Source organism: Streptomyces sp. ISL-36 (genome assembly GCF_018614205.1).
GTDB lineage: Bacteria > Actinomycetota > Actinomycetes > Streptomycetales > Streptomycetaceae > Streptomyces.
Map to the genome: position 1 here is coordinate 1 of NZ_JAGGOS010000048.1, position 57,671 is coordinate 57,671.

General features: G+C 70.6%; 48 protein-coding genes, 1 tRNA gene and 1 other RNA gene (1 of these 50 running past the window's edge). 26 read left to right on the forward strand and 24 right to left on the reverse strand.

The annotated features are described in order from the left end of the window. Both J7E93_RS13205 and ffs read right to left on the reverse strand, forming a co-directional pair. A partial coding sequence (locus tag J7E93_RS13205) for a DNA polymerase III subunit gamma and tau (RefSeq protein ID WP_215068784.1) occupies nt 1-1,265 on the reverse strand: 1,265 nt, incomplete at its 3' end. Between the two features lie 140 nt (nt 1,266-1,405). Beyond that, an RNA gene (gene ffs, locus J7E93_RS13210) (signal recognition particle sRNA small type) lies at nt 1,406-1,504 on the reverse strand. Between the two features lie 119 nt (nt 1,505-1,623). Here ffs and J7E93_RS13215 point away from each other — a divergent pair. The 7 genes from J7E93_RS13215 (at nt 1,624) to J7E93_RS13245 (ending at nt 7,085) form a co-directional block, all read left to right on the forward strand. Then, nucleotides 1,624-1,711, forward strand: a tRNA-Ser gene (locus J7E93_RS13215). Between the two features lie 221 nt (nt 1,712-1,932). Next, nucleotides 1,933-2,874, forward strand: a complete 942-nt coding sequence (locus J7E93_RS13220; protein WP_215068786.1) for a hypothetical protein — start codon at nt 1,933-1,935, stop codon at nt 2,872-2,874. A 223-nt stretch (nt 2,875-3,097) separates the two neighbouring features. Beyond that, the gene (locus J7E93_RS13225; protein ID WP_308368487.1) at nt 3,098-3,859 is read left to right on the forward strand and encodes a hypothetical protein; all 762 of its coding nucleotides are present in this window, start codon (nt 3,098-3,100) and stop codon (nt 3,857-3,859) included. After that, nucleotides 3,856-4,878, forward strand: a complete 1,023-nt coding sequence (locus J7E93_RS13230) for an ImmA/IrrE family metallo-endopeptidase (protein ID WP_308368489.1) — start codon at nt 3,856-3,858, stop codon at nt 4,876-4,878. Before J7E93_RS13225 ends, J7E93_RS13230 begins: the two co-directional genes overlap by 4 nt. 157 nt (nt 4,879-5,035) lie before the next feature. Next, entirely contained in the window at nt 5,036-6,040 is a 1,005-nt protein-coding gene (locus tag J7E93_RS13235; protein ID WP_215068790.1) for a nucleotidyltransferase, read from the forward strand. After that, entirely contained in the window at nt 6,025-6,570 is a 546-nt protein-coding gene (locus tag J7E93_RS13240; protein WP_215068792.1) for a hypothetical protein, read from the forward strand. Before J7E93_RS13235 ends, J7E93_RS13240 begins: the two co-directional genes overlap by 16 nt. Then, nucleotides 6,522-7,085 (forward strand): hypothetical protein, encoded by a 564-nt coding sequence (locus tag J7E93_RS13245; RefSeq protein ID WP_215068794.1) that lies wholly within the window; start codon nt 6,522-6,524, stop codon nt 7,083-7,085. Before J7E93_RS13240 ends, J7E93_RS13245 begins: the two co-directional genes overlap by 49 nt. 43 nt (nt 7,086-7,128) lie before the next feature. Here J7E93_RS13245 and J7E93_RS13250 read toward each other — a convergent pair whose 3' ends face one another. The 3 genes from J7E93_RS13250 to J7E93_RS13260 all read right to left on the reverse strand — a co-directional run bounded on the left by J7E93_RS13250 (nt 7,129) and on the right by J7E93_RS13260 (nt 9,872). Next, the gene (locus tag J7E93_RS13250; protein ID WP_215068796.1) at nt 7,129-8,895 is read right to left on the reverse strand and encodes a tyrosine-type recombinase/integrase; all 1,767 of its coding nucleotides are present in this window, start codon (nt 8,893-8,895) and stop codon (nt 7,129-7,131) included. After that, nucleotides 8,892-9,188, reverse strand: coding sequence for a helix-turn-helix domain-containing protein (locus J7E93_RS13255; protein ID WP_215068797.1), 297 nt, complete (start codon nt 9,186-9,188; stop codon nt 8,892-8,894). The genes J7E93_RS13250 and J7E93_RS13255 overlap by 4 nt, the downstream gene beginning before the upstream one ends. A 141-nt stretch (nt 9,189-9,329) precedes the next feature. Continuing rightward, the gene (locus tag J7E93_RS13260) at nt 9,330-9,872 is read right to left on the reverse strand and encodes a helix-turn-helix domain-containing protein (RefSeq protein ID WP_215068799.1); all 543 of its coding nucleotides are present in this window, start codon (nt 9,870-9,872) and stop codon (nt 9,330-9,332) included. 274 nt (nt 9,873-10,146) lie between these two features. On the opposite strand from J7E93_RS13260, the gene J7E93_RS13265 reads away from it, so the two are divergent. The 5 genes from J7E93_RS13265 to J7E93_RS13285 all read left to right on the forward strand — a co-directional run bounded on the left by J7E93_RS13265 (nt 10,147) and on the right by J7E93_RS13285 (nt 16,903). Then, nucleotides 10,147-11,676, forward strand: coding sequence for a DnaB-like helicase N-terminal domain-containing protein (locus J7E93_RS13265; protein ID WP_215068801.1), 1,530 nt, complete (start codon nt 10,147-10,149; stop codon nt 11,674-11,676). A gap of 251 nt (nt 11,677-11,927) precedes the next feature. Then, nucleotides 11,928-13,283: a hypothetical protein gene (locus tag J7E93_RS13270; protein ID WP_215068803.1), complete on the forward strand. Its 1,356-nt coding sequence runs from the start codon at nt 11,928-11,930 to the stop codon at nt 13,281-13,283. Between the two features lie 206 nt (nt 13,284-13,489). Beyond that, nucleotides 13,490-14,050 carry a MobC family plasmid mobilization relaxosome protein gene (locus tag J7E93_RS38045; RefSeq protein WP_215068805.1) on the forward strand — a complete coding sequence of 187 codons (561 nt, stop codon included), beginning with the start codon at nt 13,490-13,492 and terminating at the stop codon, nt 14,048-14,050. Continuing rightward, nucleotides 14,047-15,759 (forward strand): relaxase/mobilization nuclease domain-containing protein, encoded by a 1,713-nt coding sequence (locus J7E93_RS13280; protein ID WP_215068807.1) that lies wholly within the window; start codon nt 14,047-14,049, stop codon nt 15,757-15,759. Before J7E93_RS38045 ends, J7E93_RS13280 begins: the two co-directional genes overlap by 4 nt. Before the next feature lie 814 nt (nt 15,760-16,573). Further along, nucleotides 16,574-16,903 carry a hypothetical protein gene (locus J7E93_RS13285; RefSeq protein WP_215068809.1) on the forward strand — a complete coding sequence of 110 codons (330 nt, stop codon included), beginning with the start codon at nt 16,574-16,576 and terminating at the stop codon, nt 16,901-16,903. A gap of 141 nt (nt 16,904-17,044) precedes the next feature. Here the strand turns inward: J7E93_RS13285 and J7E93_RS13290 are convergent, their stop codons facing one another. Both J7E93_RS13290 and J7E93_RS13295 read right to left on the reverse strand, forming a co-directional pair. Continuing rightward, a complete protein-coding gene (locus tag J7E93_RS13290; protein ID WP_215068811.1) occupies nt 17,045-17,458 on the reverse strand; it encodes an NUDIX hydrolase in 414 nt (137 codons plus the stop codon). Nucleotides 17,459-17,460: 2 nt separating this feature from the next. Continuing rightward, a complete protein-coding gene (locus J7E93_RS13295) occupies nt 17,461-18,114 on the reverse strand; it encodes an NUDIX hydrolase (RefSeq protein WP_215068813.1) in 654 nt (217 codons plus the stop codon). Between the two features lie 408 nt (nt 18,115-18,522). Between J7E93_RS13295 and J7E93_RS13300 the strand changes: the two genes are divergently transcribed. From J7E93_RS13300 to J7E93_RS13345, 10 genes are all read left to right on the forward strand, one after another. After that, entirely contained in the window at nt 18,523-19,032 is a 510-nt protein-coding gene (locus tag J7E93_RS13300; protein WP_030344300.1) for a nucleoside-diphosphate kinase, read from the forward strand. A gap of 80 nt (nt 19,033-19,112) precedes the next feature. Further along, entirely contained in the window at nt 19,113-19,412 is a 300-nt protein-coding gene (locus tag J7E93_RS13305; RefSeq protein WP_003955012.1) for a hypothetical protein, read from the forward strand. 157 nt (nt 19,413-19,569) lie between these two features. Further along, nucleotides 19,570-20,154, forward strand: coding sequence for a hypothetical protein (locus J7E93_RS13310; protein WP_215068815.1), 585 nt, complete (start codon nt 19,570-19,572; stop codon nt 20,152-20,154). 39 nt (nt 20,155-20,193) lie between these two features. Then, nucleotides 20,194-20,958, forward strand: coding sequence for a hypothetical protein (locus J7E93_RS13315; protein ID WP_215068816.1), 765 nt, complete (start codon nt 20,194-20,196; stop codon nt 20,956-20,958). Nucleotides 20,959-20,960: 2 nt separating this feature from the next. Further along, entirely contained in the window at nt 20,961-22,355 is a 1,395-nt protein-coding gene (locus tag J7E93_RS13320; protein WP_215068818.1) for a hypothetical protein, read from the forward strand. A gap of 60 nt (nt 22,356-22,415) precedes the next feature. Beyond that, the gene (locus tag J7E93_RS13325; RefSeq protein ID WP_215068820.1) at nt 22,416-23,153 is read left to right on the forward strand and encodes a methyltransferase domain-containing protein; all 738 of its coding nucleotides are present in this window, start codon (nt 22,416-22,418) and stop codon (nt 23,151-23,153) included. Nucleotides 23,154-23,271: 118 nt separating this feature from the next. After that, nucleotides 23,272-23,799, forward strand: a complete 528-nt coding sequence (locus tag J7E93_RS13330) for an ATP-binding protein (protein WP_215068822.1) — start codon at nt 23,272-23,274, stop codon at nt 23,797-23,799. Between the two features lie 280 nt (nt 23,800-24,079). Continuing rightward, nucleotides 24,080-27,286 (forward strand): type ISP restriction/modification enzyme, encoded by a 3,207-nt coding sequence (locus J7E93_RS13335; protein WP_215068824.1) that lies wholly within the window; start codon nt 24,080-24,082, stop codon nt 27,284-27,286. A gap of 365 nt (nt 27,287-27,651) precedes the next feature. After that, the gene (locus J7E93_RS13340; protein ID WP_215068826.1) at nt 27,652-30,075 is read left to right on the forward strand and encodes a helicase C-terminal domain-containing protein; all 2,424 of its coding nucleotides are present in this window, start codon (nt 27,652-27,654) and stop codon (nt 30,073-30,075) included. Nucleotides 30,076-30,403: 328 nt separating this feature from the next. After that, a complete protein-coding gene (locus tag J7E93_RS13345; protein ID WP_215068828.1) occupies nt 30,404-32,647 on the forward strand; it encodes a VCBS repeat-containing protein in 2,244 nt (747 codons plus the stop codon). Between the two features lie 133 nt (nt 32,648-32,780). Here J7E93_RS13345 and J7E93_RS13350 read toward each other — a convergent pair whose 3' ends face one another. Further along, the gene (locus tag J7E93_RS13350) at nt 32,781-33,983 is read right to left on the reverse strand and encodes a transposase (protein WP_251066480.1); all 1,203 of its coding nucleotides are present in this window, start codon (nt 33,981-33,983) and stop codon (nt 32,781-32,783) included. Nucleotides 33,984-34,161: 178 nt separating this feature from the next. Here J7E93_RS13350 and J7E93_RS13355 point away from each other — a divergent pair, with 178 nt between their 5' ends. Next, nucleotides 34,162-34,815, forward strand: a complete 654-nt coding sequence (locus J7E93_RS13355; protein WP_215068830.1) for a TetR/AcrR family transcriptional regulator — start codon at nt 34,162-34,164, stop codon at nt 34,813-34,815. A 75-nt stretch (nt 34,816-34,890) separates the two neighbouring features. Here the strand turns inward: J7E93_RS13355 and J7E93_RS13360 are convergent, their stop codons facing one another. The 12 genes from J7E93_RS13360 to J7E93_RS13415 form a co-directional block, all read right to left on the reverse strand. Beyond that, entirely contained in the window at nt 34,891-36,324 is a 1,434-nt protein-coding gene (locus J7E93_RS13360; RefSeq protein WP_251066481.1) for an MFS transporter, read from the reverse strand. Then, complete coding sequence (locus J7E93_RS13365) at nt 36,321-37,481, reverse strand: transaldolase family protein (RefSeq protein ID WP_215068832.1); 1,161 nt, start codon at nt 37,479-37,481, stop codon at nt 36,321-36,323. The genes J7E93_RS13360 and J7E93_RS13365 overlap by 4 nt, the downstream gene beginning before the upstream one ends. Before the next feature lie 42 nt (nt 37,482-37,523). Then, nucleotides 37,524-38,927, reverse strand: coding sequence for a dihydrolipoamide acetyltransferase family protein (locus J7E93_RS13370; RefSeq protein WP_215068834.1), 1,404 nt, complete (start codon nt 38,925-38,927; stop codon nt 37,524-37,526). A gap of 16 nt (nt 38,928-38,943) precedes the next feature. Further along, nucleotides 38,944-39,912 (reverse strand): alpha-ketoacid dehydrogenase subunit beta, encoded by a 969-nt coding sequence (locus J7E93_RS13375; protein ID WP_374105382.1) that lies wholly within the window; start codon nt 39,910-39,912, stop codon nt 38,944-38,946. 97 nt (nt 39,913-40,009) lie between these two features. After that, nucleotides 40,010-41,077, reverse strand: a complete 1,068-nt coding sequence (pdhA, locus tag J7E93_RS13380) for a pyruvate dehydrogenase (acetyl-transferring) E1 component subunit alpha (RefSeq protein WP_215068836.1) — start codon at nt 41,075-41,077, stop codon at nt 40,010-40,012. Continuing rightward, nucleotides 41,074-42,276, reverse strand: coding sequence for a serine hydrolase domain-containing protein (locus J7E93_RS13385; RefSeq protein WP_215068838.1), 1,203 nt, complete (start codon nt 42,274-42,276; stop codon nt 41,074-41,076). The genes pdhA and J7E93_RS13385 overlap by 4 nt, the downstream gene beginning before the upstream one ends. Before the next feature lie 82 nt (nt 42,277-42,358). After that, entirely contained in the window at nt 42,359-43,042 is a 684-nt protein-coding gene (locus J7E93_RS13390; RefSeq protein ID WP_215068840.1) for an HAD-IA family hydrolase, read from the reverse strand. Then, complete coding sequence (locus tag J7E93_RS13395; RefSeq protein ID WP_215068842.1) at nt 43,027-43,884, reverse strand: sugar phosphate isomerase/epimerase; 858 nt, start codon at nt 43,882-43,884, stop codon at nt 43,027-43,029. The genes J7E93_RS13390 and J7E93_RS13395 overlap by 16 nt, the downstream gene beginning before the upstream one ends. Beyond that, a complete protein-coding gene (locus tag J7E93_RS13400; RefSeq protein WP_215068844.1) occupies nt 43,881-46,220 on the reverse strand; it encodes an ROK family protein in 2,340 nt (779 codons plus the stop codon). Before J7E93_RS13400 ends, J7E93_RS13395 begins: the two co-directional genes overlap by 4 nt. After that, complete coding sequence (locus J7E93_RS13405) at nt 46,217-47,497, reverse strand: sedoheptulose 7-phosphate cyclase (protein ID WP_215068846.1); 1,281 nt, start codon at nt 47,495-47,497, stop codon at nt 46,217-46,219. The genes J7E93_RS13400 and J7E93_RS13405 overlap by 4 nt, the downstream gene beginning before the upstream one ends. Before the next feature lie 137 nt (nt 47,498-47,634). Next, complete coding sequence (locus J7E93_RS13410) at nt 47,635-48,585, reverse strand: aldo/keto reductase (protein WP_215068848.1); 951 nt, start codon at nt 48,583-48,585, stop codon at nt 47,635-47,637. A gap of 199 nt (nt 48,586-48,784) precedes the next feature. Continuing rightward, entirely contained in the window at nt 48,785-50,476 is a 1,692-nt protein-coding gene (locus J7E93_RS13415) for an FAD-dependent oxidoreductase (RefSeq protein WP_215068850.1), read from the reverse strand. A gap of 323 nt (nt 50,477-50,799) precedes the next feature. Between J7E93_RS13415 and J7E93_RS13420 the strand changes: the two genes are divergently transcribed. The 3 genes from J7E93_RS13420 to J7E93_RS13430 all read left to right on the forward strand — a co-directional run bounded on the left by J7E93_RS13420 (nt 50,800) and on the right by J7E93_RS13430 (nt 53,615). Beyond that, the gene (locus tag J7E93_RS13420) at nt 50,800-51,306 is read left to right on the forward strand and encodes a VOC family protein (protein WP_308368503.1); all 507 of its coding nucleotides are present in this window, start codon (nt 50,800-50,802) and stop codon (nt 51,304-51,306) included. After that, nucleotides 51,306-51,758 (forward strand): nitroreductase/quinone reductase family protein, encoded by a 453-nt coding sequence (locus J7E93_RS13425; protein ID WP_215068854.1) that lies wholly within the window; start codon nt 51,306-51,308, stop codon nt 51,756-51,758. The genes J7E93_RS13420 and J7E93_RS13425 overlap by 1 nt, the downstream gene beginning before the upstream one ends. Before the next feature lie 171 nt (nt 51,759-51,929). Next, complete coding sequence (locus J7E93_RS13430; protein WP_215068856.1) at nt 51,930-53,615, forward strand: AMP-binding protein; 1,686 nt, start codon at nt 51,930-51,932, stop codon at nt 53,613-53,615. A gap of 206 nt (nt 53,616-53,821) precedes the next feature. On the opposite strand, the gene J7E93_RS13435 is transcribed toward J7E93_RS13430, so the two are convergent. The 4 genes from J7E93_RS13435 to J7E93_RS13450 form a co-directional block, all read right to left on the reverse strand. Further along, nucleotides 53,822-55,039, reverse strand: a complete 1,218-nt coding sequence (locus J7E93_RS13435) for an MFS transporter (RefSeq protein ID WP_215068858.1) — start codon at nt 55,037-55,039, stop codon at nt 53,822-53,824. 296 nt (nt 55,040-55,335) lie between these two features. After that, on the reverse strand, nt 55,336-56,106 hold the full coding sequence (locus J7E93_RS13440; RefSeq protein WP_215068860.1) for an SDR family NAD(P)-dependent oxidoreductase: 771 nt from the start codon (nt 56,104-56,106) through the stop codon (nt 55,336-55,338). A 93-nt stretch (nt 56,107-56,199) separates the two neighbouring features. Beyond that, entirely contained in the window at nt 56,200-56,946 is a 747-nt protein-coding gene (locus J7E93_RS13445) for an HAD family phosphatase (RefSeq protein WP_215068862.1), read from the reverse strand. Between the two features lie 272 nt (nt 56,947-57,218). Then, on the reverse strand, nt 57,219-57,671 hold the 3' portion of the coding sequence (locus J7E93_RS13450) for a ScbR family autoregulator-binding transcription factor (protein WP_215068864.1). Its footprint extends 177 nt past the window's final position; the window shows 453 of its 630 coding nt (coding positions 178-630); its start codon lies beyond the right edge, outside the window — the gene reads right to left on this strand; the stop codon is at nt 57,219-57,221.

Sequence of the window (57,671 nt, forward strand, 5' to 3'; positions counted from 1 at the left end):
GGCGGGGGCGGGGGCGGGGCGATGGGGGTGTGCGCCTCGGGACCGGGGACGTACGCCATCGCGGGCGCGGGCGAACCGGTCGTGAAGACCGGCGCGGGCGCGGTGGCGGCACCGCGCTCGAGCCGGTCGATCCTGGCCTGCAGCGAGCGCTCGTCGTCGAAGGCGGCGGGCAGCAGCACGCGCGCGCAGATCAGCTCCAGCTGCAGCCGCGGCGAGGTGGCCCCGCGCATCTCGGTCAGCCCCGCGTTGACGAGGTCGGCCGCCCGGCTCAGCTCGGCGGCTCCGAAGACGGAGGCCTGGGCCTGCATGCGTTCGACGACGTCCACCGGGGCGTCGATGAGCCCCTTGTCGGCGGCGTCGGGCACGGCGGCGAGGATCACCAGATCGCGCAGCCGCTCCAGCAGATCGGCGACGAAGCGACGCGGATCGTTGCCGCCCTCGACGACGCGGTCCACGACCTCGAAGGCGGCGGCCCCGTCGCCGGCCGCGAAAGCGTCCACGACGGAGTCGAGGAGCGCCCCGTCCGTGTACCCGAGCAGTGACGTCGCCATGGCGTATGTCACACCGTCGTCCGCCGCGCCGGCCAGCAGCTGGTCCATGACGGACATCGAGTCACGCACGGAGCCGGCACCGGCGCGCACGACGAGCGGCAGCACCCCGTCCTCGACGGGGATGCCCTCCTGTCCGCAGACCTCTCCCAGGTAGTCCCGCAGCGTGCCGGGGGGAACGAGCCGGAAGGGGTAGTGGTGGGTCCGCGACCGGATGGTCCCGATGACCTTCTCGGGCTCGGTGGTGGCAAAAATGAACTTCAGGTGCTCCGGCGGCTCCTCGACCACCTTCAGCAGGGCGTTGAAGCCCGCCGAGGTGACCATGTGCGCCTCGTCGATGATGTAGATCTTGTACCGGCTCGACGCGGGCCCGAAGAACGCCTTCTCCCGCAGGTCACGGGCGTCGTCCACACCACCGTGCGAAGCGGCGTCGATCTCGATGACATCGATCGACCCCGGCCCGTTCCGCGCCAGGTCACGGCAGGACTGGCACTCCCCGCAGGGCGTGGGCGTAGGACCCTGCTCACAGTTCAGGCAGCGGGCGAGGATGCGCGCGCTGGTCGTCTTGCCACATCCACGGGGACCGCTGAAGAGGTACGCGTGATTGACCCGGTTGTTGCGCAGGGCCTGCTGCAACGGGTCGGTGACATGCTCCTGCCCGATGACCTCGGCGAAGGACTCGGGGCGGTAGCGGCGGTACAGCGCGAGAGACGACACGTATACGAGGTTATAGGCGCCCACCGACAACCCGAGAACGCCGGAAACCCGGGACCACCGGAAACCGGGGCCGGGCATCGGGCTGGGGGCATCAGGCCGGGGGCATCGAGCAGGGTCGCCGGGCCGGGGCATCGGCCGGGAACGCAAGCGCCCCCCACGCACCCGCCAGAGCCGACCTACCCTTGCTGCCTTCCGGCCCTGGGGGAGTTCAGTCAGATAGCGCCACGTGAGGGGCTGCGCCCAGGGTACCCGATCCCGGACCCCTGACGATCCCCCGGGGCCGGTCCCGGAATCCCGAGGTGGATCGGTCGTGGATCAGGTTCGCGAGCACTCCTCAACGTCTTGTATTGTTTGCCGCGGAGGATTCGCCTAGAGGCCTAGGGCGCACGCTTGGAAAGCGTGTTGGGGGCAACCCCTCACGAGTTCGAATCTCGTATCCTCCGCCACGGCTCACCAGCCGAAACGAAGGTCCCGACCGCTGAGCGGTCGGGACCTTCGTCGTTCCGTGGTTGCAGTTTTGGTTGCAGTTCCTTCCGGGAAGCACCTCCGGAGCGGCGAGGAGCCCATGCCGCTCGTCCTCGGCGCGGCGGGTTACCGCTGGCCGGGAGAGGGTGTATGGAGGAAGCCTGTGCGGACGAGACGTCCGCGAGGTCAGGCGGGGTGGTTGATGGCGGGCGGGGCACATGAGGAGCTGGCGCGACTTGGCCAGCTAGGCGATCTTGGCCTTGAGCTGCTGCGGCGCGTGGGCCGTCAAGTGGCACGGACTCAGGGGTTCCCGCCGCCCGACGGGCACAACTCTTGGACCGACGAGGCCGTCGACGAGCTCTTGTTCGAGATGATCAGCAAGAAGGAGGAGCAGTTCCTTTTGAACTGCTTCCTGAAGACGGTCGACGACACGTCCCTGGAGAAGATGTTCTTCACATCGATCAGGTACTTCCTGATCGATCAGGCAAAGGGCACCGAGCGAGGGAAACTGCGTCGACGGTTTGCCTCGCGCCTTGACGAGGATGACCGATTCCGCAAGGTACCTGGGGCTTCGCCTCGCTGGACCCTGGTCTCGCATCCGCCCGACGCCGTCTGGCAGGGCGATCTCGACGAACTGGTCCAGGCCGCTTGGGGCGTACACGGGGTGTGGATCACCGCGTGGAATCACTCCGGGCCTACGCCGAAGCAGACCGTGCACGCCCTGATGACGGTACTCATTGCGATCCTTGACGCCGCCGGGGGAGCGGTCCGGGAGGAGGATCTCGCCAAGGTGCTCGAAGCCCGCTTCGAGTTGCTCACGCCTCCCCAGTTCACCCCCCTGTACGCGGACGAGGGCATCCTCATCAACTCCATCGCCGACTCGGCGAAGGACGCCGATCCGGTGGCAGCAGAGACTGTAGCGGGGGAAATCTGGCAGGCGATGTCCCAACAGGAGCGCCGACTTCTGCCTCACCTTGACGACGCTCCAACGGAGGTCGCCAATCTGCTGGGACTTGGACGCCACCAGGCGTCAGCGATCATGGACGCCTTGCGTGAAAAGCTCAGACTGGCGCTGACGAGCGACGGAAGCGACCCGGGCGACGTCGTCGCAGCGTTGCTGCGCCGGGGCGAGGAACCCCCCTGACGTCCGGCGAGTGACGTCGTTTGTCCATAGTGGAAACAGACCGCCGTGAGGAATTGGGGGCCGCCCGATGAGTCAGCCATCGAGCAGCGCATACGAGCGGCTGCGCGCTGCGACAGCCCGGCTGGCCGTTCCAGAAGTGGTCCGCGCCACAACAGCAGCCCCCCCTGGGGACCCTTGTCCAGGGCAGATCTGGCGTGCCGTATGGGACGACGTCGTCGAGATCGTGGCCGTCACCGCGGTAGATGCCACCACCGTCTTTGCCTTGCCGGTCTCATTGGAGACCCGCTTCCACGACTCGCAAACATTGCTGCTGCCAGCCTCAGCCTCCACCCTGAACCAGCCCCTGGCGTTGTGGTGCGGCCTGGCCAGCCGCCTGCCTTGGTGTGTCCTGGACCGGCAGGTCAGCCAGCTGTCCGTCCCGCTGGACGCCGAAGGCTCTCCCACCCCGACTGCGACCGAGTATCGCTACGGCAGCCCCATCCCCAGTGCAGCAGCGCAGGCGTCCGAATTCCGCGCCGTCCTGGCTGACACCATGGACGTGCTCACTTTGGCGCATTGGGCACCACAGGGCAGCGGCGACCTGGCCGTGTTGCTGAAGCAGCGTGGCCTGGGACCCGCCGGCCTGATCCAGCACCTGGGCATTGAGCCACCCCGCGCCCTCGCCCTTCTACGTGCGAGGACACCGCTCACCCCGCGCGAGGCCAGCCTCCTCGCACCGGTCCTGGGGCTTCCTCTGGATGACGTTCTGGCTGCCAATCCGCCACTTCCTGATGATCTGGTCCACGAGCTGAGCCGTCCGGCTCGGCGTGGGCAGATCCGTCGCCTCGCGCAGCTCACCAACACCACCGAAGACGACGCTCGCCAGCAGGCGCTCTTTGCCACCCTTGCCCTGGCAGCGAGGCAGGAACGCCCTGCCGAGGCGGACTGGCCCGCCCGCGTGGACCGCTTTTTCGACGTCCACCTCAGTCAAGGGGGGCAACAGTGAACTATCTCCGTCGCGCCGCAGCACGAGCTCAGGCCCAGGCCATGCTGACCGTGTTGCATCGCGACCACGCCGATGCCATTCAGCGGCTGGGCGCCAGCGCCCTGCACGAGCTGCGCCAGTGGCCTGATCTGGAGGTCAGGGAGATACCCGACGCGCGATCCGGCAAGGGGTGCAGCGTCTCCGGCGCCTATTTCGCCGGTACTCCTGCTGTCCTCGCGGTCGCCGCCTCCGCGAGACTGGCCCGCCGCGATTTCACCGCGCTCCATGAGCTGGGCCACCACCTGCAGCAGACCATGGTGGAACTCATGGACGTCCTGCTCGACCAGCCCGACGGTGGCACCACCCTGGAGGAATCGGCGTGCGACGCCTTCGCCGCCGACATCCTCCTGCCCCAGACGCTCGCCGATCAGCACATCACTGAGGCTGGACCTACCGCCGACGCCGCTGTCGCCTTGTGGCGGTCCAGCAACGCCTCCCGCATGGCGACATGCGTCAAAGCCAGCGAACGCCTCCCCGCCCCCGGCCATGTCCTGCTTATCGACTCTGACGGAGCCCTGGCCTTCGCTGCCTCCCACGGGCTGCCCCCGCTGCGCCGCGGCAGTGACCAGAGTCACGTCCCGGTTCTCCGTACTGCCCTGTCCGGCTGCGGCCGTACCGAGGGACGGGGACGACTTGCCTATCGCGACGGGATCCTCGGCGAGGAGCTTTACCTACAGACCGCAGAAATGGGCGGCTACCTCCTCGCCATCGCCGTCACCGACCTCGCCCCCTGGAAAACGTTTGCGCCCTCCGCCCGGCAGACCGGGCCCGAGCCCACCGAGTACACGTGCGCTCACTGTGGGGAGGACTTCACCTCCTACGCCCCCGCTTGCGCCCGCTGCGAGTCCGCCCCGTGCCCCGACTGCCGTCGATGTGGCTGCGACCGCAAGGTTTCCGAGCGGCAGTGCACAGCCTGTTTCGTCGTACACCCTCTGGCCATGTTCGACGGCGCCAGTGCGCGCTGCCGCGATTGCGACTGAACTGAACCCTCGGTCCCACGCCTCCCTCTACTGCCGAGTTACGTCGTCTGTCCCCAGTGAAGGCGCCCGCACCAGGCGCACCACAACATTCAGAACCGCGGCGCCGGCACCGGGCACCACGCTCTCCGAGGCCGGCAGAAACGAGCACAACGGCACTATGAACGGCAGCACGAAGGGCGCATTCGACGCCTACGACGAGGAACTCAACCTCGACGCCCACGAACGCAAGAACGCCCAGAAGCGGCACAACGACATCACCGACCTCCTGGTGAGCGCCGGTCTGTCCATCGGCACCTTCCTGCAAGGCAGCTTCGCTCGCAAGACCATGCTGAAGCCGCTCAAGGACGTCGACATGGTCATCCGGATGCACCCGCGGCTGAAGGAGATCCTGCGCCGGCCCGGTGGTCCCGCCCATGCGATGCACCTCATCCGCGAGGCTCTTGCCGACGAGTATCCCGAAGCCCAGTTCGACGTGGACGACACCCCGGCCCACGCCCTCCAGGTCACCTTCCCGGATCTCGACTTCACTTTCGACCTGGTACCCGCGCTCGACGAGGATGACGGCGAGATCGTCTACATCGCCGACCGGGAGAATGACACCTGGGAGTGGTCCAACACCCGTACCCTCAACGGGATCATCAGCACTCGCAACCAGGCCACCGGCGGACGGTTCGTTCACCAGGTCCGCATGCTGAAGTCCTACAAGAAGGACGACGTCATCCTCGGCGACACCTGCGGTCTTCTGTGGGAAGCCCTCGCCTATGACGCCGTCACCGGACCGCTCGAACACTCGCAGGCCCTAGCCGTAACCCTCGCCCACGCTGCCCAAGCGGTCACACGCCCGGTGCTCGACCCCACCGGCGTCGACGACCTCACCGCTAACTGGACGACTGCGCAGCGCACGGCCTACTCCACCGCCCTGGCCACCGCTGCTCGCCGGGCGGCCGAGGCGCGGCGTCTGGAAGAGGACGGGCAACACGCCGCCGCCATCGAGATCTGGCACGACCTGCTCGGCACCCCGTTCCCGGCCGGCGAGACTCAGAGTGCCGCCGATGCGCTGCGTGCCCTGACAGCCGGCAGCATCACCTCCACCGGCCGCGCCGTCACCTCGCCGCGCGGTCAGCAGCCCTCTCGCCCGGTCCGGTCATGGCGTACCCGCTGAACCAGGTTCTCGCCGCCCCTGCCGAAGCCGCGAACCACCTGCTCCACGCCAGCACCGTCTACGGCGTGGAGCAGGCGATCGGCCGCACTGGCCCCGGCGGATCGGCGCTGCTCGAACTCACCCTTCGCCCGCTCCCCGCCCTGGAACGTGAGAACTATCCGGTCGAGCGCGTACGCGTGGTCATCCGCCCCGACCACACGGTCCATGCCTTCCCCCTCGTCTCCGCCAACCGTGCCTTCAAGCACCGCAACCCGCCACCTCTGCAGGACCTGTGTCTGCAGTACCCCAGCGACGATGCTGCCCTGCGGTGGATTCCCGAGGACGGTCTCGAGCCTTTGGTCACGCTCGTCCACCGGCATCTGCTATACGAAGAGGCTTGGCGTCGTACCGGCACCTGGCCAGCTGAAGACGCCCCGCACGGTCAACCCGCCCACGGCAGCCACCCGCTGCGCACCCCCGAGACAGAGCAGGAGGCTCGCCGATGGGCTCGGCACCCCTCACCGCACCCCCAGCGACGTCCACAACAATGACGGCCGTCCTCCTCGTCCTAGGCTCCTCCGTCGTCGCAGCAGCCCTCGGACACGTCCTCACCGGCTTGCGCACCGGCGCCACCATCCGCCGCGACCGCTATGCCGCCGCCGTCAAACTCCTCGTCGCTCGCATCGAGTACCCCTACCGGATACGCCGCCGCACCAGCGACGAGCCGGAGGTCCTCACCACTCTGGCCGCCGCTGGACACGACCTCCAAGAAAGCCTCGCCGAGACCCGAGCCTGGATCGCAACGGAAAGCACTGTGCTCAGCGAGGTCTTCGACCACTGCCTTACTCAGCTCGACGCCCCCTTCAAGCAGGCTTGCGCTGACGCCTGGAACGCGGCTCCCGTCACCACAGCCGCGGGCATGAACCTGGGCGGCTTCGGGGTGGGTAACCAGCAGCACCTCGCCACCACGATGGAGCGCGCTCTCGCCTACCGCTTCGGGCTTCGCCGCCTCATGCCCTCCTGGCTCCTCCGCCATCTCTTTAAGAGGAGCGGGCTCCTGCCTTAGCAACCCCCGCTTTCGCGGGCCTCACCAGGAGGGCGTCAGTGCGCTACCAGTCGTCGGTGTCGCCGTACTTTCCCGGGTTCCGGGCACGGTCCACAGCCTGTGCACACGCCTCGGCGAAGGCCGCCTCTACGGCGTCCTTGTCCCTGCCTCGCACTTGGGCCTCGACTTCCTGGCCCGTGCCGGGTCGTCGGGCCGTGCGCCAGGCCGAGGCGCGGTCGGTGTACCGGTCGGTCTCGAAGTCCCAGGCCGGCACCGACCACTGCTCCGGGAGGTCGGTCGCCGCGCGTTCCCCGCCGGGGAGGAACAGGGCCCGGGCGTGGAAGATCACAGCCCGCTCCGGTACGCGGTCTCGGATGGCGCTTGCGCCGCCGGGGCCCTGGTGTTCCCAGCGCCAGCGGTCCCATTCCTCGACCTCGGCGGTGTGGTCAGGCCAGTCCTCGCTCCACCGGGCGACGACCTCGTCGGCGTGCTCCCGGTAGAGGAAAGGCACGCGCCGCTCGCCGAGGCGGGCAACGTTGACCACCAGCTCGGCGGGGATGGGACTCTGGCCGGCCTCCGACGAAGCGCTGCCCGCGGTCTGGTCCGCGCCCCACAGGAGGCCGCCGACCTTGGCGGCGGTGTCCTTGAGGACGCGGCTGGTCAGGTGCTGATAGCGGCGGCGCATTCGGGCGGACTTGCCGGGCTCCCAGCCCATGATGGCGTCGACGACCGCGTCGGGGACCCCGAGGATCAGCAGGACCGTCGCCGCTGTGTGGCGAGCGTCGTGAAGGCGCGCATCGCGAACGCCGGCGGCCTTCAGGAGCTCCTTCCACTTGTGATAGTCCGTGTTCGGGTTCAGGGGCTCGCCCGTGGGCGAGGTGAACACGTACCCCTTCTCCGTCCACAGGTCACGGGCACGGGCCCGCTCGCGGGCCTGCTCCTCCTCGTGTTGGCGCAGGAGTTGGAGGAGCTCGTCGGGCGCGCCGATGGGGCGCTGGCCGGCGCGGGACTTGGCGTTCTTCGTCTCGCGTCGGGTGTTGATCTTCTGGGGACAGAAGCCGGGCTTTCGTCCGCAGCGGTCGCCGCAGCCGTGCTTGTAGCGGGGCCGCAGCCGGCCACGGCGGACGCGAATGACGCCGAGCTCGAAGTCGACGTCGTCCCACTGCATACCGAGGACCTCGCCCTGGCGCAGGCCGAGGGCGAGCGCGATGACCCAGCGGGCGGTGTTGCGGTGCTTGCCAGCCTCGGCGAGGAGGCGCTGGACCTCCTCGACCGTGTACGGCTCGACCTCCTCCTCTTCGACCTTGGGGGCCTTGGCGATGGAGGCCGGGTTCGTGGTGAGGTGCTGGCGGCGCACGGCCTCGTTGAGGGCAGTGCGGAACGTGCGGTGGGCCTGGTGGGCGGTGCCGGCGGCGCTGCCGTTCTCCTGCATCTTCTTGTAGAGGCGCTCCAGGTGCTCGGGGTCTAGCTTCTCCAGGCGATGGGCGCCGAGGCCGGGGATGAGGTGGTGGTAGACGGCGACGCGGTAGCCGTCGATTGTGTTCTCCGAGACGTGTGGGGCGGCGATGTTCTCGACCCAGTGGGTGAGCCACGTCTTCACGGTCCAGGACTGACCGGCCTTGCGGACGGCCCCCTTGTCGCGCTGGCGCTCCAGGTCGCGGACGACCTTGGTGACCTCGGGGCGGGTCTTGCGGCTGACGTGGCGCCGGTCCGGGGTGCCGTCGTCCTTTACTCCGACGGTGACGTAGCCGTGCCAACGCCCGTCCTTCCCCTGGAAGATCGAGGAGGCGCCGTTGGGCTGGCGGGACTTGGCGGTACGGGACTCGTTCACGCGGCCGTCCCGAAGTCCGACGCGCCGAGCTGGCGGGTCAGGAAGTCGTTCACCGCCTCTGCTGGGATGCGCCGGAGACTGCCGATCTTGACCGAGGCGATCTCGCCGGTGGAGACGTACTCATACAGCTTGGTGCGGCCGATGCCCAGGCGGCGGGCGGCCTCCTCGACCGTGAGCGCGACGAGCGTGGCGTCGCCGGTGGGCCAGCGCTCGGCCATGAGGGTGCGCAGGGCGTCCTCGGGGACGTCCAGGAGGCGGGCTATCTGGGCAAGCGGAAGACCGTTTTCGGGCAAGGGGAATTCCTTCTCTGGCCGAGCGTGGGACGGCGAATCCCGTTGCTGGCCGCGATCGTTCAGGGATGGGCGTTGTGCGATGGGGCGTACGCGGCGAGGGTCGGCCCCTGCTGTTCGTAGCAGCGGGGGACGGCGGGCCGGTCAGTCCTTCGGGGTGATGTCGTTGACGTGTTCGCCGAGGTAGCTGATCAGCTTCGACGGCGGGAAGTGGCGATGGAACTCGCCGTTGGAGGCGACTGCGAGCTCGTGCGTCAGGAATCCCTTGACCAGGTCTTCCTGGTTGGGGTTGGCGTCGGTGTACTCCTGCAGCTGCCCCTGGATCCGGCGCATCTCCTTGCGGGCCGCGAGGTGCTGCTTGTAGTTACCCACGTACTCGGCGATGAGCCTGCGGACGTGGGCGTTGGCGATCTGCCCGGGCGGGCTGGTCAGCTCGTCCATGTCGAGGTCGAAGACCTTGCAGAAGCCGATGGCCTCGTCGAGGTTGACGCGGCGTCTTGGCTTGCCGCTCTCGATGCGCCAGATGGCGGCCTGGTTGACGGGGTGGCCGGCTTCCGCCATCCGCTCGGAGAGCGTGACCGTGCTCCAGCCGCGGGCTTCGCGTTCGAGCTTGATCCGTTGGGCGACGTAGTCCTCGGGCAAGGGCCGGTCCGGGCCGGCGCGGGCCGCCCCTTCCTCGCTGCTCATCTCTCCACCTCCTCGGTCAGGCCCAGGGGACACCCGGGGCGATGATCCAAGGAAACACTATTGCGGAGCCGAATGCAACCATTGCGCTGCCGAAAACGTCAGGTAGTGTGGGTCGTCCGCCCCCGCACGGGGGTGAACGCAAAAAGCCCCCGGTGCTACGAACACCGGGGGCCAAGCTCGAACCCTCGTAACCGCCCATCCCTGAACGATCGACCTGCGTGACCTGGGATTCGCCGTCCCATATGGCCCGCAAGTGAGGAGCTCAGTGACCAGTATGGACGAATCCCGTCCTGCCGCGCCACACCACGACGACCACAGCCGCCCGCGCCCCTTCGACGACTTCACCGCCGTGCCGCCGCACGACGCGGACGCCGAAGCCGCCGTGCTGGGCGCGTGCATGCACGACTCCGCAGTGGTCGACGCCGTACGGAACCTGCTCGACGGGCCGGACTTCTACCGGCCGGCGCACGAGACCGTCTGGCGGACGGTCCTCGCCCTGCGCGGCGAGGACAAGCCCACCGACCCGATCATGCTCTGCGACCGGCTGCGCGAGCAGGACGACCTGGAGCGGGTCGGCGGCGCCGCATACGTGCACCGGCTCGCTTCCGCCGCCCCCTCGGTCAGCGGCGCCACCCACTATGCGGGGATCGTGCGCCGGATGTCCGACCTGCGGCGCCTGCGCGCCTCGGGCCTGCGCACGGTGCAGCGGGCCATGGAGCCCGGAGCGGACCCTGACGTCATCCGCAGCGAGGTCGAGACCGAGGTCCGGGCCGAGCGCGAGCGCGCCCTGGCCTCGGGGCAGGGACGACTCTCGCGGTTCATCACCGACGGGTGGTCGTTCGTCAAGGAGAGCGGCGCGGACACCGAGCCCCTGTGGGGCACCCGAGAGAAGACCGTCTGGGCATCCGGCGAGAGCCTGATGATCGTTGGAGCTCCAGGCGTCGGCAAGACCACCCTGGCCCATCAGGTGATCTTCGCTCGCATCGGCCTGCAGGAGACCGTCCTGGAGATGCCCGTCGCCCCCAGCAGGCGCGTGCTCTACCTGGCGATGGACCGCCCCAAGCAGATCGCCAAGGCCATGGCGCGCCGCGTCTTCCCCACCGACGAGAAGATCCTGCGCGAACGGCTCGTGGTCTGGGAAGGTCCGCTGCCCGCCACCCTCGACAAGGAGCCCGACCTCCTCGCCGACCTCGCCGCCGCCCACCAGGCCGACACCATCGTGATCGACAGCCTCAAGGACGCGGTCAGCACGATGGTGGACGACAGCCTCGCCGTCGCCTTCCACAACGCCCGCATGCGCGCCATTCGCAACGGCGTGGAGATCATGGAGCTGCACCACCAGCGCAAGGCCACCGCCGACGCGCCGCGCGGCCAGCGCCCCAGCCTCGACCAGGTCTACGGCTCCACCTGGTACACCTCCGGCGCGGGCAGCGTCCTGTTCGTCACCGGCCGGGCAGGCGACCCCGCAGTCACCCTGCACCACCTCAAGACCTCCACCGGTGAAGTCGGCCCCCTGGACGTCACCCACGATCACGTGCGCGGCACCACCACCGTCGACCCCACCAAGGACCCTGCCGCCCTGCTGCGCAACGCTCCCAATGGGCTGAGCGCACGCGAGCTGGCGGCCATCCTCATCGGCGGCGGCGACCCCGAACGCGCCGACATCGAGAAGGCACGGCGCCATCTCGGCAGCCTCGTCGACAGCGGCCTGGCCACCAAGGCCGACGGCATGGCCGGAGGGGCCGGAGGCGGCCGACAGGCCCGCTACTACGCCTCCGCCCGCCACCTCACTGCCGTCGGCTGAACCCCCTCACCGACACCCGAAAGCGTTCACGCGACCGTACACGCGGCCCTCGCGCCCGCAGACCGCCGCGAATCGCTCACAGCGCACACGCTCACCGCAAAACCGCAGGTAGAGCGATCACGCGACCGTCCACGCCGTACACGCACCCAAGCGATCACGCGCGGGGCCCCCTTTAGAAGGGGGCCCGCGTGTACGCCCCCCTCCGTGAACGCCGTGATCGCCTCCTCACTCTCCCCGGAGTAGCCCCGTACATGCCCCCTGCCATAACCGACATGCTCGCCACCGCTTCGCTCCCGTTCAGCGATGATCCGCTCGTGCCCGTGGCCGTCCTGGCCGTCGCCGCCGGCGCACTGCTCGGGGGCCTGAAGACGCGACGCAGCCAACACCACACCCGCGATCGGAAGCGGCGCCCCTCGGCCGCCGTCGTCACAGCGACCGTGGCGGCACTCGTGTGCACCGCCTACAGCGCGGACACGAGCTGGCGGTTCGCCGCCCACTACCTCGACATGCGCAACACCGCCGAGCGCACCGCGATGTTCGCCGCCGCCGAGCTCGCCCTGTTCTCGATGGCGCTGATGGCCCGCCAGAACCTGCACGGGCCGAAGCAGGCGGCCGGCCTGCCCGGAGTTCTGGTCTGGGTGATCACCGCCATGCAGACCATCCCCGCCTTCGCCGAGGCCGGCCCGGTCGGCGGCACCGTGCGCGCCTTCACCGGCCCGGTGATGGCTGCTGTGCTGTGGCACCTGGCCATGGGCATCGAGCTCCGCCAGCGGACCCCCGACGCCGCATCCCGCGGGCTCGCCGCCGTTCTCACGCGGCAGGCCCGCGAGCGGCTGCTCGCCCGCCTGGGGATCGTCGAGCAGGACCAGGGCGCCGCGCAGATCGTCCGCGACCGGGCCACACACCGAGCCGTCGCTCTGGCCGCCCGCCTCGCCGAGATGACACCTGAGCAGCGGGCCGGATGGGCGGGCCGGCGCACCGTTCGCCGCCTGTCCAAGGCCCTCGCCCGCTCCGGTATCGACGCCGACCCGCGCCGCAACGAGCAGCTGCTGCGCCAGCTCGCCACCCGCCGCCAGGCAGCCGCCCTGGCCACCATCGACCTGCCCGGGCGCTGGACTCCGCCCGCCGGGCAGCCCGCCAGCCCGCCCGCAGGACAGCCCGACCACTGCCGGGCGGACGGCGACGGGTGGGTGGGCGGCGACGGGCGGGCAGAAGACCTCGCCCGCCCGCACCCATCAGATCCGGGCGACGAGGAACCCCGCCCGGGCACCCGCCCGCGATCCGCCCGCCCGAATCCCACCGCCCGCTCCGGCCCGAAAACGACAGCCCGCCCGCAAGAGGTGGCTCCGCCATCCACGGGCAGCGGTTCGCACATCCCACCGACCAAGCGCCCCAAGCCGAAGCCGAAGCGGGTCAGCGGCAAGCCGCGCGCTACCGACGACATCCTTCGCGACTACGCCCACCGGCTCCTTGACGAGCACGGCAGCCTGTCCCGCGACCTCCTAGAGGACACCGTGCGCGGAGACGGATACACCGTCGCCAGCGACGCCGCCGGCGTCATCGCCCGCGAGGTTAAGGCCGAACTGAACCCCTCCCGCCACCGCTGACGGGCACCTCGACCAACGTCCCGGAGATCCCGATCGTGACGCACGACCCCCACGACACCGACACCCCTGGCGCACTGACGACGCTGACAAAGTCACCTACGCTGATGGGGCGTTTGCGGCTGGCGTTCGGACGGACGGCTCCTGGCGGAGCCAGTAGTACCCCGAGTCCGACTCAAGGCCGGTCTTCGGGGATCTCCACCCCGGGGGTGGCGGAGACGGCCCGACGCCAGGGGGCGCCGGACCAGGAGGTCGGGACCGAGGGCGGCCCCGACCCGGACGAACTGCACGCCGTCCAGCAGCAGGTCCTCCGCCCCGCACCCACCGCCGAGCTGGCGGTCGGCGAGCGACCGGTGCAGAGCGTGCAGCCAGCGATCCGCCGTTTCACCGGCACCAAGCGGACCGTCCGCGTCGGACCGCTGCGGTTCACCGACGACGAGCACAACGCGCTCCAGGAGGCCGCAGCCGAGCACGGCTACAAGGGGGAATCCGGCATCGCCGCGGACATCGTCCTCGCCTTCATCACCGGTCGGTTCACCGCGAACCTGCCGCTGTCCGAGGACCGCCGCCGCACCCACATGTTCCGCGCCCAGGTGCTGCGCGAGCTCAACCGCATCGGCGTCAACGTCAACCAGATCGCCCGCGCCCTCAACAGCGACCTCACCCCGCCCGACATCCGCCACCGTCTCGACGAGCTCCACCGCCTGCTGGAGCTGATCGCCGAGGCCCTGCGCGAACCCACCGACTCCAGGAAGGACCAGGCTGCGTGATCGCCGCCATCAAACCGGCCGGGTCCAACACCCGCGGCCTGCTCGCCTACCTCTACGGCCCCGGCCGCCACGACGAGCACACCGACCCGCACATCGTCGCCGGCTTCGCCATGCTCGGCATGCCCGACCCCGGCCGCGACCCCGACGCCACCCTCACCGAGCTCGCCCGCCACCTCGACAAGCCCGTCCATCTTCGGAACAGCGAATTCGGCAAGAAGGTCACCGACCACGTCTGGCACTGCCCCGTCCGCACCGCCCCCGAGGACCGTCGCCTCTCCGACACGGAGTGGGCCGACATCGCCCAGCGGATCGTCGAGGCCGCCGGCATCGCCCCGCCCGGAGACGACCTGGCGTGCCGGTGGATCGCCGTACGCCACGCGGACGACCACATCCACATCCTCGCCATCACCGTCCGAGAGGATGGCCGCCGCCCCAGGCTCCACGACAGCGGCATCCGCGTCGGCGACGCCTGCCGCCAGATCGAGACCGACTACGGCCTGCGCCGGCTGAAGAAGGGCGACCGCACCGCCGGTCGCCGGCCCACCCAGGCCGAGATGCACAAGGCCCAGCGCCTCGGCTGGGATCAGACGAGCCGCGACTGGCTCCAGGACCGCATCCGCGCCGCCATCCCCCACGCCAGCAGCGCCGAGGAACTCCTCGCCTATCTCGAAGCCATGGGCATCGCGGTCAAACCCCGCCGCGGACCGTCCGGAGACCTCCTCGGCTACGCCGTCGGCCGCCCCGGCGACCTCAACAAGGACGGCGAACAGATCTTCCACCCCGGCGGAAAGATCGCCCCCGACCTCACCCTCCCCAAGCTCAAGGCCCGCCTGGAGACCACCGCGCCAGAGGAGCACCCCACCGCCCGCCGCGACCAGCCCGCCACCCCCTGGCACCAGGCCATCGACGCCCTCGACACCCTCCACCAGGGGATGGCCGACGACACCCACACCCAGGCCCACATCACCGCGCTCGGCGACCTCATCGAAGCCACCGCCCAGAAAGCCCCCGCCCACCTCCACGCCGAACTCCGAGCGGCCTCACGGGCATTCGCCCGTGCTCAGCGCTCCCAGATCCGAGCCGAGAACCAGGCGGCCACCACCCTGCGCAAGGCGGCCCGGGACCTCGTCCACACCGCCACTGGCCCCGACGCAAGTGCCCTGGCGACTCTGCTGGCTGCCCTCGTCTGGGCCACGATCGTCGCCGCCCGCTGGCACGAGGCGAAAAACCACGCCCACCAGACCGAAGCCGCCCGCCAGACCCTCCACCACCTCCAGGCCGCCGCCGACCAGGCCCTCACACCCGTCCTCAGCTGCCTCGCCGTCCGTCAGCCGAGCAACCAGGCCAGCCGCACCCTGGCCCACGACGTACGGGCCGCCGTCCCCGACCACGCCGACCACATCCTCACCGACCCCGCCTGGCCGGCCCTCGCCACCGTCCTCGCCGATGCCGAAGCCGGCGGTCACAAACCCCACCAGCTCCTCAAGGAGGCCGCCGCCCAGCGCGAACTCACCACCGCCCGCCAGCCGGCCCGCGTCCTGATCACCCGCATCCAGCACACCAGCCGCAACCCCGCCCCCAACCCCCGCGCCGAAGCCGCCCGCAGCCGCTCCACCATGGCGCCCGCGCCCAGCGGACCTCAGGTCCGAAACCCCCTCCCTGCCACGACCCCCACGGCCTCCGCCGATCAACGCCGTCGGCACCGCTGACAGTCCCGGAAGGTGCCCGGGCCGCCGCCGAACAACCGAGTCCCCGCCTGCAGCACGCACTACGGCAGCCGACCCGCGGGGTACCGGTCCCGCAAGTCGGGAGCGAGGAACCCACCCTGACGAATCTCCCACCCAATCGTGTGACTGGGCCGCGCGGTGCGCGGTTTGTCGCTAGAGTCCTAGCTGCTGGGCGGCAGCCCGGTGGCAGTGGGCACCCGGAAGGGTGCTAGAGGTGGGGCCCACAGTTGGGCCCACTCTGGGTTGTCCGGTGGCGACCCAGGAGTTTTTGCCGCGCCTCTCCTGCGGAGAGCAACCGCAGGTCTGTCCCGACCCGAAGCGAAGGAAGACCCGGTCCGCAACCGGGAGCACTACCTGAGTCGCTACACCGGCGCGATCTCAGTTCGTCACCTATTGGTGGCCGGACTGAGCGCGCGCGTGTTCGGTCCGGCCTTGTTAGAAGGGCTGGACATTGGACAAGGTCACCCTCGGAGCCTTCACAGCATTTGGGCTGCTCAGCTTTGCCCTCGGCCTCGCAGCGAAGCTCGGCCGCGACGTGGACGAGCTTTTCGATGCCTGGCGCAGGCCGGCCGCTCGTATCCGTCGCTGGTGGCATTCCCGACGGAATCGACCTTGAGCCGTGAGGAACCTGCCCTCGGCGACGCTGAACCGCAAAACCGAGCGGACAAACATAGCCGACGATCCCCGGTTAGGCTAACCGGGGATTCTCCAGACCATGGGCATATCAGCACCCACTCCCGCCCCGCTATGGAGATCCCTTATGCCTGCATCCACCCCACGGCCCCACATCATGGCCTTGCTGTTCGACACGAATTTCAACCGCCGCCCGGGCACCCGCACCTTCCGCCACCTCGACGGACGCCTCTTCACCGACGAGGAACAGGCCCTCGCCGATGACGCCACCCTCGAAGAGCTCCAGGCCGCTGGCGTGCACGTACACAACCCCGAGGCCGGAGCCGAGGCCGAAGCAGCCGCGCACGAAATGGCCGAGCTTCTGTTCAAGTACGTCATTCCGCACCGTGAAGCCCTCATCCCCTTCATGACCCACGAGGACATGCTCAAGTACGGCCGTTTGGAGACCATCGTCGCTGCGGGCGCTCACCGCCTCCGCTCGAACAAGGACTGAGCGCACAGGCACTGCCCCCTATAGAAACGGCGGCCGGTGGTCGGGGAGCCCTCCCCGACCACCGGCCGTGCTCCACCGTTCGGTCCGAGCCCCGACAACGACGATGCGCCCCTTGCATGCACTGCTGTGGCCCAAGGCCGCTCAGGAAAGGAGGGTCGCGTCGAGGTAGTCCTGCACTGGCTCGAACAGTCCGTACGGCACGTACTCCGGGATCTCGCCATGGGCGACCCAGGCCAGTTCGGCCAGCTCCTCGGTGTCCGCGACGTGGGCCGTTCCGCCCAACACCTCGCACGCGGTGTACGACATCAACCGGCCCGTCTTCGGGTGGACACGCTCGCCGAGCAACTTCACGGCCGCCACGGTCAGCCCGGTCTCCTCCTGAGTCTCCCGCACAGCGGCGTATTCGCGCGCCTCGCCGGGCTCGACCTCTCCGGCCGGGAACTGCCAGGAGAGCTGTCCCTCGCTGACCCGACGGCGCACCATCAGCACGCGGCCCTCGTTCACGACGATGGCGGCGGCGATACCCGGGCGCTCGTCCGCGTTCTGGTTCGTCACGTCTACTCCTCCAGGACGGCCAGGATGGGTGGGAAGATCGTATCGACGGGGATGAAGCGAGGCACCGCGTTTCTGGGGACCCACATGACGTCGATATTCTCGGCCGCGTCGCTGTTCGTGGCCTCGCCGGCCAGGTACTCGCAGAGGAAGTACTCGCACAGCACGCCGGTCACGGGGTGAAGGCGGTTCCCGAGGTGCTGCCGGACCGCGCAGTGGACACCCGTCTCGTCCAAGGTCTCCCGCACGGTGGTGGTCTCCGCCTTGCCGCCCGGTTTGATGACCCCGGCCGGGAACTGCCACGTGATTCCAGCGGCGTCGTCGTCCCGCCGGCACACCAGGAGGACATCGCTGTCGCGGACGACCACCGCGATGGCCACCCGCAGCGCCTGCGCGCCGGGCGGCGTCGAGTCCGCTGGGGCCCGTTCCTTCGCCAGCAGGAGCGCGAAGCGCTGTCGCGCAGCCTCAGGAGCCCGCTCATAGGCCGTGTCGAGGAGCTGCTGCATCTCCCCGCGAGGCACGACGGATGCGTCGGAGTGCCAGGCGGCCACCGTCCTCACTGCGATGCCCAGCTGAGCGGCGAACTGTTCGTTGCCGAGCCGTAGGGCGGACTGCAGCAGGCAGGCGTACCGGCCGCTCCAGCGCTCGATCACGTCCACAAGACTGCCCCCCTCGTCGCCGCCCTGGTGCAGGAATCCGCGCGCCGAAAGTGCACTCCCACTGCACTGGCACTTCATGGTCACGCGAGAAGAGCCCCGGAAGAATCGGAGTCACCAGGGGCCAAGGAATCACCCGCCGAAGGCTCAGTCCCTGGGAGGCGTACGAGAGGCGCGGAAGCGCCAGACGACCACAGGGAGATTCTAGGTGCGTACCCCCAGCGGATAGTGGAGACAGAGAAGTTGGCCGAATCGGGCCTCTCGTTGGGCTGATCAGCCGTACCTTGGCCGGCATTCGCCCGTCCGGGGCATTGCCCGCACGCCCGAACCTCCCTGCCAGCGCCGGTAACCTCAGCGGATGACGGCTGATCGTCCGTCATGTTCGGTTGCTAGCAAGGCGAAAGGGAGTCAATGGCCGAGGTTCAGGCACACACTGTCGAGCGCACGCTCGTCCTGCTCAAGCCCGATGCGCTGGCGCGTGGCCTGGCAGGAAGGATCATCACTCGATTCGAGGATGCCGCGCTGAAGATCGTCGGCACGAAGATGAAGTGGATGGACGAGGAGTTCACCCGCAAGCACTATTTCGATCTTGAAGAACGGCTGGGTTCGGAGGTCTACAACCTCACGGCGACGTTCATGCAGCAGGGGCCGGTCATCGCCCTGGTACTGGAGGGCTTCGACGCCATCGCCACCGTCCGCAAGATCGTCGGCAGCACGTACCCGAACCAGGCTCCGGCCGGCACGGTGCGGGGCGACTTCTCGCACTACAGCGCGGCGGCCAGCATCGCCTCGGGCAAGGCGGTCGCGAACCTCGTGCACGCCTCCGGTAACGCGGAGGAGGCCAAGCAGGAGGTGGAGCTGTGGTTCGACAAGGACGAGCTGCAGGACTACAAGACGCTGGCTGAGATCTACACGTACTAGCAGCGGGTCACGGCGTCACCGCGGGGGCGCCAGGGCGTTGATCACCACTGGGGCACGACCGTTTGAACCGAGAGGGCACCATGACCAACCAGACCCGCCTGGCCTCCACCGACGAGCTGGAGTCGATCTTCCAGCGTGAGCTGGCGACCGACCGGTGGGCCGCCACCGAGACCGCGTACGCCCTGGCCGTGCGCCACCGCGACCTGGGCGACTGGCCCGCGTCGCAGGAATGGGCCCAGCAGTGCCTGCGTCTGCTGGAGGGCTTCCCCAGCGAGACGGAGGAGCAGGTCGCCACCGGCCGTACGTCGGTGGGAGGCGTCCAGCTGCCGACGTACCTGCACTCGGGTGTGGTCGAGGAGCGCTTCGGCACCCTCGGCTGACACCCGCCGCATCACCGGGGTGATGCGGCCGGCACCCGCATCGGCCGCATCACCCCACGTTCGACCACCAATCCCATAGCGATCGCCTGACCGGACGGCCCCTCGCGGCAGGGTCCGGCTGGCTTCGCCATGCCTGAAACGAGGAGGCAGCAGCACCGTGGCCGTCGAGATCGAGATGCGCGCCCGCTTCACCAAGGAGGTCCACGACCAGCTCGTCACCCGCCTGAAGGCGGACGGGGAGGACCTGGGCCCCGACGACAAGCACATCTACTTCTACGTGCTGCCCGACCAGCTCCTGAAGGTCACCGACAACACCGCTGCCGGCACCGCCAAGATCACCCTCAAGGGGAGCAAGATCGGGCAGGGCGCGGCCTTCGCGGAGACCGAGTTCGCCATCGCCCCCGCCGACGTTCCCGCCGCGGTGAAGGTGTTCAACGCCCTCGGCTTCGAGACGGCGATGCACGAGGCGTTCAACTTCCGTCACAACTTCCGCTTCGACGACGTCGAGATCGCGGTCAAGTGGAGCGAGGCGTGGGGTTACCACGCCGAGTTCGAGGTCCTGCTGGAGGACGGCGCCTCGGACGCCGCCCGCGCCGAGGCCGAGGCCAAGATCACCGACGTCGCCACGACGCTCGGCGTGACCCTGATGACGGAGCAGGAGCTGGCCGACTTCACCGCAGCCTTCGAGGCCGCCGAGCAGGAGCGCAAGGAGCGCGAGCAGCAGGCCGCACCGATCCGGTAGGGAACATCACCGCGGAGACCACCAAGGGGGTGGGCACGAGTGAGCACGACCCCGTTGACCGCAAGTCTGATCGACCTGGCTGCCCGAGGGCAGCTCCCGCTCCACCAGCACATGGACCACGCCACCATCGCGTGGATCAGCGACAACAGGCCCGACCTCCCGCCAGCACCGCAGTCGGCCTTGCGCCCGCAGTCGAAGGAGCTGCTCGCGCACAGCGGTCTGCCTACCCGGTGGTGGGCGGATCCCCGCCTGTACACGTCGCTCCACGGCGTCCGGCACGCCATGAGGACGGCGGCGCTCGCCGCCGTCCTCGCCGAGGCGAACGGCCTCGACGAAGGCGACACCGCCGCAGCGATCCTCGCCGCCGCCGTACACGATTGCCAGCGGCGCCACGACCAGGACGACCGCGGGCATGGCGCCCGCGCGGCCATCTGGCTCGCCGCGAACGCCGACACCGTCTGGGGCCACTTCGGCCTCGCCGCCACACCCCGGCGGATCGTGCAGGCGGCCACCGCCGTCCGACTGCATGACGTCCCGTACGAGGCGTTCACCGCGGACGACAAGTCCAACCACGCCCGGGCCGAGCGCATCACCGACGTGGTCAAGGCCGCCGATGCCCTGGACCGCTACCGCCTGCCGAAGCTGAAGTGGTGGCCGGACTCCCGGTATGTCCGCGAGCCCGCCTTCGACCAGCTGCGTGGCCTCGCCTTCGACCTGGTCCTGGTCTCGGAGCGGGCCTACCTCGCCGGGGCCAGCGGCACCGCAGCCGTCCGCTACGCGCTCGCCGAGAAGGGCCTGGTCTGACCATGGACTTCCTCGACGCCTACCACCTGTGGGCCGACGCCCACGCCTTCTTCGACTCCACCCTCATCCCCAGCCCGACCGACCACACCGACCCGCTCGCCACCCAGGCCGCGGGCTGGGACCGGCGCCTCGCCGAGGAGACCCCGAACGGCCACCTGCTGCGGCAGAACGCCCTCTTCGAGGCCCTGAGCGGAAACGTCAAGCTGCACCTGCTGCACGTCACCCACGCCCTGGAGGAGATCAGTCGGCAGGGAGTGCTCTACCCGTCGGGCGGCTGCCTCGTCGGAAGCATCTACTGCGCGCCGCTCACCGCGACCGGCGAGGGCTTCCGCATGCACAACCTCGGCGCCTACATCCTGACCAATGAAGCGCCGGCCTTCCTGGCCAAGCTCGGCGTCACCGACCGCGTCCCCACCCCGCTGATCTTCGAGATCGACACCCCGCCGCAGGCGTACCGCGGGCTCGCCGGCGTGGACTACCTGCGGCTGGGCCTCATCCACCTGCAGATCTACAGCCACCTCGAATACCTGCTGAGCAAGAACGAGCGGCACCAACTGCGCGAGAGCGTCGTCAGCCGCGTCAAGAACTCGGCCGCGTTCCTCGCCACCGCTGCCGCCATCGCCTACCAGGGCAGCCGAGTCGACGCCGAGCCGTTCCTGAAGCTGCTCGACGAGACGATTCCCCGCCTGCCGATCCTCGGCTACCTGTACTTCGAAGCGGTCGCCGAGTATCTGATGCTCCACTCGACGTCTCACCACACCCGGCGCCTGGCCGAGCTCGGCGAGCTGAACAACTGGCTGTACAAGGAGATGCTGTTCGCCTCCTTCCCCGCCATGGCCGGCAAGTTCGACCTCGCGAGGTTCCGTCCCCGTCCGAAGCAGCTGGCCGCGCTCATCCACCGAGTCGACCCGACCATCGACACCAGCCACGCGAGCGCGTACCTGGTCGAGCGGATCAGCTACCTCGTCGCCGCCCGCCTCTTCGCGCCCGGCGACGCCCCCGAAGCCTGGCACCACACGCGCTGGGAGTTCGACTCCCTCGCCACCCAGCTCGGACCGCTCCTCGGCCACCTCATCCACCGGGAACTGCGCACCTTCGGCCGCTACCCCGACTTCTACTTCTACTTCGACCAGCACAAGGCGCTGCAAGCCTGGAACTACTGGAACCACATGGACATCGTCGCCCCGTTCAACGGCACGATGCCCAAGGGCGAGATCGGCATCAACCCGGCCTACCCCAACCTCGACTACCGCGTCTGGCGCGCCGAGCAGGACGACACGGGCCACCTCCACCCGGCCGAGGAGCTCGCGCTGACCATCGCCCCGCGGCTGGTGGACATCAAGTACACCCTCATGCGCAACAACCAGTGGACCGCCCCCGCGCCCAGCGCCGCCTGATCACCGCCGCCATCTGCGGCGCACCCCACCCCGAGCCACCTCACACGTAGGAGATCCGTGATGAGTCCCTCCGGCATGCCCTCCGTCGACCTCCTCGGCGAGCAGATCGCCTCCGTCCTCGCCGACCCCGCCACCACTCACGGCCTCGCCCGCACCCTCCGGGCCGCTGCCAAGGAGATCGAGCTCCACCGCTACCACCACGCCAGCCGGCGCGCCTGGCCCAACGGCCGGATCGACGACAAGCCCGCCAAGGTCCAGATCGGCGGCGGAGCCCACCGCATCGACGGCTTCTTCAACATCGACCTCGTCCCTCCGGCCGACCTCCTCTGGGACATCCGCGAGGGCATCCCCCTCCAGGACAACAGCACCGACGAGATCTTCTCCGAGCACTTCCTGGAGCACATCGACTACCCACGCTCGGCCAAGCACTACGTCCGCGAGGCCCACCGAGTCCTCGTGCCGGGCGGCCGGATCATCACCGGCGTCCCCGACGCCGCCTTCGCCCTCAGCAGGTACCCCGGCCCCCTGGACGCCACCGACGAGACGATCGAGCGCTGGTACGCCAAGCGCGGCTGCCGCGGCAACATCAACACGCGGCTCGACCTCGTGAACCTCGTCTTCCGCGACCAGGACGACGACCCCACCTACACCCCGCACCTGTGGGCCTACGACCACGAGAAGCTCGTCCAGCTCTTCACCGAGGCCGGCTTCACCACCATCGAGCCCTGGACCTTCGACCCCACCATGGCCAACCCGAAGCGCCGCTGGGGCAGCGTCTACGTCGTCGCTACGAAGTAGCCCCTCAAGCAGCCCGCGAGGCCGAGACGCCCCGTCCCTAGCCGTCCCGGCCTCGCGGGCCTCCACCCACGCCAAAGCGCCGCACCCGCCCGGCCACGCCGCCGAGGGAGCCACCCGCATGAACCAGGTCCCCCCATCCATCAGCGAACTGACCCTCGCCGCCACCCCCAACGCCGTCGCCTGGGCCCGTCGCCACACCGTCGACATCCTCCAGCGCTGGCGCTTCCCTGCCGAGGGCATCGAGGTCGCCCGGCTCCTCGTCTCGGAGCTGGCCACCAACGCGATCCAGCACGCACGCCCCACGACGACGTCTGAAGCGACCGCTCATTCCGTCGGCATCGGCACGATCGTGCTCATGCTCTGGCCCACCGACGGCGGCATCATCCTCGCGGTCAGTGACCCCGACCCTCGACCGCCGGCACCTCGCACCAGTGACGCCAGCGCCACCGGGGGCCGCGGACTCGTCCTCATCCAGACCATGGCCAACCGCTGGGGCTACTCCCCCACACAGCCACACCCCGGGAAGATGGTCTGGGCAGAGGTTCCCGCTCGTCCCAGCAGCACCCTCGGGGAGCCAGGCTTCGGTGGCCGGCAGGCTGCCCCGATGCTCATCGGTCGAGTCCTGACGGGCCTACGCGAGCTCTAGCCAATCACCGCTACCACCGAAGCCCCCTCGCGGCCGTATTTTACGGCGCTGATCAATGCATGTGTTCTCGCCACCTCGGGCTCCGTGTCAGATCCGTCTGAGATGATCGAAGTGACTCGTCGGACGCTGCCGAGCAAACCTGCGGCAGCGACTTTCCAGATTGGGGGCACCCGTGGTGCGGGCAGCAGATTGGCTCACCCCCGCCGTGACGGCGTTCGGTGCAGCGTGCTCAGCAAAACTCGCCGGCCCCGGGGAACGGGAAGCCGCGATCCGTGCCCCGATGGAACTCCTGCTCGGCACAGCTGGCAAACAGCTCGGTGTGCCAGCCGTCTTCCACGATGAGGTGCGCGATACCGAACGGCGGGTCCGGCCCGACTACGGGGTCAGTGTCGGCGGGCTGATCACCGGGTACGTGGAGATCAAGGCACCTGGCAAGGCCATCGACGCCGCATCGCTGCGTGGACACGACAAAGCTCAGTGGGAGCGGCAGCGTGACCTGCCGAACCTGCTCTACACCAACGGTACCGAGTGGCGTCTGTACCAGGATGGCGAGCTCTCCCTAGCTGCGAGTCTTTCCGGCGACCTTGCCGAAGGCACGCTCACCGCTCCGCCGGAGTTCGAAAAGCTTCTACTGGACTTCCTGACCTGGAAGCCCACGCCGATCACCACCATAGGAGCGCTCGTCAAGTCGGTGGCGAGGCTGACGCGCCTGCTGCGTGGTGAGGTGGTCGACCAGCTAGCCGCCGAGCATGCCGCTGTGCGCGGCGGCGCCGACGAACGCGAACAGCCGTTCCTGGGGTTGGCCACCGAGTGGCGCCAGATGCTGTTCCCTCAGGCCGACGAGGCGACCTTCTCCGACGGCTATGCGCAGACGGTCGCGTTCGCCCTTCTTCTTGCCCGCACCGATGGGATCACCGTCAGCGGCGAGTCTTTGCACACGATTGGTGACAAGCTCCGCGCCGGCCACTCGCTGATGGGCCGGGCGCTGCAGCTACTCACCGATGATGTAGCCCGCGACTTCAAGATCACCCTCAACTTGTTGGCCCGCACCGTCGATGCGGTGGATTGGGCTCGTGTCCGTCGAGGACGTCGCGACACATACTTGCACCTGTACGAACACTTCCTCGACGAATACGACCCGGATCTGCGTAAGCGCTCAGGGTCGTACTACACCCCCATCGAGGTCGTCGAGCAGATGGTGCGGCTTACCGACGACGTGCTCGTAACTCGGCTAGACAAGCCGCGTGGCTTCGCCGACCCTGACGTCTTCACAGTCGACCCCGCCATGGGCACCGGCACATACCTGCACGCCGTGCTGGAGCGAATCGCAGCCAACGCCGCAGCCCACGATGGGCCAGGTGCCGTCGGTGGTGCGATCACACAGGCAGCAGAGCGTGTGGCCGGGTTCGAGCTGCAAATGGGGCCCTACGCGGTGGCTGAGCTGCGCACCGCCGAGCAGCTGGCCACCCACAAGGCCGCTCCGCCCACCGGTGGCATGAAGATGTACGTCACCGACACTCTCGACGACCCTCATGCAGCGGAGACCCAGTTCCGGTACTCGCTCCAGCTGATAGCGGCGGCCCGCCGTAAGGCCAACAAGATCAAGGCTGGCACCAACGTCACCGTCGTGATCGGCAACCCTCCCTATGCCGAACTTGCCAATGGTGCAGGCGGATGGGTGGAGAACGGCGGCGGCAGCATGAAGGGGAAGCGCACCGCCAAAGCGATCTTGGACGACTGGTACGCCCCCGGAGCAGGGAAGTTCAAGGCCAAGCTCAAGAATCTGTACGTCTACTTCTGGCGCTGGGCTACCTGGAAGGTGTGGGAATCCACTCCCGCCCAAGCCGGCGGGAAGGCTGGCGTGATCTGCTTCATCACCACGTCTGGCTACCTCACAGGCCCGGCCTTCACCGGCATGCGCGAGTACCTGCGCCGCCACGCGTCCGAGGGCTGGATCATCGACTGCACGCCTGAGGGGCAAACCCCGGATATCCCCACGAGGATCTTCCCTGGCGTACGCCAACCGCTCGCCATCGGCATCTTCGTTCGCCATGCCGATGCAGACAACAACGTGCCGGCCCGGATCCGCCACCGCACCTTGACGGGTAAGAGGCTGGACAAGTTCGCTGCATTGGCCGCGGTCCAGCTCGACGACGACGGTTGGCGGGACTGCCGTACAGACTGGGCTGCTCCTCTAACCCCTGCGAGCGCTAGCCACTGGGATTCGTATCCTGCACTCGATTCGCTGCTCCCTTGGTATTCGCCCGGAGTCTTTCCGACCCGAGCATGGGTCTACGCGCCCAACCAGGCCATTCTCCAGACGAGATGGTCCAGACTCGTGGGCGAGAGCGACCGGGAACTAAAGTCCAAGCTTTTCAAAGAGGGGCGGGACGCAAACCTCGACAAGGGCAAGCCATCCCTGCCTGGCGACGACACGTGCCCTGATCCATCGGCACCGATCATCCAGGAGACGAATACCCTCCCCTCCATCGCCCGAGTCGGGTACCGCGCCTTCGACCGGCAGTGGATCGTTGCCGACCCGCGGTTGATGGATATGCCTCGCCGTGACCTTTGGGCTGCGCGGACACCGGGGCAAATCTTCCTCGTAGAACAACACAGAAAAGCGCTTCGCTCCGGGCCGGGCGTGATCTTTTCTTCATTGATCACCGACTTCCATCACTTCAACAACGATGGCGGCAGGACTTTGCCGCTCTTCCATCCTGACGGCAGTCCCAACATCGCCGCCGGTCTGACAGATGCACTCCAAAGCCGGCTCGGCACCGAGGTAACGGCATCCGATGTCCTCGCCTACATCGCCGGGGTGGTAGCGCATCCAGCCTTCACGGCAACCTTTGCCGACGAGCTGACCACCCCAGGGATCCGAGTTCCGTTGACCACTGACCTCGCGCTGTGGAACAACGCCGTTCAGCTCGGCCGCCAGGTCATCTGGCTGCACACGTACGGTGAGCGCTTCGTCGGGCCGGAGCAGCCAGCCGGCGATGTCCGCCTCCCTGCAGGGAGCCCCTTGCGCCCCTTGAACCTAGCGCCTGTGACATCTATGCCCGAAGCGATCAGCTACGACGAGGGGCGCCAGGTCATCACCCTGGGTAATGGCGAGTTCGGACCTGTCTCCAAACCGGTTTGGGACTACGTCGTTGGCGGGCGGAACGTCATCAAGTCCTGGTTTGACTATCGCAAGAAGGAGCCTGCCGGCCGTCGCAGTTCCCCGCTTGATGACGTGCACATCCCAGACTGGGATCCGGAGTGGACGGGAGAGTTCATCGATCTTCTTTCGGTGCTGACCCGCCTGGTCACCCTGGAGCCCTCCCAAGAACAAGCACTGCTGGCCATTCTGGCTGGCCCCGTGCTCTCTGAGGATGCGCTCGCGACAGCTGGTGTGCTGTGGCCAAAGTCGGCTGCTGACCGGAAGGCACGCTTCTCGCTCGAGTCGGCACCTACCGGGGACGGCCAGCTCCCTCTGGTGTAGATGCCAGAGGCGAGCCGTGGTTGCAGTTCTGGTTGCATTCACCCCCGTCCGGGGGCATCCGGACGGGGCGACCCCGAACGCTCCGCCGCAGGTCAGGACAGGTACGGCCCCAACCGGACCCCCGTACGAACATTTGGAAAGCGTGTTGGGGGCAACCCCTCACGAGTTCGAATCTCGTATCCTCCGCCAGTGCCTCACCGGGCACGATGTCGAAGGGCCCCGCTGCTTGCAGCGGGGCCCTTCTTCGTTTCTCAGGTGAACCCTTCCGTACGACACCTGCGGACCCACGGGATGCGCAATCCTTGATCCCTGTACGGGCCGGATCCGGTCCCTCTCGTGCGTCCCGGTCTGGCGAGGTGCTGCCCATGACATACCGCTCCACACTGACTGCCCGGCTGGCCGGTCTCGACGGCGCGCGGCTGGCACGCGTCGTCATGGCGCGGAAGGACGCCGTGGCCCCTCCGGAACCCCGCTCGATGGAGGAAGTGGCGGAACGTCTTCTCCGCCCCGGCTCCGTGGCGCTCGCTCTGCCTCGGCTCCCACTGCCGTGCCTCCAAGCGGCCGAGACCCTGGCCGCCTTGGGAACGCCCATGTCGCGCAGCGCCCTGGCGAGGGCCCTGGGAGCGACGGCCCCGGCTGCCGCTCAGGAGCTCGACGCCGCACTCGAGGCCCTGGCCGATCACGCGCTCGTCTGGCCGGACGGTGACGGAGAGCTCTACATGGCCGCACCGTTGCGGCAGGCATGGGACGCGCCCCTGGGACTGGACGCTCCGCTGGAGGAGCTGCTGGAAGGCGTGACCTCCGAGGAGCTGCGCGGCATGCTCGTGGCGCTGGGCCTCAAGCCACCCGGCGCCAGGCGACAACGCGCGGCCGCTGTCGTGGAACACCACGGCGATCCGCAGCGCGTGGCCTCCCTGATCGCGAAGGCCCCTTCTGCCGCCCGGGAGCTGCTTGAGCGCCGAGCGAGGTCAGCACCACGGCCCACGGAGTTCATCATGTTCGGGGCTTCCGGGGACGATTCCCAGCCAGGCGAGCGATGGGCCCTGGACCGGGGGCTCCTGATCCGGAACCGCCACGGATACGGGCCGGCCCGCATGCCCCTCGAAGTGGCGCTCGCGCTCCGCGGGCCGGACTGGCACGCCCCGTTCGACCCCCTTCCGCCTTCCGCGCGGGTGGTGCCCGTCGGCTCCGCCGCGGTGGAACAGGAGGCCGCAGCTGCGGCCACGGCGTTCGCCGCCCAGGCCGCGTCGGTCCTCTCGGCCTGTTCCGCGTCTCCGCCGGCCAGACTCAAGTCCGGTGGGATCGGCGCACGCGAACTGGCCCGGATCGGCAAGGCCGCCCAAGCCGACGACACCGTGGTACGCATCACCTTGGAGACCGCGTACGCGGCAGGACTGCTGGGCCGGGACGGGAACCGCGTGGCGCCCAGCGGGGCCTACGACGCCTGGGCGGAGCAGGAGCCCGCCGAACGGCTCGCCGTACTGCTCCAGGCATGGCACAACCTGGCACTCACTCCCACTCAGGCCCGTGACGAGGACGGCAAGGCGCTCCCCGCCCTCGCGGGAGCACCGCCCTGTGGCGGCTGTCTGCAGGCCCGGTACGGGCTGCTCCACGCGGCGGCACAGCTTCCGGCGGGGCACGGCGTGACTGTCGCCTCGGAGCTGGGGCCGCTGGTGGCCTGGCATCGCCCGCTGGCCGACTCGTCGCCCCAGGACGGGACTCTGTTCGCCACCCTGATCCGCGAGGCCGAGCTGCTCGGTGTACTCGCTCGCGGCGCGCTGTCTCCTCTCGGTAACGCCCTGATGGAAGACGACGTCGCGGAACTGGCCGCCGTGTGCCGGCGGCTCCTGCCCACGGCTACCCGAACAGCACGGATCGGCGCCGACCTCACCGCTGTCGTCACCGGCACACCATCGGCACCTCTCTCCACGCTGCTGGATTCGATCGCCGACCGCGAAACCAGCGGAACGGCCTCGGTCTGGCGGTTCAGTGCCGACAGCGTCCGCCGGGCCCTGGACGCCGGCCGCCTCCCGGACGAGCTCTCGGCCGAGCTGGCCTCCATCGCCGACGGGCCCCTGCCCCAGCCCCTGTCCTACCTCATCGCCGATGCCGCACGCCGTCACGGCCGTGTGCGCGTCGCGCCCGCCTGCTGTGTCATCCACGGCGACGAACCGGCGCTCCTGGCCGAGCTCGCGGCCCACCGGGGACTCGCCTCGCTCGGGCTACGGCAGCTCGCCCCGACGGTGCTCGTCAGCGGCAGCCCGCCCGACCGGACCCTCGCCGCGCTCCGGGACCAGGGCTACGCCCCCGCCGCCGAGGCCGCCGACGGGACCGTACGCATCGAAAAGACGCCTCCTCGACGGGCCGCCGCCGTTCCCGCCCCGCGGAAGGCCACCGCCAAGGCCGGTACCGGTCGCTCGACGTACCGAGCGGCGGAGGCGTCGGCCGCCGTCGGCTCGCACGCCCTGGTGGCTCGGCTGCTGACTGCCCCGCCGACCGCCCCGGAGCCCGATCCGTTCGGTACCGGGGTGCCCTTCGGTACGGATACCGAAGAGATCGTCGCCGGGTACGCGAAGCAGCTGACGTACACAGACGTCCGACAACTCGCTCACGCCATCGACTCCGGCACCACCATCACGGTCGAGTACGTCGCCGCCTCGGGAAGCCACACGGTCCGTACCCTCAGCCACCTCGCACTCGACGCGCCCTACCTGGAAGCCTGGTGCCACCTGCGTGACGCCGAACGCGTCTTCACGCTCTCCCGCATCCACAGCGTCATGCCGGCGTAGGCCAGGCCGCGCGCGGCCGTCAGCCGCCCCGCCACCGACGTGAACGAACTCCCGGACCCGCGTGGGGAGATCGACGACGTGCCGCGCGTGCCTCCGGCGCGCCCGCGAACTGTTCGGCCTCGACCTGGACGACCCGGATGACCGCCTGTCCTGCCGGCCGCAGCTACGGATCTGCCTGCGGCGCCGAGCGGGCTACAGGGCTGTTCGATCCGCGGTTCGAGCGCTTCGCCGAGCTGATCGGCGGGGTTCGCCGTACAACCACTCGACCCGATCATGAGTCTGATCGGGCACGGCATCTCCGTGTCCGATCTTCTCGTGGGGGTTCACCTTGCAGTTCCGCTCCACCGGCACCCGTCTCGCCACGGCCGTCACGGTCGTCCTCGCCGTCACGGCCCTCGGCGCCGGCACGCTGGTCACCGCCCCGGCCGCCTTCGCCGCCACCTCGGGCGCCGTCTCGGGCTCCGCCTCGGCCGATCAGGCCGCCGCCCTTCCCGTCTTCCCGGCGGGCGCCCAGATCGCGGGCGCGGGTGCCACCGGTTTCCTCTCCTACTCCTTCGCCCAGGACGGGACCCGGGAGCTGCGCTGGACGCCGTACGGGGGTGGGGCCTCGACCCTGCTCCAGCGCTCCGACGACGGCGGGTGGGCCACGTCGGGCAGCGACGTGGTCGCCCTCGGCGACGCCGACTGGGTCTCCGAGATGCGTTCGCTCACTCTGCGGAACATGGCCGACCCGTCCGCCCCGGGCGTGGACATCGACCTCGGCGCGCTGAACGGGAACTACGTGGCCGTGCTGAGCCCGACGAGCGTGCTCGCGCGGGTGACCGCCGAGGACGGCACGGCGGAACTGCACATCGTGAGCAAGGACGGCACCACGACGACCAGCCGCAAGGTGTCGGGGCTGCCTGCGGACGCCACCGACTTCTTCGGCTCGACGGTTCAAGGCGGCGTCGCCTTCGTCGGGTACGAGACGGGCCCGGAGGGCGCGCGGACCGGTGGCCGGGCCCTGATCGACGTGACGGCCGGGACGGTGTCCGAGACGTACTCCTCCATCGAGTCCGGCTACGGCTTCAGCAACCTCATGTTCTCCGGTTCGCACGTGGCCTGGCTCGACTGGCAGAGCGGTACCGGACTGTTCGTCACATCCGTCGACCGCAAGACGCGCGAGGAGAAGCGGACTGTCCTGGGCAGCCGCGGCGACGAGTGGTACACGGGGCTCGTGGGCGACTGGCTGGTGCACGGCAACCCCTCGACGCCCGTCCGGGCCGTCTCCCTGACCAGCGGCGAGACCCGCGACCTCGCCGACCACGCGTCCGGCTCGGCGGCAGTGGCCGACGGCAGCCTGGTGGTGAACGGCGGGCGGGCTGCCGACGGCGAGGGGCTGTTCCGGGTCGAGGCCCCGGCGGGCGGCATCCCGACGGTCACCAAGGTGGCGGACACGGGCGAGCCGGTGGAGCCGGCCGAACCGGTCGAGCTGAAGATCGAGGAGGTCCACATCCCCGATGTGGCGAACCTCGATCAGACCGGTGGCAAGGTGACGCTGGGATGGACGCTGTCGCGTGCCGACGCCTACCTGGACCTCACGCTCACGCACACCGCGACCGGCAAGGAGTTCCGGCAGCGCGTGAACGCCCCGGCCAGCGGCACCCGCTTCACCTACACGTGGAACGGCCTCATCGACGGCGTGGAAGCGCCGAACGGCAGGTACGGGGTGGAGGCCGAGGCGACGCCGCTCGACGGCAGCGGCGAGCCCGCCCACCAGGGCTGGCTCATGACCGTCGCCCGGACGAACAACCCGCACGACTACACCGACAACGGCTCCACCGACGTCCTCGCCCGGGACGCCGCCGGCGTGCTGTGGCGCGACGATCTGCTGGACCGGCCGGTGAACGGCCAGGTCGCGGCCGCCCAGCGCACCCGGATCGGCGCGGGCTGGCAGACGTACAAGCAGATCGAGGCCGTCGGCGACCTCGAGGGCAACGGGGTCGGCGACCTGGTCGCCCTCGACGGCTCCGGCGTGCTCTGGCAGTACCTCGGCAAGGGCGACGGTACTTTCGCGCCCCGCGTCAAGATCGGCGTCGGCTGGGGCATCTACAACAAGATCACCGGAGGCTCCGACCTCAACAACGACGGCCGCTCCGACCTCCTCGCCACCGACAAGGCCGGCGACCTCTACCTCTACAAGGGCACCGGCAGCACCACCGCCCCGTTCGGCCCTCGCACCAAGATCGGATACGGCTGGGGCATCTACAACCACATCACCGCCGTCGGCGACATCGCCGGCACCACTGCCGGGGATCTCGTCGCCCGCGACACCGCCGGCGTCCTCTGGCTCTACCAGGGCAACGGCACCGGCGGCTTCTCCCCCCGCGTGCGGATCGGCGGCGGCTGGGGTGCCTTCAGCCAGCTCGTCGGCGCCGGTGACGTCGACAGCGACGGGCGCCCCGACCTGATCGCGTACGGGGCGGGCGGCACGTACGTCTACCGCTCGACGGGCTCCACCACCGCAGTCTTCAGCCGTCAGTCGACGTCGCTGTACGCGGGTGAGGGCGCCATGTTCAACAACGTCGCATGAGGGCGGGGCCACCGTGCCCCGCACCGTCCGGCACCCTCACCGGCTCGCCAACGCCGACGCGGTCACCCTCGCGGTGACCGCAGGCGCCGGGGCGGCCCCGCCGTGCGCGGCGGGGCCTTCGGTGAGCAACAGGTCAGGCGGCCCTGGCGGCGTCGGTGGGGGCGGCGGAGAGGCGCTGGTAGGCGTAGGCCGCCGATACCAGTGTCATGTGGCGGTGCCAGCCGGGGAACGAGCGGCCCTCGAAGTCCTGGATGCCGTGGTGTTCTCCCATGGCCGCGACCGTGTCGACCGCGCCCTGGAGCAGCTGTGTCAGCGCCAGCAGCTCTTCCATCCGGTGCTGTACGAGATTGGTGAGCCAGATGCGTCCGGGGCGCCGGCGGGTGGGCTCCCATTCCGCGAAGAGGCGGCCGGGAGCGACCGTGCGGGTCCCGTCGGGGCGCAGGACCGGGGTCCTGGCGGGCACCGACACCACCTGAGCGCGTCGCGGGCGGCCGTCGGGGCCGATCACGGTCGTGATGTGCGGATGCCTGACTCCGCTGCGCAGCAGCCTCTGCCGGGCGGTCTCCACCGTCGGGCGGCCGACCGCGACCGCCCCCGCCGAGCGGACCGGTGACACGTCGGGCAGCAGCTGCAGGTCGTCGGCGACGGCGAGCACGAAGCCGTGCCCGCGGCCGTTCAGCCGTTCGACGACCGGGCGGGCCTCGGGGGTGGAGCCGACGTCGGCGACCACCGGAGCGGCCACGACCGACGAATGCGCCGACAGCGCGTCCACCAGACCCACCGTGTGGGCCCAATGGGGCCGGAACGGAACCGAGTCCGGCACGCGCGCCCGCCGGCGCGCCTCCGGGTCCGTCGTCCACCGCTCCGGCAGGTGCAGCCGCCAGCCGACCGGCAGGTGCTCACGGCCTCCGGAGAGGAACAGGCCGACACTGAGCTGGCAGTTGATGGTGCGGTCGAGTTCGGGGACGAACCGCCGGTGCACGCCGACCGAGTGGCTGCCCCGCTTGGGCAGCACCGCCGGGACGACGGTCCACGCCTGCGGGGTGAAGCGGCCGTCGATCCAGCGCGCGAGCTCCTGCCGTGTGACGTTCCAGTCCCACGGGCTCGCGTTGACGAACTGCTGGAGCGACTGCGAGGCGGTGGGGGACGTGGTGACCGTCTCCGCCATGCGGCGGACCGACTTCCTCCCCCGCGTCGCCAGCAGACCCTGCAGATAGACCTCCGCCCACTTCAGCTGGTCCGTACGCGGCAGCTGCGCGAACAACTCCTGGCTGAACGCCGAGATCGACGCGCGGTCGCCCGCCGGTCCACGGCCGTTCACTCCTGTCGCGGCCATTGCCGACACCCCCTTCGTGTCCTCCACTCCGACTCCCGACAGTCAGAAGCATAGAGAACGTTCTCTTTTATTTCTCGGATCCGCTCCTACTTCCTGTAGTCGAGCCCCCGGCGAGCCCCTCGCGCCGTCAGGATGCTCCCGGGGGGTATCCCCCGCATGCCGGCAGAGAAAGAACCAGATGATGCAGGAGCGCGCCGCCCGTACACGCAGCGCATTGATCCAGGCGGCGGCCCTGGAGTTCGAGCACCGGGGGTACGAAGGCGCGTCGCTCTCGCGGATCAGCGAGAGCGCCCACACATCGATGGGCGGGCTGACCTTCCACTTCCGTACGAAGGAGGCGCTCGCCGATGCCGTGTGCTCGGCCTGCCGGGCGAGCACCGCCCGTCATGTCGCCGAGGCGCTGACGAGCCCCGAGCCGCCGATCGTCGCTCTGGGAGGCCTGGTGACGGCACTGGTACGGCTGTTGGAGACCAGCGTGGAGGCACGCGCCGCAGCCCGCCTGCGACGCGAACGCCCCACATCCGAGTCCACGGGCCGCCCCGAGGCCCACGCATGGGTACCGGCCCTGAAGCTGCTGCTCGCCCGCGCGCACGCCGCGGGGGACCTGCGGGCGGACGTGGCGCCCGGCGTGGCCGAGGCGCTCATCGTCCGGCTGGTCGAGGGCACCGAGCTCTCCGCCCGCGGCCGCCACAGGTGGTCGGACGAGGGCGAGGGCGAGGGCGCGGGTGTGGGTGCGGGTGCGGGTGCGGGTGCCCGCCCGGACGAGCCGTCGACCGAGCGCGTGTGGGACCTGCTGCGGTACGCGATCGTCGGCCCCGAGAACATCCCGTAACACCGAAAACGGTCGGCGTCGCCGAGGGGACCACCCTCCGCGACGCCGACCTTCCGCGTCCCCTGCCGTCACTCGTCAGCGGAGGAACAGCTCCCCCTGGATGTCGGCGAGCGAACGGTTCTTCGTCTCCGGCACCTGCCGTACGACGAAGACGAGCGCCCCCGTCGCCACCGCGGCGAAGAACCAGAAGACCCAGGAGACACCCACGGCGTCGGCGACCGGCAGGAAGAGCTGGCCGACGACAAAGTTGGCGGCCCAGTTGACCAGGGCGCACAGCGCCCCGCCGCGTGCCCGCGCCTCGGGCGGGAACAGCTCGGCCGCCAGGATCCAGAACACCGGTCCGAGGCCGATCGCGAAGCTGCCGACGTACGTGATCATGCAGATCAGGGCGATCCCGTTGGTCACCGGGCCGGGCGGGACGCTCATCGCCGCGCCCAGCGTGAGGAGCGACACCGCCATGCCCGCGAGCGAGAACAGCAGCAGGGGCCGACGGCCGGCGCGGTCGATCAGCGGGATGGCGGCCACGGTCATGGCGACGTTGACCACACCGATGAAGACCGCGTACTGGATGGAGTGGGTCGCCGGCAGGCCGGCCCGGGCCATGATGCTCGGCGCGTAGTAGATGATGCTGTTGATCCCGCCGAACTGCTGAACCGCCGCCAGCGTGACGCCGATCAGAAGCGCGCGGCGCACCGCGGGGTGGGCCGACGGCACCGTGCCGGCCGTCTTCTTCGGGCGGGCGCCGGACGGCTCCCCCGCGCGCCTGCGCAGCCACTCGGGGCTCTCGGGGATGAAGAGCGTGCCCAGCAGCATCGCCACGGAGGGGATCAGTCCCACGGCGAACATCGCACGCCAGTCGGCACTGCCGGCGAACGCCAGATTCACCAGGTACGACACCAGAATGCCCACGGTGAGCAGGACCTGGTTGGCCGTCACCAGCCGGCCGCGCAGGCGGGGCGGGGCGATCTCGGCGAGATACAGCGGGACAACGGTCGAGGCGCTGCCCACGGCGAGACCGAGGATCGTCCGGGCCGCCACCATGGTCGTGAAGTCGCGGGCCATGACGGCGGCGGCCAGCCCGATCGTGAAGGTCGACGCCACTGCGAGGAGGACGCGCTTGCGCCCGAACCGGTCGGCGGGCCGCCCACTGCCCAGGGCTCCGGCGGCGGCACCGAGCAACAGCGCCGAGATGACCGTCCCCTCCTGGAAGGAGGTGAGGGCGAAGTCCTCCTTCAGGAAGAGCAGCGCACCGGAGATCACACCCGTGTCGAAGCCGAACAGCAGCCCGCCGAGCGCGACGACCGCGGTGGCCACGCCCAGGCGCTTCGGCGGCTGAGGCTGCTCGACCTGGGACTGGTCGGCCTGGGGCAGGTCGGGGTGCGGCCTGGACTCATGGGGAGGGGGCGACTTCGGCTGCGTCTGCGACTGCGGCTTCGGCTGTGCGACGGGGGTCGGTGAGCGGGGTGCGAGTGACGGGCCGAGTCGGCGCGAGTAGTCCTGCAGGCTCATGAGACACCTCCGGCGACCAGCGCCCTGTTCAGCGGGGACACGGCCGACGCGACGCCCTGCAGGCCCTCGGTCTGCGCCGGTACGCCTGTGTCCGCCGGTTCGCCCTCCAGGTCCCGCACCACATCCTCCGTACGGATGCCGAACCACCTGAGGCACGCCTCGAAGTGATCGGCCTGTGCGTCCACCCCCTGGTCCGACCGCGTCGGACGGGGCCGCAAACCCGCCGCGGCGTCGAGTGCCTCGGCCGGAACGGCGAGAGTGGTGTCGGCGGCGCCGAGTTCGACGGCGTAGCCGGTCTGGGCACCGCCGGCAGAGGCGAGATCACCGAGGTCCGTCCAGACCAGGCGCAGCGGACGCGCTCCGGCGGCGGCGAGGGTCTCCCACGACGGGGAGGTGCGGGGATCGAAGAGCCGGGCGCTTGCCCGCTGAGCCAGCCGGGCGGCGAGCAGAGCCGCGGTCCCCCGCAGCGCCTTCGCCTCCTCGCCACCGGCCTGGTCCAGGAGCGCGTCGATCCGGATGTCGAGGGGCCGCAGCCCGAACGCCACCGTCGAGGCGAGCGGGGCCAGGTCACGGCCGTCGGCGTGGGCCCGGGTCAGCGCCCTCAGATAGGCGGCCGCCGCCTGTTCGTACCGCCGGGCGGAGAAGCAGGTGGCCAGGTGGACGGGGAGACCCCGGCCGAGCAGGACCTCCATGGCGGCGATGCCCGCGCCGTTCGCCGGCAGGGCGACGGCCTGGTTGGGGCGGTTCACGCGATCGGCGAGGGACGCCGCACTGCGGACCAGCTCGGCGGCGTCCGGCGCCGGCGATGCCAGGGCGGGGGAAGGCGGGACAGACGATGACGACGATGACGGGAGGGAGAAAGGCGGAAGGGAGGAAGGCGGAAGGGAGGAAGGCGGGAGGGGGGAAGGCGGAAGGGTGAGCACCACGGTTCCCTGGCGGCCCTCGGTCCGGGCGTGCAGGGGGCGAAGCGCGTCGCACACCTGCCGCGCGGTGTCCACGCCGGCCTCCGGTCCGAGTCTGGCCCCGGCGATCCGACCCACGGAGCTCAGGGCCGAGAGCTGTCTCAGCCGGCTGCGCTCCACCGTGGTGTCCTGCAGGTCGAGCCAGAGCGCCACGGTCTCGGCGGCGGATCGCCCCCGTACGCTGCTCACGTTCACGGTCCCTCCCAGGGGATGTCTTGTGGATGGTGCGGAACGCCCTCAGCCATGGGTGACCAGACGCCGCGGATCGTGCAGTACGGCGGCTACGTCCGCGAGGACCCGCGAACCGAGCTCCCCGTCGACGAGCCGGTGGTCGAAGGACAGGGCGAGCGTGGTGACCTGACGGGGCACGACCTTGCCCCGGTGGACCCACGGGCGGGGGGCGATGGCGCCGAGGGCGAGGATCGCCGCCTCACCGGGGTTGAGGATCGGGGTTCCCGTGTCGATGCCGAAGACACCGATGTTGGTCACGGTGAGGGTCCCGCCGCCGAGGTCGGCCGGCGTGGTCCGACCCTCACGTGCGGTGGTCACCAGCCCGTCCAGCGCCTCGGCGAGCCGGGGCAGGGTGAGGGACTGCGCGTCCTTGATGTTGGGCACGAGCAGTCCGCGCGGTGTCGCCGCGGCGATGCCGAGGTTGACCCGGTGCTTGAGGACGATCTCCTGCCGCTCCTCGTCCCAGGAGGCGTTGATCGACGGATGGCGACGCACGGCGAAGAGCAGGGCCCGTACGGCGAGAAGGAGCGGACTCACCCGGACGCCGGCGAACTCCGGATCCTTGCGCAGACGCTCGACGAGTTTCATGGTGCGGGTGACGTCGACCGTGACGAACTCCGTCACGTGCGGGGCTCCGAAGGCGCTGGCGGTCATGGCCCGGGCGGTCGCCCTGCGGACGGCGGTGGCGGGGATCCGGGTCTCGTGTGCCGTGTCGCCACGGCCGTACGCGTCCGCCGGCCCCGTCTCCGTCGGAACCGTCGCTGTCGGAACCGTCGCTGTCGGATCCGCCTGTGGAGGCCTGGCCTCCGTGACCTCCATGACCTCCATGGCGGCCGCCGTGTGCACGTCCTCACGGGTGATGTCCCCGTGCGGCCCGCTGGGGCGCACCCGTTCGAGGTCCACCCCCAGGTCCCGGGCGAGCTTCCGTACCGGAGGCTTGGCCCGCGGCCGGTCGGCGCCGCGCTCGGCCGGAACCGGAACCGGAACCGGAGCCTGCGCCGGAACCGGAGCCTGCGTCGGCACCGGAACCGGGCGGCGGGGGCGGCGGGCGGTCGGGGAGGCGGCCGCCCCGTACCCGACCAGGACCGGCCGGCGGGCGGGCTCCGCCGGAGCGGCCGTCGCGGCAGGGGAAGCGTCCGGGGCCTCGATGGCACCCGGTGGAGCGACGGTGATGATGACCTCGCCCACGTCCACCGTCGCCCCCTCCGGGAACCGGAGTTCGCGCACCACACCCCCGAACGGGACCGGCAGCTCGACCATGGCCTTGGCCGTCTCGATCTCGCAGACCACCTGGCCGTCCGTCACCGTGTCCCCCACGCCGACGTGCCAGCGGACGATCTCGGCGTCCTGCAGCCCTTCGCCGACGTCCGGCAGGCGGAACTCCTGGTACCGGACCATGGTGTCCGTCATCGTCAACAGAGCCCCTTCACGCGGCGAGTGCTCGGTCGACCGCGTCCAGTACGCGGTCGAGCCCGGGGAGGTACTCGTCCTCCAGCCGGGACGGTGGATAGGGAGTGTGGAAACCGCCGACCCGCAGGACGGGAGCCTCCAAGTGGTAGAAGCAGCGCTCCGTGATCCGGGCGGCGATCTCCGCGCCGGCGCCGAAGAAGACCGGCGCCTCGTGCGCCACGACCAGCCGGCCCGTCCGGCGGACCGAGCGGCTGACGGTGTCGAAGTCGATCGGGGAGATCGACCGGAGATCGACCACCTCCAGCTCGTGGCCCTCCTCGGCCGCCACCGCCGCCGCGTCCAGGCAGGTCGCGACCATCGGCCCGTACGCGACGAGCGTGAGATCCGCCCCCTCGCGCACCACGCGCGCCCCGGGCGGCCCGGGACGGGCGCCGGGCCGGGTGTCGACCTCGCCCTTCTCGTAGTAGCGCCGCTTGGGTTCGAGGAAGACCACCGGGTCGTCGCTCCGCACGGCCTCCTGGAGCATCCAGTAGGCGTCGGACGGCGTGGCCGGTGACATGACGCGCAACCCGGCGACGTGGGCGAACAGCGCCTCCGGCGACTCCGAGTGGTGCTCCACGGCCCCGATCCCGCCGCCGTACGGGATGCGGATCACGACCGGCAGCCGCACCTTGCCCCGCGAGCGGGCGTGCATCTTGGCCAGCTGGGTGACGATCTGGTCGTACGCCGGGAAGACGAACCCGTCGAACTGGATCTCCACGATCGGCCGGTAGCCGCTCAGCGCCAGGCCGATCGCGGTCCCGACGATGCCGGACTCGGCCAGCGGGGTGTCCATCACCCGGTGCTCACCGAAGTCCTTCTGCAACCCGTCGGTCACCCGGAACACCCCGCCGAGCCGGCCGATGTCCTCTCCCATGAGGAGCGTCTTCGGGTCCTCGACGAGCGCGGTGCGCAGGGAGGCGTTGAGCGCCGCCACCAGGGTCATCCGCTCGACGGCCGCCGTCGCGGTCATCGTCGTGGTCGTCATGTCGGCGATGTGAGCCGTGTCAGCCGTGTCAGCCGTGGCACTCGTGTCAGCCATGTCAGCGCTCCTGGACGAAGGCCGCCTGGTAGACGTCGAACGCGTCGCGTTCCTCGTCCACCAGAGCGTGCGGTTCGGCGTAGACGTGGTCGAAAAGGTTGCGGACGGCGGGCGCGGTCATGGACCGGACGCCCTCGCGGACCCGCGCCGCCAGCGCCTCGCCCGCCGCCTCCGTCTCGGCGAAGAAGGCGTCGTCGGCGACGCCCTCGGCCCGCAGCAGCCGTTCGAGCCGCAGCAGCGGGTCCTTCGCCCGCCAGCTCTCCACCTCGGCCGCGTCCCGGTAGCGGGACGGGTCGTCGGAGGTCGTGTGGGCACCCATGCGATAGGTGAACGCCTCGATCAGCGTCGGCCCCTCGCCGCGGCGGGCACGCTCCAGCGCCCACCGGGTCACGGCCAGACAGGCGAGGACGTCGTTGCCGTCGACCCGGACACCGGGGAAGCCGAAGCCCTGCGCACGCTGGTACAGCGGCACCCGGGTCTGCTTCTCGTTGGACTCCGAGATCGCCCACTGGTTGTTCTGGCAGAAGAACACCACCGGAGCGCCGTACACGGCGGCGAAGTTGAACGCCTCGGACACATCGCCCTGCGCGGTGGCGCCGTCGCCGAAGTAGGCGACGACGGCGGACTCGGAACCGTCCTTGGCCAGGCCGCAGGCGTATCCAGTCGCGTGCAGCGTCTGCGATCCGATGACCAGGGTGTACAGGTGGAAGCGGTGTTCTTCCGGGTCCCAGTCGCCGTGGTCGACACCGCGGAAGAGCCGCAGGAGCCCGAGCGGGTCCATGCCCCGGCCGAGAGCGACGGCATGCTCCCGGTAGCTGGGAAAGACGTGGTCGTCGTCCCTCAGGGCCCGTACCGAACCGACCTGGGCGGCCTCCTGCCCGAGCAGCGACGGCCACAGGCCCAGCTCGCCCTGGCGCTGGAGGGTCACCCCCTCCGCGTCGAACCGTCGCGCCAGCGCCATGTCGCGGTAGAGGGACCGCAGTTCCTGCGGGGAGAGGTCGATCGAGTGCTCCGGGTGCGGCACACGGGTGCCGTCCGGCGCGAGGAGCCGTATCCCGTCGCCTGTCACGCCCCGCTCCCGATGCCGAGACCGGCCATCGACTCCGCCACGGCCTTGACGATCGAGGACGCCCGCTTGTCGTCGGGGCCGAGGGCGATCAGGCGGTTCATCACGTACGAGACTCCCGCCCGGGCCCGAGGCCAGGCCTGGTTGGCCGATCCGCCGGCTCCGTCATGACCGAAGGAGTCACCGTCGACGCCCGGGCGCGGGTTGGTCCGCAGCCGGTAGCCGCCTCCGCCGTACACCATGGGAACGCCGATGAGCTGGTCCACCTTGCGGACGCGCGGGGCGCGCGCCTCGTCCAGGAGCCGACGGGAGAGCAGGACCGGCTCCTCGTCGTAGGGGCGGGCGGCGTCGGCGGCGAGGATGCCGTAGAGAGTCGCGAAGGCACGTGCGGAGCCGATGACGTTGGCGGCGGGGATCAGGGTGAAACGGCGGTCGGGCCGGTTCCAGATCTCCTCGTCCTCCGGGAACGGGATCGGGTTCTGCCAGATCCGCTGGGTGAGCGGGTCCTCGCTGGTGAAGTAGCCGCTGAACTGGTCACGGAAGCCGGTCCCGTACTCGGTGCGCGCCACCGTGTGCTCCAGCTCCTGCGGGATCCCGAAGGAGATGTCGAGCCCGTGCGGACCGGCTATCTCCTCGGCGAAGAACTGGTCCAGCCGGCGCCCGTCGACGCGGCGGATCACCTCGGCGACGATCCAGCCGGTCGCGTACGGGCCGTACAGGATGCCCTCCGCGCGCGGGTCGCTCTCCTGCGGCTGGTCGGCCAGCAGCTTCGCCATCGCCTCGGGGTACGCCAGGTCGTCCTGGGCCAGCGGCGCCGCGACGGCCGGCATCCGGGCCGTGAAGGTGACCACCTCGCGCAGGGTCACGTTCTCCTTGCCCTTGGCGGCGAACTCGGGCCAGTAGTGGGCGATGGGCAGGTCCAGGTCGACGACACCGCGGTCGACGAGGAGGAGCAGTGCGGTGGCGAGGATGCCCTTGCTGCCGGAGAAGATCAGCTGGCGGGTGTCACCGCCCCACTGGGTGCCGCGGGTGGGGTCGGCGGCGCCGCCCCAGAGGTCGACGACGAGTTCGCCGTCCAGGGTCACGGCGACGGCCGCTCCCTGTTCGTCCCGCTCCGTGAAGTTGCGGGCGAACTCCTCGCGGACGGCCTCGAATCCGGGGGCCACATGGCCGTGAATCAGCGTTTCCTGGTCGATGGGCATGACGAAGGCGCTCCGATCGGAAGGAGAGGAAGGGAGGAAGGAGGGGGAAGGAGGGGGGAAGTGACCGGGGAAGGAGGGCCGGTCAGCTCAGCGCGGGGACGCGTACGGGCACGGACGCCGGGAGCACCAGGCGCAGACCGTCCTCGTCCGAGGCGGCGCAGGTGACTCCGGTGAAGTCGGCGATACGGGGACGGCCCTGCGCGGCGGCGCCGCCGTGAGCGCCCACGACCACCGGGAAGCATCCGGCCGCCCGGGCGGCCAGCAGCCCCAGTTCGGCGTCCTCGAAGACGACGGCGGCCGAGGGGTCCACGCCGAGCCGGCCGGCGGCGGCCACGAACCCCTCCGGGGACGGCTTGCCCTGCCGTACGTCGTCCGCGCTGATCAGGATCTCCGGAAGCGGGAGCCCGGCGGCCGCCATACGGCGCACGGCCAGGTCCCGGCCGGCGGACGTGACGAGCGCCCAGCGGTGGGGCGGCAGTGCGGCCAGCAGCTCGGTGGCTCCGGGCACGGCCACGGTGCCGCTGGTGTCGGCCATGTCCTGGGCGACGAGCCAGGCGGTCTCCGCCGCCACGTCGGTGCCCGGCGGGGCGTACGCGGCGACGGTCTCCACCGTCCGCTGCCCGTGCGCGGAGGCCAGGATCTCGGCCGCGTCGAGACCGTGCCGCGCGGCGAACCGGCGCCACGTCCGTTCCACGGCGGCGGTGGAGTCCACGAGCGTGCCGTCCATGTCGAACAGGAGGGCCTGAGCGGTCAGTACGAGGGGCATGGCTGTGCCGCCTCCATTCGTAGTCGGTCCAGCCTTCGGGCGAGCGCCCGGGCCCGTTCGAGGTCCGCGCAGAGCCGGGACCCGTCCCCGTCGCGGTGGTCGTTCTCCAGCACGACCGCGCGCACACCCGGCAGATGGCGTGCCACGGCGTCGACGGTCTCGTCGACGTGGCCGTCGCCGTCGCCCAGCAGTGGGGTGAAAGCGGTGCCGGCCCGGCCGTCCTTGAGGTGGATCTGGTCGGCGAGGAACGGCCCGGTCGCCTCCACCAGATCGGGTACGTCGATGCCGACATCGACCGGGTTGTAGCTGTCCAGCAGCAGCCGGAAGGCCGGCGAGCCGACCTCCTCGACCAGCCGCAGGGCCCGGTGCGCGGGCAGCACGTTCTCGTTCGCCAGGAGCAGGCCGCGGGCCTGCGCCTGCGACGCCGCCCACCGCAGCACGTCGGCGGTGCGCAGCAGCGCCGACTCGCTGTCTATGGCACTGCGCCGGAAACTCGGTACGAACACCAGCGGGACACCGACCTCCCGGCCCACGTCCAGCAGCCGGCGGAGCACCGACCGCACCCGTGCGGCGGCCAGGGTGCCCGGCTCGGCGGTGAGGCCGATGTCGTTGAGCACATTGGCCGCCACGCCGAGCGGGGTCACGCCGGCGGACGCGGCGGTGCGGCGCAGCCGCCCGACCGTTCCCCCGACCGTCCCCGGCTTGTCCAGCCAGGGGCCGCGGCCGGGCCCTCCGAGGTCGAACTGAAGCCCGTCGACCCGGTATTGGAAGGCCAGGTCCACGGCCGCCTCGCCCCGCACCGGAAGCCGCCAGTCGACGAGGCCCGTCAGCGGGAGGCTCACGACGACGCCTCCGTCCGCACGGCGAGCTTCACCAGCCGTCGCCCGGCGACGATCCGGCCCTCGTCCCGGCCGAGCGCGGTCAGGATCCCCGCCGCACCGGCGAGGTCCGTCTCGTGCGTCACCAGGTCCCGGTAGCGCTCCGGGTCCCGGCACAGCTCGGCCGCCGCGTACTCCAGGTGCTCGTTGGCCACGCCGCGGTGGCCCAGCACCGCCACCTCGCGGCCGTCGGACGTGGTGAGCCGTTCGACGACGGGCGGGACGGGCATGCCGCCGCAGTTGGCGGCCCGCACCTCGGCCAGGTCGACGCCCGGCAGCAGGTCGCTGAACGCGGGCCTGCGCAGACCGCCGACGAGGTCGACGGCGACCTCGGCGCCGTCCGTCACCCCCAGAGCCAGTTCGAGGCTCGCGAGAGTCGCCGGTGCCGGTGTGGCGATCAGGACCGCCACTCGTCCCCGGTCCAGCGTCCCGGCGAGCGCCCCCGCCTCCAGGTCGCCCCGGTGGACGCGGTGGTCGGCCCGGTGCGGCGCTCGCGCGCTCCAGTCCAGACCCGCCGGCGTGTGGTGCACATGGACGGTCCGCACCGGGCGGCCGAGCCACCGCTGGGCGACGCGCACGGCGAGATGGCCGACGGTGCCGTCCCCGACGACGAGGAGGGTGTCGGGGTCGTGCGGGCGCAGCGCGAGCAGGGCGTACCGTACGACCGCCAACGGCTCGATCAGCGCGGGCAGGTTCCCCTCGGGGACCTGGTCCAGCGGGACGACGAGGCCGTCGCGGACGGCGCTCTCCGGGACAAGCATGCGGGCCTGCAGCATCCCGTCCACGTTGTGCCCGAGGAGGAACGACGGGTCGGACGGGTGCGTGGGATTGACCACCACATGGGCGCCGGGCACCAGGCGCGGATTGCCGACGCCCGGGCCCACCTCGACGATCCGGGCCACACCCTCGTGGCCCAGCACCGGGGCGCCGTCGTCGCGCAGACCCCGCAGGATCTGCAGGTCGGTGCCGCACACACCGGCGACGAGGGGAGCGACGCTGATCTCCCCGGGGCCCGGCCGCGGTGTGGGACGCGGACGCAGACGCGTCGCGTTCCCCTCCCGTACGACCGCGGGGTGGGTGGCCCCCGTACCGCTGCCGTCCGCCTCCGCCGGGTCCGGGCCGGAGTCGGGGTCGGAGGCCGGGTCGGAGTCGGGGGCGGAGTCGGGGCCGGGGTTGGCGTTGGATTCCGAGTCGGGGTCGAGGGCGGGGGCGGGGGCGGTGTTGGTGTCGATGTCGGTGTCGGCTTCGGTGTCGTGGGTGGCGGGCAGCTCCCCGTCCAGGGCCGCGATGCCCGCCCCGATCAGGCCGTTGGCCTCGCCCGGGGCGCACACCGTGATGCGGTCGGTCACCCAGTCCGGTGCGCGTTCCCCGGTGAGATACAGCCCCTCACGACGGAGATGGCCGAGGACCGACGCCTTGTAGTGCGTGCCGAGCCCGATGGCCACGCCGCCGCTGAGGGCGAGTTCGTCCAGCTCCGGATCGAGGCAGAGCGCACTGCGCAGTACGTCGGCGACGGGCGCGGTGGACGCGTCGAGCAGTTCTCGCGCGAGGTCGTCGGCCGCGTCCAGGGCCTCCCGGAGCGCCGGCTCGAAGGCGGTTCCCTCCGCCATCGCGCTCCCCAGCCGCGAACGCTCCCAGCGGCCCGGTGCGCGCTCCCGCAGGACGTCTGCCATCCGGCGAAGGCCCGGGCCCGACGCGTACGAGGAGACGTGCCCGGGCCGGCCGCAGTCGCAGAGCAGCTCGACGGGTTCACCGGCCAGCAGGGCCGACGCGGGCAGATGGCCCACCTCGCCCTGCAGCCCACAGCCGTCCGTGGCGATCCTGCCGCTGCGCATGTCCACCGTGCGGCAGGCGATGCCGGAGCTGATGGTCATCAGGAGCACCTTGCGGTGCGTACGGCGGTGCGGCGCGGACACGAAGTGCAGCAGCGCGGCCGTGACGTCGTTGACGATGTGCCAGCGCACATCGGGGCGCCGGGTACGGAGCTCGCCCCGCAGGTCCAGCGGCGTGGTCTCGTCGCCGAACAGCGGCGCGGAGCCGTAGACGGTGCCGCTGCGGTGGTCGAGGGCCGCGCCGAAGGAGACACCGGCCACCGCGCCACCGGGCGTGCGGGGGACCGCCGCGCAGATGGTGCCGAGGAGACGTTCCCTCAGCTCGTCCACCGGGGTGTCGGGGTGCCTGAGCCGGCTCGGCGACGGCTGGTCCAGGGTGTCGCCGAGTCCGTCGCCGGGCGACCAGGCGGCACTGCGCACATGGGTGCCGCCCACGTCGAGGACGGTGATCGGGCCCGGCGCGCTCACCGGGCCGGACCGTCCGCGTGAGCACCGTCCGCGTGAACACCGTCCGCGTGAACACCGTCCGCGTGAACACCGTCCGCGTGAACACCGTCCGCGTAGGCCCGGACGAACTCCAGGGCGCGGGCCAGTTCGCCGGCCGTGATGTCGTTGACGAAGACGCAGGAGCCGAGCCCGTCGGTGAGCGGCAGACGCTGCCGGCCGTCCCGGTGCTTGACCGCGTCGGCGAGGCCGACCTCCAGCAGTTCCGGCGTGAACACCGGGTGGGTCAGCGGGAGTCCGCAGCCGGCGATCAGAGCCAGCGCCCGGTGGGCGTCGCTCTCGGACAGGTACCGCCGTCCGACGGCCAGCGCGAGGCAGACGGCCATGTCGACCGCGACGGCCTCGCCGTGCAGCAGCGGCGGGTCGGCGCGCAGCTCCAGGGACGGGCTGAAGGTGTGTCCGTAGTCGACCGAGCGCTCCAGGACGCCTTCCCAGAGGTTCGGCTCCAGCTCGTCCAGCATGCCGGCGATCGCCCGGGAGACGACCTCGCTCATCGCCGCACCGCAGTCGGCGAGCGAGTGGTTGGTGATCCGGGCGACGTTCTCCTCAAGGAGTTCGAAGAGCGCGCCGTCCTTGATGAGCGCCATCTTGATGATCTCGGCGAGGCCGTTGGCGATGTGCCGCGGCTCCACCGTGCGCAGGAACTCGGGGTCGATGAGGGTGACCTCGGGGGCGAAGTAGGTGCCCAGCCGGTTCTTGTGGGTGCCGTGGTTGACGCCGGTCTTCACGCCGACGCCCGCGTCGACCTGACCGACGAGGGTCGTGGGGACCCGGACGTAGGGGGCGCCCCGGCGGTAGAGGCTCGCGGCCATGCCGACGACGTCCATCAGGACGCCGCCGCCGACCACGACCACGCGTTCGGTACGGCGCAGGATGCCCATCTCGGTCATGGCCCTGGTCACCTCGACGACCTGCTCGAGGTTCTTGGTCTCCTCGTCGCCGGGCATGACCTTCCAGACCGCGTCGACCTGCCATGCCTCGAAGTAACCGCGCAGGCCGGGGCCGTACAGCTCGTCGACGGCCCGGTCCACGACGATCAGCGCGCGGACGGTCTCCCGGCCGTCGGCGCCCACCGAGCGGGCGAGGACGGGGTTGGCCGGGTTGAGGAGCCCTCGGGTGAGGGAGACCTCGTAGCCCACCGGCATCTGGGACTGGACGTACCAGGTCAGGCCCGGCGGGCGGGGGATGTCGAAGGCGGACGTGAGGCTGCTGCTCGGACGGGCCGTGGTGATCTCGGACATCGCAGGAAGTACTCCGTCTGAAGGTCGGGACGAGAAGGCGGGAAAGGGCCCCGTCCCCGCCGGCCCGGGGATCTCCCGGGCCGGCGGGGACGGAACGGATTCCGGCGGGGGTCACCCGGCCGGAGGAGAGGGCGCGATCACGCCTCGGGGGCGCCCATGGGCGCGGGCAGGGCGTCCAGTTCGGAGACGTCCTGGTCCGTGAGGTCCAGCGCCGCCGCACCGGCGTTCTGGACGAGGTAGCGCTCGGTCTTGGTGCCGGGGATCGGGACGACGTGCTCGCCCTTGCTCAGCAGCCAGGCGAGCGCCACCTGCGCCGGCGTGGCCTCGTGCCGGTCGGCGACGGCGCGCACCGCGTCGACGATCGACTTGTTGTGGGCGAACGCCTCTTCGGTGAAGCGCGGCTGGGTGCTGCGCCAGTCGTCCTTGGGCAGGTCGGCCGGGTTGGTGAAGGCGCCGGTGAGCAGACCGCGGCCCAGCGGCGAGAACGGCAGGAAGGCGATGCCGTTCTCCACGGTGTACGGGAGGACGTCGGTGAAGGCGTCCCGGGTGAACAGCGAGGCCTCGGACTCGACGGCGGCCACCGCGTGCACGCTCTGCGCGGCACGGACCTGCTCCAGGGTCACCGCGGAGAGTCCGAGCGCCCGGATCTTGCCCTGGCGTACGAGCTCGGCGAGGGCGCCCCAGCTCTCCTCCAGCGGCACCTGCGGATCCACGCGGTGCAGGAAGTACAGGTCGATGTGGTCGGTGCCCAGGCGGCCCAGGCTGGCCTCGACCGCCGCGGTGAGGTGCTCGGGGCGGCCGTTGAGACCGAGGCCGTTCTCGTCGACGACGAGGCCGCCCTTGGTGGACAGCACCACCTCGTCGCGGCGGCCCTTGATGGCGCGCCCGACGAGGTCCTCGTTGGTGAAGGGGCCGTAGACGTCGGCCGTGTCGATCAGGTTGACGCCGAGGTCGAGGGCGCGGTGGATCACCGCGACGGAGGCGTCGTCGTCCCAGCCGTGCGGGTCGTAGCCGAAGGACATGCCCATGGTGCCGAGACCGATGCGGCCTACTACGGGTCCGCCGTTGCCGAGGGTGGTGGTTCGCATGAGGGTTCTCTCTCCTTGAAACGGTTTACGAGGGGGTTGATGCGGTTCACGGGGGGTGAAGCGGACCGCATCGGGAGGAAACGGATTGCGGGGGGGTGGAACGGGTGCCCAAGGGGCGGTGGGGCGGGTGGCACGGGTGCCACCGGGGTGCCGGCTCGGGCCGGCACGTGCGTGGGGGGGGTGGCGGCTCGGCGGCAGGTCAGAGGCGGACGGACTGCCGGTGGCGGAAGACGTCCCTCGGGTCCCAGTCGCGCTTGATCCGCTGGAGGCGGGCGTAGTTGCCCTTCCAGTACAGGTCGTGCCACGACACCGCGGAGGCGTTGAAGGCCGGGTCGGACAGGTCGCCGTCGGGGTAGTTGATGTAGCAGCCGTCGGTGACACCGTTGGGCACCGGGACGCCGCCGGTGTCGGCGTAGACGTCGCGGAAGGCGTTGCGCACCCAGGCGATGTTCTTCGCGTCGTCCTTGGTGTCGTACCAGAGGCTCTCGAAGTTGGTCTTCATGATCGCGTCGCGCTGGGCGACCGCGGTGGCCGTCGGCGAGACGGACGCGATCCGGCCGCCCGACGCGGAGAGGACGATCCCGGTGAGGGCACTCGGCCCGTCGGTGCTCGTGAGGTTCCGGTACATGGCGTCGATCTGCCGCTGGGGCGTCGCCGTGCGCAGGTGGGACGACTTGTGGATGCTGCGGGTGGTCGGGTCCAGCTGGGTGGGGGAGATGGCCCCGATGTAGCGCGTGCCCCGCAGCCACGGCAGCAGCCTCGTCGTGGTGTACGCGGAGTCGACCACGCCCGACGAGCGTCGGGTCGTGGAGCTCAGGCCCAGCGCCTGGTCCATGCCGGCGAGGAAGTCCGACAGCACGGTCGCGGCGTCGGGAAGGGAGGCGTCCAACTGCACGACAGCGCCCAGTGATCCGCTGTCGCGGTGGTTGAGCAGCAGCCACGAGTAGAGCGAACCGGCCGTGGTCCCGGCAGTGTTGTTACGCTCCAGCCACTGGCCCCAGTAGGTGACCAGGCGGCTGAAACCGTCCAGGGTGACCTTCTCCCAGGGCCAGTTGGCCAGGGTCAGGAAGATCTGCGACGGCGCCTTGGGCAGCAGCGTCTCCGGACCCCCGGTGGCGCCAGGGGTACGGAACCAGAACCTGGTGACGATGCCGAAGCTGCCGCCGCCACCGCCGGTGTGCGCCCAGAACAGGTCCCGTAGACGGGCGTCGGCGGAGTCCCGCGCGGCGATCACACTGCGGACCGAGCCGTCCGCGGCGACGACCACGACCTCCACGGCGTGCAGGTGGTCGACGGTCAGACCGTACTGGCGGGAGAGGTTGCCGAAGCCGCCGCCGGTGATGTGGCCGCCGACACCGACGCTGTGGCATATGCCGCCGGGTATGGTCACGCCCCAGCCCTCGTAGAGCGCCTCGTACACGTCCAGCAGGGTGGCGCCACCGCCGACGCAGAAGGCGTTCATCGACGTGTCGAAGGTGACCTGGTTCATCAGCGACAACTTGATGTTGATCTTGACGTCGGCGTTGAACACGAAGTCCTCGAAGCAGTGCCCGCCGCTGCACACGGAGAGCCGCTTGCCGGCGGCGACGGCCTCGCGCACCGCCGTGACGACCTCAGCCGTCGTCCTCGGCAGCACGATCTTGTCCGGGCGGGCCTGCCAGCGCTGGTTCATGCCCGAGGTGAGATCGGGGTACCGGGGGTCCGCCGGAGCCACCGTGACACCGGCCGTCTGTGCGCCGATCGCGTCCGTCGCCTCGGCGAGCCGGCCGGCGCCGGCGCCGGTGTCGGCAGCGCGCGCGCCGGGGGCCTGCACCAGTCCGCCGACGGCGGTGGCGAGAGCGATTCCCGACCCTGCACCCACGAACCGGCGGCGCTTTATTTCATTCGTCATCTTCGTCGTTTCCTGGTCTTCGAGTTCATTGGAAAGAAGTCCAGCCCATGAATGCAGAAACGGGGGCGCATCGAAGGCGGTTCTGCTCGGCTGAGTTCGCCGCGATGAATGCCATCTCAGCAGGAGGGAGCGCGCCGGCACCAACCTCCGAAGTCAACTTCGGCATGTCGGCGCACTTTGGGAACTACGCCTTGATCGGACGGCCGCGGGACCGCATCGTCGGGCCTGCCCGGGCGTCCGCCCGGGCGACGGCAGGGCCCCGCCGGAGGCGGGAACCCCCGGCGGACGGAGTGATGTTGAGCGGAATCCCTGGAGCACGCGCGGTGCACCACATCGCCTACACCGTGCCCGACCTCGACCAGGCCGTGGAGTTCTTCACCCAGGTCATCGGCGCCGAACTGGCCTACCGGCTCGGCCCGGTGGAGGACCCCGAGGGCACCTGGATGACCGAGAAGCTGGCCGTGCACCCCCGCGCCTCGGCACAGATCGCCATGCTGCGCCTCGGCCCGGTGACCAACCTCGAACTCTTCGAGTACACCTCGCCCGACCAGGACCGCACCCGGCCGCGCAACAGCGACTGGGGCGGGCACCACTTCGCCATCTACGTGGAGGACGTCGACAAGGCCACCGCGTACCTGCGCGAGCAGCCCGGCGTGACCATCCTCGGGGAGCCGGAGACCATCGAGGACGGGCCGATCGCCGGAGATCGCTGGGTGTACTTCATGACTCCGTGGGGCCTTTCCATGGAGCTCATCAACATGCCGGCCGGCATGCCGTTCGAGCAGACCACCGACACCCGTCTTTTCCTCCCCGAAGGTGAATGGAAGTAATGCAGGAGACGAATGCAACGGTCGACGAGACCGTCAACAGCAATGCCTTCAACCGAGGCGTCATCGAGGAATTCCGGGCCAACGGCGGCCGGGTGAAGGACTTCGGCTCCATCCCCCTCCTGCTGCTCAGCACCACGGGGCGGGTCAGCGGTCTGACCCGTACCACTCCCCTCGTCCACCTGGCCCGGGACGGCCGCTACATCGTCTTCGCCGCGAACGGCGGAGCACGCGTGGCACCCGGCTGGTACCGCAACCTCATGGCAGCCGGGGAGGGCGTGGTGGAGGTCGGCTCGCAGCGCCTGACCGTGACGCCCGAGCCGGTACCGGCGGAGGAGCACGAGGAGCTGTGGCGACTGCAGACGGCGCAGGACCCGAACTTCGCCACGTTCCGGTCCAAGACGGACCGGACCATCCCCGTCGTCGCCCTGGTCCCCGTCGGCGACGCCGGCTGACCCGGCTGACCCTGGCTGATCCGTCCGGGCCCCGGCTGACCCGGCTGACCCTGGCTGATCCGTCCGGGCCCCGACTGACCCGGCTGATCCGGCCAGGCCCCGGCTGACTTGGCTGATCCGGCCGGGCCCCGGCCGGGCTGTCGGCCGGGGCCGACCTTGAAGGAGCAACGCATGACCACGACCGACCCCACCGAGGAGTTCCGGGCCGCACGGGACTTCCTGCTCACCCACCGCGAGGACTACGACACGGCCTACGCGGGCTTCCGCTGGCCCCGCCCGGAACGGTTCAACTGGGCCCTGGACTGGTTCGACGCGATCGCCCGCGACAACGATCGCACCGCACTGCGGATCGCGGAGGAGGACGGCACCCACAGCCAGTACTCCTTCGCGGAGCTCGCCCACCGCTCGGACCAGGTCGCGAACTGGCTCCGCGCCCAGGGCGTCCGGGCGGGCGACCGCGTCCTGGTCATGCTGGGCAACCAGAAGGAGCTGTGGGAGACGGCGCTCGCCGCGATGAAGCTGCGCGCCGTGCTCGTCCCCGCGACCCCGCTGCTCAACACGGTCGAGCTGGCGGACCGCGTCGACCGAGGCGCGGTCCGCCACGTCGTCGCCCGGGCGGAGGACCACACCAGGTTCGCCTCGGTGCCCGGCGCCTTCACCCGTATCGCGGTCGGCCGGCCGGCACAGGACCCGCCCCCCGGCTGGCTGGACTACGAGGAGTCACTGACGGCGCGGGCGGACTACGTGCCCGACGGCCCGACCCTCGCCGACGACCCGCTCCTGCTCTACTTCACCTCCGGCACGACATCCCGGCCGAAACTCGTCCAGCACACCCACGTCTCGTACCCGGTGGGACACCTGTCCACCATGTACTGGATCGGGCTCCGCCCCGGCGACGTCCACCTCAACATCTCGTCGCCCGGCTGGGCCAAGCACGCCTGGTCCAACCTCTTCGCCCCGTGGAACGCGGAGGCCACCGTCTTCGTGCACAACTACACGCGCTTCGACGCGGGCCGTCTGATGACGGAGATGGACCGCGCGGGCGTCACGACGTTCTGCGCGCCGCCGACCGTGTGGCGCATGCTCATCCAGGCCGATCTGGGCCAGCTGCGCACGCCGCCGCGGGAGGCGGTGGCGGCCGGCGAGCCGCTCAACCCCGAGGTCATCGACGCGGTACGACGGTCCTGGGGTGTGACCGTGCGCGACGGCTTCGGGCAGACCGAGACGACGGTCCAGATCGCGAACACCCCAGGTTCGGAGGTCACTCCCGGCTCGATGGGCCGGCCGAGCCCCGGCTTCACGATCGCCCTGCTCGACCCCGCCACGGGCCGCCCGGGCGACGAGGGCGAGATCAGCGTGGACCTGTCCGCCGCCCCCGTGGGGGTGATGGCGGGCTACGAGGGCGACCCGGCCCGCACGGCCGAGGCGATGGCGGACGGCTACTACCGTACGGGCGACCTCGCGGTACGCGGCCCCGACGGACGGCTCACCTACATCGGCCGCAGGGACGACGTGTTCAAGTCGTCCGACTACAAGATCTCCCCGTTCGAGCTGGAGAGCGCCCTGCTGTCGCACGAGGCGGTGGCGGAGGCCGGGGTGGTGCCCGCGCCGGACGCCCTGCGCCTGTCGGTGCCCAAGGCGTACGTCGTCCTGGCGGAGGGCTGGGAGCCGACCAGGGACACGGCGAAGCTCCTCTTCGCCCACTCCCGGGCGGAACTTCCCCCGTACAAGAGGGTGCGCCGCATCGAGTTCGCCGAGCTGCCCAAGACGATCTCGGGGAAGATCCGGCGGGTGGAGCTGCGGGCGGCGGCGGAGCGGGGTGACGGCGCCGAGTACCGCGAAGAGGACTGCGTCTGAGCTTCCGTCGGTGCGGGGTCGGGTCCATGTCGTACGACGTGGGACCGGCCCCGCACCGACGTATGCCGGGCCGTATGCTCCGGCCCTCCCGCCCCGGGTCCTCGGGCTCTCCGGCCAGGAGCGGGACGGGGGGACGGCGGCGTGGGTACGGGCCTCCCCAGGCCCTGCGGGACACAGGGCCTGGGGAGCAGGCAGATGCAGGGGCCCTACGGGGCGGCCGGGGCGGAGACGCCGTCCGTCTGCCGCGCCGACTCCCCCACCGACTTCCCCGCGGATGGGCGTGGGGACCGGCAGAACCAGGTCAGGGGCAGCGTCGCCACGCAGATCGCGGCCGCGGCGAGCGGCAGCACGGCGAACCCGTACGCTCCCGTGATCCCGCCCGCGACAGCCGCTCCGGCCGCGATACCGGCGTTCCCCGCCGAGGCGCCGAGCGTCGCCGCGAGGTCGCCGCCGGGCCCGGCGCGGCGGATCGTCCGGAGCTGGAGGGCGGGCGCGAGGCCGAAGCCGGCGAGGCCCCAGACCGCGACGCACACGGCCACGGCCACGGGCCGCTCGCCGAGCAGGAAGAGCGTCGTGAGAACCAGCGCGAGCACCGCGGTCGCCGCGATCACGGTGGTGCCGGCGGCCCGGTCGGCGAGGTAGCCCCCGAGCGCGGTACCGGCGGAACCGGCCGCTCCGAACACCAGCAGGTACAGGCCGACGGCACCGCCCTGGACTCCGACGACCTCCTGGAGGTACCCGCTCAGTTGGGTGAAGGCGGTGAACTGGCCGCAGAAGAGCAGGACGGCGATCGCAAGCAGCGTCAGCACCGGCGCCTTGGCGACATGCTGGAACTGGGCGCGCAGCGCCTGCTGTCCGCCGGTGGCGGACGGTGGCACCGCCGCCCATGTCAGCACCAGAGCCGCGCACGCGAGAGCGGCGATCCCGGCGAAGGCGTACTGCCACGGCAGGACCTGGCCGGCGAAGGTGGCCAGCGGCACGCCCAGCAGATTGGCCGCGGCTATCCCACCGAACACGACGGCGACGGCCCGGCCCTTGCGCTCCGCCGGGACCAGGGCGGCAGCCGCCGCGGAGGCGGCGCCGACGAACAGTCCGTGGACGGCGCCCGCGAGCACGCGTACCACGACGACGACCGTGAAGTCCGCCCAGAGAGCCGCAACGACGTTGGCCAGGGCGTAGACGCCGAGGGCGGCGGCCAGCAGGAGCCTGCGGGGCAGCCGGAGCGTCAGGGCGGTCAGGAGCGGCCCGCCCAGACACACGCCGAGCGCGTACGCGGTGACCAGCAGGCCTGCGGTGGCGGCGCTGACGTGCAGGCTCTCGGCCATCCGGTCGAGGACGCCGATCACGGCGAACTCGGCGGTTCCGACCACGAACGCGCTCAGACCGAGGACGGCGAGGGCGCGCGTGCTCCGCGCCCTCGCCACCGGCACGGCCGGTGCCGCGCCCGCCCGTTCCGCACACTCGGTTCCGGTACCGATTCCAGTACCGGTTCCGTCTCCGGCTCCTGTTCTGGCTCCTGTTCCCGTTGCGGTTCCGTGCATCGTGACTCCTCCGCGTTCCCGTGCCGTCCGTAACGGCGTCTCTGCCGGTCAGCACACCAGCGCCGGGGCCGGCTGTCGCCGCCGACTGGCTCAAGTCGCCCCGGCTTCGCGGCGTTCGAGAACACTCGGCGCGTCCGGGACGCGGAAGAGGGACGCGGAAGAGGGAGGTGGAAGACCGCTCAGATCGCGGTGGCCCCACCGTCGACCGGCATCGCGGCGCCGGTCACGTACGAGGCGCGGTCGCTGCACAGCCACAGCGCCGCCTCGGCCACTTCGGATGGCGAAGCCATGCGCTTCTGTACGGAGGCGTCCGAGAACCGCTGCTCGAGCTCGGCGTGCTGCCCCAGCACCTCCTCCATCATCTCGGTGCGGGTGGCACCGACGACGAGGGCGTTGACCCGAATGCCCGCGGCGCCGTAGTCGGCCGCCGCGGCCCGGGTCATGCCGAGGACGGCGTGCTTGGCCGCCACGTACGCGGCGCTGGCCCCCGTGGCACGGGTGGCGGCGACGCTGGCCGTGTTGACGATCGACCCGCCGGAGCTCTGGCCCAGCATCACGGGTATCTGGTGGCGCATGCAGTTCCACACGCCCACGACGTTCACGTCCATGGTCTGCCGGAAGACGTCGTCGTCGATCTCGTGCAGCAGCGCGCCCGCCGTGGCGTAACCGGCGTTGTTGAAGGCGTGGTCGAGCCGCCCGTAGGTCTCCACGGCGGCTTCGACGGCTTCGCGCATCCGGTCGGAGTCGGCGACGTCGCCCTCGACGGCGAGGGCGCGTCCCCCGGATTCGTTGATCTTCCCCGCCAGCGCGCGCAGCCGCTCGCCGCGCCGCGCGACGAGGACGACGGCCGCGCCTTCGTCGGCGAATGCATGGGCGGCTGCCTCACCGATGCCGCTGGATGCTCCGGTGATCAAGGCCACTCGGCCGGTCATCGGACGCTGGTTGCTCATGTCGTTCCTCGCAAGCTCGTATTGGTCAGGTACGGGTCTCGGTCAGGTACGGGTCTCGGTCAGGTACGTGTCTCGGTCAGGTACGGGTCTCGGTCAGGCGCCGGCCGGGACGGCGCTGTCCCGGCGGGCGCCGGCCGTGGAGTTGTCGTTCCACAGCGTGCCGCGAAGGGCATCGGCGTCGATGCTGCGGATCAGCCGCTCGTCGATCGCGTCCAGGGAGTCCACGATGTGCCGTACACCGGCCTCGCGCATCAACTGCCGCTGGAAGCTGTGCACGAAGGTGCTCGGGTGGCCGATGAAGGGAACGTCGAGGTCCCTGGCGGTCTCGGCGACGCGGGCCACGTCGTCGACGAAGAGCGCTTCTCCGTGCTCCAGTCCGAAGATCTCGGTGGTGATCTCGTGGATGCCCGGACGGAAGTCGTTGGTGCACACATAGCGCGGGCCGTCGAACAGCTCCGCCCACTCCCCCAGGAACCGATCGAAGTGCGGGGCGGGCAGACCTCCGTAACAGACGGTCCGGAGACCGAGTGCGCGCAGCCGCCGTACGAGATCGATGGCGCCGTCCATGACGGCGACCGGGTGCTCGGCGAGGTAGACGTCGCGTTCCTCGAAGTAGGCCGTCAGGGCCTCTTCCCCGCTGAGCGGCTGCGGTACGGCGGCGGCCATGTTCCGCCCGGCTATGTGCTGGGGCTGCGAGAACACCGCCCGCTCGGTCTCGGCCGTGTAGGCGCCGCCCCGGCCGACGACGAAGGCGTGGATCACGGGGCTGAAGGTGTCGTTGAGCAGGACGCCGTCGATGTTGAGAGCGGCCAGCCGAAGGCGGCCGAGGCTGTGGGGCATGGGTCCTCCCATGGACGAACGAACGGACGAAGGGACGGGCTGACGAACGGACGGGCTGACGAACGGCTGTATGGACGTGCGGGGGCGGCGCGCGGAGGGTGTGCCCGGTGCGGCGGCGGCCACCGTGCGCACCGGACAGGCCGCACGGACGGGTACGAACCGGCGGCGCCGACCGGCGATACGCCGCTACGCCGGTGCGGAGCAACGGACGAAGCGAGGGAATCCGAATCGACCGCGACACCCCGACGCAGGGGGCGCGTCCCCCGGAGACGTCAGCCGACGAGGCCCTTCAGCCGCTCGTGGCTGACGTCGGTGCGGGAGACGATCGCCGGCACGGCGATCCCGGGCAGCAGCAGGCGCCACATCCGGATGGTGCGGTCGCTCAGGTCCTTCCGGCCGCTGACCACGGCGGAGAACATCTGCATGCCCGTACACGCCTCGGTCACGAACTCACCCAACTCCTCGGGTGACACACCGGCCTGAAGCTCTCCCCTGGCCTGCGCCTCGCGCAGGCAGTCGGCCATGATGCCCGCCCAGGACTGATAGGGCGTCGCATCGGAGGCGCCGAAGGTGGCCTGCTCCCCCGTCAGCCGGACTCCGGCCCGCAGGAGCGGGTCGACCTGGAGCAGGTGGGACCAGGAGAGGGTGATGTCCACCAGCCGTTGGAGCCCCTCGGACTGCAGCCTGGGGACGATGGTCTCGGGCTGCGCGTTCATCACCGCGCG

Coding starts and splice junctions, on each gene's coding strand:
- J7E93_RS13305 (WP_003955012.1), top strand. CDS start 19,113: ATGACCAACCAGACCCGCCTGGCCTCCACCGACGAGCTGGAGTCGATC.
- J7E93_RS13260 (WP_215068799.1), bottom strand. CDS start 9,872: ATGAGCAGCGAGGAAGGGGCGGCCCGCGCCGGCCCGGACCGGCCCTTG.
- J7E93_RS13445 (WP_215068862.1), bottom strand. CDS start 56,946: ATGCCCCACAGCCTCGGCCGCCTTCGGCTGGCCGCTCTCAACATCGAC.
- J7E93_RS13330 (WP_215068822.1), top strand. CDS start 23,272: ATGAACCAGGTCCCCCCATCCATCAGCGAACTGACCCTCGCCGCCACC.
- J7E93_RS13425 (WP_215068854.1), top strand. CDS start 51,306: ATGCAGGAGACGAATGCAACGGTCGACGAGACCGTCAACAGCAATGCC.
- J7E93_RS13415 (WP_215068850.1), bottom strand. CDS start 50,476: ATGACGAATGAAATAAAGCGCCGCCGGTTCGTGGGTGCAGGGTCGGGA.
- J7E93_RS13340 (WP_215068826.1), top strand. CDS start 27,652: ATGACATACCGCTCCACACTGACTGCCCGGCTGGCCGGTCTCGACGGC.
- J7E93_RS13325 (WP_215068820.1), top strand. CDS start 22,416: ATGAGTCCCTCCGGCATGCCCTCCGTCGACCTCCTCGGCGAGCAGATC.
- J7E93_RS13410 (WP_215068848.1), bottom strand. CDS start 48,585: ATGCGAACCACCACCCTCGGCAACGGCGGACCCGTAGTAGGCCGCATC.
- J7E93_RS13235 (WP_215068790.1), top strand. CDS start 5,036: ATGAACGGCAGCACGAAGGGCGCATTCGACGCCTACGACGAGGAACTC.
- J7E93_RS13335 (WP_215068824.1), top strand. CDS start 24,080: ATGGAACTCCTGCTCGGCACAGCTGGCAAACAGCTCGGTGTGCCAGCC.
- J7E93_RS13300 (WP_030344300.1), top strand. CDS start 18,523: ATGGCCGAGGTTCAGGCACACACTGTCGAGCGCACGCTCGTCCTGCTC.
- J7E93_RS13430 (WP_215068856.1), top strand. CDS start 51,930: ATGACCACGACCGACCCCACCGAGGAGTTCCGGGCCGCACGGGACTTC.
- J7E93_RS13355 (WP_215068830.1), top strand. CDS start 34,162: ATGATGCAGGAGCGCGCCGCCCGTACACGCAGCGCATTGATCCAGGCG.
- J7E93_RS13390 (WP_215068840.1), bottom strand. CDS start 43,042: ATGCCCCTCGTACTGACCGCTCAGGCCCTCCTGTTCGACATGGACGGC.
- J7E93_RS13220 (WP_215068786.1), top strand. CDS start 1,933: ATGGCGGGCGGGGCACATGAGGAGCTGGCGCGACTTGGCCAGCTAGGC.
- J7E93_RS13265 (WP_215068801.1), top strand. CDS start 10,147: ATGGACGAATCCCGTCCTGCCGCGCCACACCACGACGACCACAGCCGC.
- J7E93_RS13320 (WP_215068818.1), top strand. CDS start 20,961: ATGGACTTCCTCGACGCCTACCACCTGTGGGCCGACGCCCACGCCTTC.
- J7E93_RS13350 (WP_251066480.1), bottom strand. CDS start 33,983: ATGGCCGCGACAGGAGTGAACGGCCGTGGACCGGCGGGCGACCGCGCG.
- J7E93_RS13240 (WP_215068792.1), top strand. CDS start 6,025: ATGGCGTACCCGCTGAACCAGGTTCTCGCCGCCCCTGCCGAAGCCGCG.
- J7E93_RS13385 (WP_215068838.1), bottom strand. CDS start 42,276: ATGCCCATCGACCAGGAAACGCTGATTCACGGCCATGTGGCCCCCGGA.
- J7E93_RS13270 (WP_215068803.1), top strand. CDS start 11,928: ATGCCCCCTGCCATAACCGACATGCTCGCCACCGCTTCGCTCCCGTTC.
- J7E93_RS13405 (WP_215068846.1), bottom strand. CDS start 47,497: ATGTCCGAGATCACCACGGCCCGTCCGAGCAGCAGCCTCACGTCCGCC.
- J7E93_RS13440 (WP_215068860.1), bottom strand. CDS start 56,106: ATGAGCAACCAGCGTCCGATGACCGGCCGAGTGGCCTTGATCACCGGA.
- J7E93_RS13245 (WP_215068794.1), top strand. CDS start 6,522: ATGGGCTCGGCACCCCTCACCGCACCCCCAGCGACGTCCACAACAATG.
- J7E93_RS13370 (WP_215068834.1), bottom strand. CDS start 38,927: ATGACGGACACCATGGTCCGGTACCAGGAGTTCCGCCTGCCGGACGTC.
- J7E93_RS13360 (WP_251066481.1), bottom strand. CDS start 36,324: ATGAGCCTGCAGGACTACTCGCGCCGACTCGGCCCGTCACTCGCACCC.
- J7E93_RS13375 (WP_374105382.1), bottom strand. CDS start 39,912: ATGACCCTGGTGGCGGCGCTCAACGCCTCCCTGCGCACCGCGCTCGTC.